Annotated in this window: 59 protein-coding genes and 2 other annotated features (2 of these 61 only partly in view); of the genes, 50 read left to right on the plus strand and 9 right to left on the minus strand. The window is 45.6% G+C overall.

Annotated features, from left to right (window positions below; genetic code table 11):
- From ACFPRA_RS14755 to wrbA, 6 genes are all read left to right on the plus strand, one after another.
- A protein-coding gene (locus tag ACFPRA_RS14755; RefSeq protein ID WP_381436165.1) for a DUF3238 domain-containing protein crosses the window boundary here: on the plus strand, positions 1 to 286 show its end. 926 nt of this gene lie to the left of the window's left edge; only the last 286 of its 1,212 coding nucleotides appear in the window; the start codon falls outside the window, past its left edge; the stop codon is at positions 284 to 286.
- A 153-nt stretch (positions 287 to 439) separates the two neighbouring features.
- A complete protein-coding gene (locus ACFPRA_RS14760; protein ID WP_381436168.1) occupies positions 440 to 1,234 on the plus strand; it encodes a transporter substrate-binding domain-containing protein in 795 nt (264 codons plus the stop codon).
- 127 nt (positions 1,235 to 1,361) lie between these two features.
- Positions 1,362 to 2,006 (plus strand): amino acid ABC transporter permease, encoded by a 645-nt coding sequence (locus tag ACFPRA_RS14765; RefSeq protein ID WP_381436170.1) that lies wholly within the window; start codon positions 1,362 to 1,364, stop codon positions 2,004 to 2,006.
- Positions 2,003 to 2,731, plus strand: coding sequence for an amino acid ABC transporter ATP-binding protein (locus ACFPRA_RS14770; protein WP_381436173.1), 729 nt, complete (start codon positions 2,003 to 2,005; stop codon positions 2,729 to 2,731). The genes ACFPRA_RS14765 and ACFPRA_RS14770 overlap by 4 nt, the downstream gene beginning before the upstream one ends.
- Positions 2,732 to 2,966: 235 nt before the next feature.
- On the plus strand, positions 2,967 to 3,578 hold the full coding sequence (locus tag ACFPRA_RS14775) for an alpha/beta hydrolase (RefSeq protein ID WP_381436175.1): 612 nt from the start codon (positions 2,967 to 2,969) through the stop codon (positions 3,576 to 3,578).
- Positions 3,579 to 3,599: 21 nt separating this feature from the next.
- Positions 3,600 to 4,268: an NAD(P)H:quinone oxidoreductase type IV gene (gene wrbA, locus ACFPRA_RS14780; RefSeq protein WP_381436178.1), complete on the plus strand. Its 669-nt coding sequence runs from the start codon at positions 3,600 to 3,602 to the stop codon at positions 4,266 to 4,268.
- Positions 4,269 to 4,308: 40 nt separating this feature from the next.
- On the opposite strand, the gene ACFPRA_RS14785 is transcribed toward wrbA, so the two are convergent.
- Positions 4,309 to 6,126: a helix-turn-helix domain-containing protein gene (locus ACFPRA_RS14785; protein WP_381436180.1), complete on the minus strand. Its 1,818-nt coding sequence runs from the start codon at positions 6,124 to 6,126 to the stop codon at positions 4,309 to 4,311.
- A gap of 224 nt (positions 6,127 to 6,350) precedes the next feature.
- Here ACFPRA_RS14785 and ACFPRA_RS14790 point away from each other — a divergent pair, with 224 nt between their 5' ends.
- The 7 genes from ACFPRA_RS14790 to glpK all read left to right on the plus strand — a co-directional run bounded on the left by ACFPRA_RS14790 (position 6,351) and on the right by glpK (position 14,602).
- Positions 6,351 to 7,058, plus strand: a complete 708-nt coding sequence (locus tag ACFPRA_RS14790; RefSeq protein ID WP_381436183.1) for a DUF5058 family protein — start codon at positions 6,351 to 6,353, stop codon at positions 7,056 to 7,058.
- A 21-nt stretch (positions 7,059 to 7,079) separates the two neighbouring features.
- Positions 7,080 to 7,802, plus strand: coding sequence for a small-conductance mechanosensitive channel (locus ACFPRA_RS14795; protein WP_381436185.1), 723 nt, complete (start codon positions 7,080 to 7,082; stop codon positions 7,800 to 7,802).
- 35 nt (positions 7,803 to 7,837) lie between these two features.
- Positions 7,838 to 9,058 (plus strand): M20 family metallopeptidase, encoded by a 1,221-nt coding sequence (locus ACFPRA_RS14800; RefSeq protein ID WP_381436187.1) that lies wholly within the window; start codon positions 7,838 to 7,840, stop codon positions 9,056 to 9,058.
- Positions 9,059 to 9,423: 365 nt separating this feature from the next.
- Positions 9,424 to 11,073 carry a glycerol-3-phosphate dehydrogenase/oxidase gene (locus tag ACFPRA_RS14805; protein WP_381436190.1) on the plus strand — a complete coding sequence of 550 codons (1,650 nt, stop codon included), beginning with the start codon at positions 9,424 to 9,426 and terminating at the stop codon, positions 11,071 to 11,073.
- Positions 11,074 to 11,127: 54 nt separating this feature from the next.
- Positions 11,128 to 11,697, plus strand: coding sequence for a glycerol-3-phosphate responsive antiterminator (locus ACFPRA_RS14810; protein ID WP_381436193.1), 570 nt, complete (start codon positions 11,128 to 11,130; stop codon positions 11,695 to 11,697).
- 550 nt (positions 11,698 to 12,247) lie between these two features.
- Entirely contained in the window at positions 12,248 to 13,078 is an 831-nt protein-coding gene (locus tag ACFPRA_RS14815) for an MIP/aquaporin family protein (RefSeq protein ID WP_381436195.1), read from the plus strand.
- A 30-nt stretch (positions 13,079 to 13,108) separates the two neighbouring features.
- On the plus strand, positions 13,109 to 14,602 hold the full coding sequence (gene glpK / locus ACFPRA_RS14820; protein WP_381436198.1) for a glycerol kinase GlpK: 1,494 nt from the start codon (positions 13,109 to 13,111) through the stop codon (positions 14,600 to 14,602).
- 71 nt (positions 14,603 to 14,673) lie between these two features.
- Here the strand turns inward: glpK and ACFPRA_RS14825 are convergent, their stop codons facing one another.
- Positions 14,674 to 15,222 carry a hypothetical protein gene (locus ACFPRA_RS14825; protein WP_381436200.1) on the minus strand — a complete coding sequence of 183 codons (549 nt, stop codon included), beginning with the start codon at positions 15,220 to 15,222 and terminating at the stop codon, positions 14,674 to 14,676.
- A 162-nt stretch (positions 15,223 to 15,384) separates the two neighbouring features.
- Here ACFPRA_RS14825 and ACFPRA_RS14830 point away from each other — a divergent pair, with 162 nt between their 5' ends.
- Entirely contained in the window at positions 15,385 to 16,269 is an 885-nt protein-coding gene (locus ACFPRA_RS14830) for an AraC family transcriptional regulator (protein WP_381436203.1), read from the plus strand.
- Positions 16,270 to 16,352: 83 nt separating this feature from the next.
- On the opposite strand, the gene ACFPRA_RS14835 is transcribed toward ACFPRA_RS14830, so the two are convergent.
- The 6 genes from ACFPRA_RS14835 to ACFPRA_RS14860 form a co-directional block, all read right to left on the minus strand.
- Positions 16,353 to 17,528, minus strand: coding sequence for an amidohydrolase (locus tag ACFPRA_RS14835; protein ID WP_381436205.1), 1,176 nt, complete (start codon positions 17,526 to 17,528; stop codon positions 16,353 to 16,355).
- 23 nt (positions 17,529 to 17,551) lie between these two features.
- Positions 17,552 to 18,739 (minus strand): hypothetical protein, encoded by a 1,188-nt coding sequence (locus ACFPRA_RS14840; RefSeq protein ID WP_381436208.1) that lies wholly within the window; start codon positions 18,737 to 18,739, stop codon positions 17,552 to 17,554.
- 262 nt (positions 18,740 to 19,001) lie between these two features.
- Complete coding sequence (locus ACFPRA_RS14845) at positions 19,002 to 20,405, minus strand: sensor histidine kinase (protein ID WP_381436210.1); 1,404 nt, start codon at positions 20,403 to 20,405, stop codon at positions 19,002 to 19,004.
- Complete coding sequence (locus tag ACFPRA_RS14850) at positions 20,402 to 21,103, minus strand: winged helix-turn-helix domain-containing protein (RefSeq protein ID WP_381436213.1); 702 nt, start codon at positions 21,101 to 21,103, stop codon at positions 20,402 to 20,404. The genes ACFPRA_RS14845 and ACFPRA_RS14850 overlap by 4 nt, the downstream gene beginning before the upstream one ends.
- An 84-nt stretch (positions 21,104 to 21,187) precedes the next feature.
- On the minus strand, positions 21,188 to 22,117 hold the full coding sequence (locus ACFPRA_RS14855) for a dipeptidase (protein WP_381436216.1): 930 nt from the start codon (positions 22,115 to 22,117) through the stop codon (positions 21,188 to 21,190).
- Between the two features lie 129 nt (positions 22,118 to 22,246).
- Entirely contained in the window at positions 22,247 to 23,461 is a 1,215-nt protein-coding gene (locus ACFPRA_RS14860; protein WP_381436218.1) for a S1C family serine protease, read from the minus strand.
- Between the two features lie 311 nt (positions 23,462 to 23,772).
- Here ACFPRA_RS14860 and adh point away from each other — a divergent pair, with 311 nt between their 5' ends.
- Positions 23,773 to 25,314, plus strand: coding sequence for an aldehyde dehydrogenase (adh, locus tag ACFPRA_RS14865; RefSeq protein ID WP_381436221.1), 1,542 nt, complete (start codon positions 23,773 to 23,775; stop codon positions 25,312 to 25,314).
- Between the two features lie 24 nt (positions 25,315 to 25,338).
- On the plus strand, positions 25,339 to 25,695 hold the full coding sequence (locus tag ACFPRA_RS14870; protein WP_381436223.1) for a DUF779 domain-containing protein: 357 nt from the start codon (positions 25,339 to 25,341) through the stop codon (positions 25,693 to 25,695).
- Between the two features lie 48 nt (positions 25,696 to 25,743).
- Here the strand turns inward: ACFPRA_RS14870 and ACFPRA_RS14875 are convergent, their stop codons facing one another.
- Positions 25,744 to 26,136, minus strand: coding sequence for a thiol-disulfide oxidoreductase DCC family protein (locus tag ACFPRA_RS14875; RefSeq protein ID WP_381436226.1), 393 nt, complete (start codon positions 26,134 to 26,136; stop codon positions 25,744 to 25,746).
- A 260-nt stretch (positions 26,137 to 26,396) separates the two neighbouring features.
- Here ACFPRA_RS14875 and ACFPRA_RS14880 point away from each other — a divergent pair, with 260 nt between their 5' ends.
- The 34 genes from ACFPRA_RS14880 to rpoB form a co-directional block, all read left to right on the plus strand.
- Positions 26,397 to 26,582, plus strand: a complete 186-nt coding sequence (locus ACFPRA_RS14880) for a hypothetical protein (protein ID WP_381436229.1) — start codon at positions 26,397 to 26,399, stop codon at positions 26,580 to 26,582.
- A gap of 203 nt (positions 26,583 to 26,785) precedes the next feature.
- On the plus strand, positions 26,786 to 27,133 hold the full coding sequence (locus ACFPRA_RS14885) for a hypothetical protein (protein ID WP_381436232.1): 348 nt from the start codon (positions 26,786 to 26,788) through the stop codon (positions 27,131 to 27,133).
- A gap of 391 nt (positions 27,134 to 27,524) precedes the next feature.
- Positions 27,525 to 27,710, plus strand: coding sequence for a histidine kinase (locus ACFPRA_RS14890; protein ID WP_381436234.1), 186 nt, complete (start codon positions 27,525 to 27,527; stop codon positions 27,708 to 27,710).
- A gap of 332 nt (positions 27,711 to 28,042) precedes the next feature.
- Positions 28,043 to 29,086, plus strand: coding sequence for a sulfate ABC transporter substrate-binding protein (locus ACFPRA_RS14895; protein ID WP_381436236.1), 1,044 nt, complete (start codon positions 28,043 to 28,045; stop codon positions 29,084 to 29,086).
- A gap of 310 nt (positions 29,087 to 29,396) precedes the next feature.
- The gene (cysT, locus tag ACFPRA_RS14900) at positions 29,397 to 30,230 is read left to right on the plus strand and encodes a sulfate ABC transporter permease subunit CysT (protein WP_381436238.1); all 834 of its coding nucleotides are present in this window, start codon (positions 29,397 to 29,399) and stop codon (positions 30,228 to 30,230) included.
- Between the two features lie 19 nt (positions 30,231 to 30,249).
- On the plus strand, positions 30,250 to 31,113 hold the full coding sequence (gene cysW / locus ACFPRA_RS14905; RefSeq protein ID WP_381436241.1) for a sulfate ABC transporter permease subunit CysW: 864 nt from the start codon (positions 30,250 to 30,252) through the stop codon (positions 31,111 to 31,113).
- A gap of 15 nt (positions 31,114 to 31,128) precedes the next feature.
- The gene (locus ACFPRA_RS14910) at positions 31,129 to 32,202 is read left to right on the plus strand and encodes a sulfate/molybdate ABC transporter ATP-binding protein (RefSeq protein ID WP_381436244.1); all 1,074 of its coding nucleotides are present in this window, start codon (positions 31,129 to 31,131) and stop codon (positions 32,200 to 32,202) included.
- 128 nt (positions 32,203 to 32,330) lie between these two features.
- Positions 32,331 to 32,933, plus strand: a complete 603-nt coding sequence (locus ACFPRA_RS14915) for a biotin transporter BioY (protein ID WP_381436246.1) — start codon at positions 32,331 to 32,333, stop codon at positions 32,931 to 32,933.
- Between the two features lies 1 nt (position 32,934).
- Positions 32,935 to 33,939: a biotin synthase BioB gene (gene bioB, locus ACFPRA_RS14920; RefSeq protein WP_381436249.1), complete on the plus strand. Its 1,005-nt coding sequence runs from the start codon at positions 32,935 to 32,937 to the stop codon at positions 33,937 to 33,939.
- A gap of 126 nt (positions 33,940 to 34,065) precedes the next feature.
- Entirely contained in the window at positions 34,066 to 35,748 is a 1,683-nt protein-coding gene (locus ACFPRA_RS14925; RefSeq protein WP_381436251.1) for a hypothetical protein, read from the plus strand.
- A gap of 217 nt (positions 35,749 to 35,965) precedes the next feature.
- Positions 35,966 to 36,436: a CtsR family transcriptional regulator gene (locus tag ACFPRA_RS14930; RefSeq protein WP_381436254.1), complete on the plus strand. Its 471-nt coding sequence runs from the start codon at positions 35,966 to 35,968 to the stop codon at positions 36,434 to 36,436.
- Between the two features lie 32 nt (positions 36,437 to 36,468).
- Positions 36,469 to 37,023 carry a UvrB/UvrC motif-containing protein gene (locus ACFPRA_RS14935; RefSeq protein WP_381436256.1) on the plus strand — a complete coding sequence of 185 codons (555 nt, stop codon included), beginning with the start codon at positions 36,469 to 36,471 and terminating at the stop codon, positions 37,021 to 37,023.
- Positions 37,013 to 38,101, plus strand: a complete 1,089-nt coding sequence (locus ACFPRA_RS14940; RefSeq protein WP_381436259.1) for a protein arginine kinase — start codon at positions 37,013 to 37,015, stop codon at positions 38,099 to 38,101. The genes ACFPRA_RS14935 and ACFPRA_RS14940 overlap by 11 nt, the downstream gene beginning before the upstream one ends.
- Before the next feature lie 188 nt (positions 38,102 to 38,289).
- On the plus strand, positions 38,290 to 40,749 hold the full coding sequence (locus ACFPRA_RS14945) for an ATP-dependent Clp protease ATP-binding subunit (RefSeq protein ID WP_381436261.1): 2,460 nt from the start codon (positions 38,290 to 38,292) through the stop codon (positions 40,747 to 40,749).
- A gap of 75 nt (positions 40,750 to 40,824) precedes the next feature.
- Positions 40,825 to 42,198 (plus strand): DNA repair protein RadA, encoded by a 1,374-nt coding sequence (gene radA / locus ACFPRA_RS14950; protein WP_381436263.1) that lies wholly within the window; start codon positions 40,825 to 40,827, stop codon positions 42,196 to 42,198.
- A gap of 205 nt (positions 42,199 to 42,403) precedes the next feature.
- The gene (locus tag ACFPRA_RS14955; protein ID WP_381436266.1) at positions 42,404 to 43,516 is read left to right on the plus strand and encodes a PIN/TRAM domain-containing protein; all 1,113 of its coding nucleotides are present in this window, start codon (positions 42,404 to 42,406) and stop codon (positions 43,514 to 43,516) included.
- 47 nt (positions 43,517 to 43,563) lie between these two features.
- The gene (gene ispD, locus ACFPRA_RS14960; RefSeq protein WP_381436269.1) at positions 43,564 to 44,244 is read left to right on the plus strand and encodes a 2-C-methyl-D-erythritol 4-phosphate cytidylyltransferase; all 681 of its coding nucleotides are present in this window, start codon (positions 43,564 to 43,566) and stop codon (positions 44,242 to 44,244) included.
- Between the two features lie 12 nt (positions 44,245 to 44,256).
- Positions 44,257 to 44,733 carry a 2-C-methyl-D-erythritol 2,4-cyclodiphosphate synthase gene (ispF, locus tag ACFPRA_RS14965; RefSeq protein ID WP_381436273.1) on the plus strand — a complete coding sequence of 159 codons (477 nt, stop codon included), beginning with the start codon at positions 44,257 to 44,259 and terminating at the stop codon, positions 44,731 to 44,733.
- A 170-nt stretch (positions 44,734 to 44,903) separates the two neighbouring features.
- Positions 44,904 to 46,364, plus strand: a complete 1,461-nt coding sequence (gene gltX, locus ACFPRA_RS14970; RefSeq protein ID WP_381436276.1) for a glutamate--tRNA ligase — start codon at positions 44,904 to 44,906, stop codon at positions 46,362 to 46,364.
- 84 nt (positions 46,365 to 46,448) lie between these two features.
- Positions 46,449 to 46,668 (plus strand) — a binding site (T-box leader).
- Between the two features lie 61 nt (positions 46,669 to 46,729).
- Positions 46,730 to 47,392 (plus strand): serine O-acetyltransferase, encoded by a 663-nt coding sequence (gene cysE, locus ACFPRA_RS14975; RefSeq protein ID WP_381436279.1) that lies wholly within the window; start codon positions 46,730 to 46,732, stop codon positions 47,390 to 47,392.
- A complete protein-coding gene (cysS, locus tag ACFPRA_RS14980; protein ID WP_381436281.1) occupies positions 47,389 to 48,789 on the plus strand; it encodes a cysteine--tRNA ligase in 1,401 nt (466 codons plus the stop codon). Before cysE ends, cysS begins: the two co-directional genes overlap by 4 nt.
- On the plus strand, positions 48,789 to 49,217 hold the full coding sequence (locus ACFPRA_RS14985) for a Mini-ribonuclease 3 (RefSeq protein WP_381436284.1): 429 nt from the start codon (positions 48,789 to 48,791) through the stop codon (positions 49,215 to 49,217). Before cysS ends, ACFPRA_RS14985 begins: the two co-directional genes overlap by 1 nt.
- Positions 49,214 to 49,972 (plus strand): 23S rRNA (guanosine(2251)-2'-O)-methyltransferase RlmB, encoded by a 759-nt coding sequence (gene rlmB / locus ACFPRA_RS14990; RefSeq protein WP_381436286.1) that lies wholly within the window; start codon positions 49,214 to 49,216, stop codon positions 49,970 to 49,972. The genes ACFPRA_RS14985 and rlmB overlap by 4 nt, the downstream gene beginning before the upstream one ends.
- On the plus strand, positions 49,969 to 50,484 hold the full coding sequence (locus tag ACFPRA_RS14995; RefSeq protein ID WP_381436288.1) for an NYN domain-containing protein: 516 nt from the start codon (positions 49,969 to 49,971) through the stop codon (positions 50,482 to 50,484). The genes rlmB and ACFPRA_RS14995 overlap by 4 nt, the downstream gene beginning before the upstream one ends.
- A gap of 73 nt (positions 50,485 to 50,557) precedes the next feature.
- A complete protein-coding gene (sigH, locus tag ACFPRA_RS15000; protein WP_239390210.1) occupies positions 50,558 to 51,205 on the plus strand; it encodes an RNA polymerase sporulation sigma factor SigH in 648 nt (215 codons plus the stop codon).
- 116 nt (positions 51,206 to 51,321) lie between these two features.
- The gene (rpmG, locus tag ACFPRA_RS15005) at positions 51,322 to 51,471 is read left to right on the plus strand and encodes a 50S ribosomal protein L33 (protein WP_239390211.1); all 150 of its coding nucleotides are present in this window, start codon (positions 51,322 to 51,324) and stop codon (positions 51,469 to 51,471) included.
- A gap of 57 nt (positions 51,472 to 51,528) precedes the next feature.
- On the plus strand, positions 51,529 to 51,714 hold the full coding sequence (secE, locus tag ACFPRA_RS15010) for a preprotein translocase subunit SecE (RefSeq protein ID WP_239390212.1): 186 nt from the start codon (positions 51,529 to 51,531) through the stop codon (positions 51,712 to 51,714).
- A 240-nt stretch (positions 51,715 to 51,954) separates the two neighbouring features.
- Positions 51,955 to 52,488 carry a transcription termination/antitermination protein NusG gene (nusG, locus tag ACFPRA_RS15015; RefSeq protein ID WP_381436467.1) on the plus strand — a complete coding sequence of 178 codons (534 nt, stop codon included), beginning with the start codon at positions 51,955 to 51,957 and terminating at the stop codon, positions 52,486 to 52,488.
- A gap of 170 nt (positions 52,489 to 52,658) precedes the next feature.
- On the plus strand, positions 52,659 to 53,084 hold the full coding sequence (gene rplK / locus ACFPRA_RS15020; protein WP_239390213.1) for a 50S ribosomal protein L11: 426 nt from the start codon (positions 52,659 to 52,661) through the stop codon (positions 53,082 to 53,084).
- A 120-nt stretch (positions 53,085 to 53,204) separates the two neighbouring features.
- The gene (rplA, locus tag ACFPRA_RS15025; protein ID WP_381436294.1) at positions 53,205 to 53,906 is read left to right on the plus strand and encodes a 50S ribosomal protein L1; all 702 of its coding nucleotides are present in this window, start codon (positions 53,205 to 53,207) and stop codon (positions 53,904 to 53,906) included.
- 41 nt (positions 53,907 to 53,947) lie between these two features.
- Positions 53,948 to 54,098, plus strand: a sequence feature (ribosomal protein L10 leader region).
- A gap of 31 nt (positions 54,099 to 54,129) precedes the next feature.
- Positions 54,130 to 54,630 (plus strand): 50S ribosomal protein L10, encoded by a 501-nt coding sequence (rplJ, locus tag ACFPRA_RS15030; protein WP_381436296.1) that lies wholly within the window; start codon positions 54,130 to 54,132, stop codon positions 54,628 to 54,630.
- 66 nt (positions 54,631 to 54,696) lie between these two features.
- Positions 54,697 to 55,062, plus strand: coding sequence for a 50S ribosomal protein L7/L12 (gene rplL, locus ACFPRA_RS15035; protein WP_381436299.1), 366 nt, complete (start codon positions 54,697 to 54,699; stop codon positions 55,060 to 55,062).
- Positions 55,063 to 55,171: 109 nt separating this feature from the next.
- Positions 55,172 to 55,774 (plus strand): class I SAM-dependent methyltransferase, encoded by a 603-nt coding sequence (locus tag ACFPRA_RS15040; protein WP_381436303.1) that lies wholly within the window; start codon positions 55,172 to 55,174, stop codon positions 55,772 to 55,774.
- 220 nt (positions 55,775 to 55,994) lie between these two features.
- On the plus strand, positions 55,995 to 57,671 hold the 5' portion of the coding sequence (gene rpoB, locus ACFPRA_RS15045) for a DNA-directed RNA polymerase subunit beta (protein WP_381436306.1). The gene runs 1,866 nt beyond the window's last position; 1,677 of the gene's 3,543 nt are visible here — the first part of the coding sequence; the start codon lies at positions 55,995 to 55,997; its stop codon lies off the right edge, out of view.

The raw sequence follows: 57,671 nt of genomic DNA on the forward strand, positions 1-57,671 counted from the left end.
GGATCACAAAGAAGGCGAGGCCGGTTTTCATCTGACACATGCTGTTGGGAATCCATTGACGACAGCGCCCAAAATCGATTATGAAGTACGGGCGGTGTTGCGCAGGGACGGTACATTTGATTTGACGGGGACGCATGATGCCGCCCCCCATCATGAAGTCTATTTAATGCAAGGATCAAGAAATGACTGGTTTCCGATTCATCAAGTAGAGAGTAAAGGCCTAGCATGGATGGCCCCTGTTGTCGCTTGGGAATACTGGCGAATATCGAATTTTACATCATCATGACTGTTGCTAAGCCCTTTCTATCCTTAGAGAGGGTTTTTCGTTTGATGAAAATTGAGGTATATGGAGGCCTTAATTTTCAGAAAACAATAATAGTAAAATTGGGACTATTGTGATATATTTGATAATGAATCAAACAAAAAGGGGGATATTCATATGAAAAAGTTTGGTATTTTCACTTTAGTCCTATCGTTCATGCTCATTCTTGCGGCATGTGGTACTGATCAAGGGGAAAGTTCTGGAGAAACTTCAGGCGATAGTTCAGGGAACGATAGTAAGGAAGTATACAAAGTGGGAGTAGACAACACATACCCGCCGTTCGAGTTTGAAGTAAATGGAGAATTAACAGGAATCGATATTGATATTATGACAGCAATTGCAGAAAACCAAGGATTTGAAATAGAATATGATGCCATGGACTTCGGTGGCATTATTCCAGCGATGCAAGCAGGTCAACTGGACATTGCGATTGCTGGCATGAGTATTACAGATGAGCGTAAAAAGATCGTGGATTTTTCGGATCCATATTTCGATGCAGGTCTGACTTTAGTCGTTGGAGGGGAGACGACGGACATTCAATCGATCGAAGATTTAAAAGGTAAAACGGTTGCCGTGAAGAATGGAACGACTGGGGCTAAGTTTGCCATGGATCATGAAAGTGAATATGGGTATACGATCGTTCAATTCGATGATAGTCCTGCCATGTTCCAAGAAGTTCAAAATGGCAATGCGGATGCATTGATTGAGGATTATCCTGTAATCGCTTACGCCATTCCTCAAAACAGTCTTGGCTTACAAATCGTTGGGGAGCGATTGAATGGAGACCAATATGGAATTGCGGTATTGAAAGGGAAAAATGGCGACATTTTGAAGAAAATCAACGACGGTTTACAAGAACTTCGCGATAGCGGGGAATACGACAAGATTCTAGATAAGTATCTTAGTGAGTGAATAGCTTTTGAAACATATAGCGTGCTTCTCGCGCTATATTTTTTTAACTAGATTTAACGGAAGTTCCCACTTCCATAAATGGGAATCAAATACGTCGAGCCGTGTTTGATTATAAGGGGATGAGTGGATGGATACGATTCTTGCGGCATTGCCATATTTGTTGGCCGGGTTAAAAGTTACTTTGTACATCTTTTTCTTTTCAATTATCTTTGGCTTTTTGGTTGGATTGATAACGGCTTTGATGCGCTTGACGTCCATCAAACCGTTAAACTGGGTTGCGAAGGTTTTCGTGGATATCATTCGGGGAACGCCGTTTATTGTCCAGTTATTTTTCATTTATTTTGGATTGAATGGGCTTGATTTCATTTCGTTAGATCGGACTGTGGCGGGAATTATAACCGTTTCTTTAAACGCGGGTGCTTATTTCTCTGAAATTATCCGTGCTGGAATCCAGTCGATTGATAAAGGACAGACAGAAGCGGCTAGGTCACTTGGACTGACTCAAGCACATACGATGCGTTTCATTGTTTTGCCCCAAGCTTTTAGAAGAATGTTGCCGACCATCACTAACCAGTCTATTATCAGCTTCAAAGATACATCCCTGCTTTCCATTATCGGTATTGCGGATATTGTGCAGAAAGGGAAGGTGCAGGCGAGTACAACTTTCCAGCCTTTTGAAATTTGGTTGACAGTTGGTGTCATTTACTTCATCGTCATTTATTTGTTATCTGTGCTTGCTAGTTTTGTTGAAAGGAGGTTCGTTCTAAGATGACATTGATTCAGGTGCGGAATTTGAAAAAGTCCTTTGGGGAACTGGAAGTGTTGAAAGATATCAATGTGGACATACAAGAGCGAGAAGTCGTCTGTGTAATCGGACCTTCGGGATCAGGGAAAAGTACATTTTTACGCTGTTTGAATCGACTGGAAGACATTACAGGTGGCCATGTCATCATCGACGGACAGGACATTACAGACCCGAAGCTCGATATTAATAAAATCAGGCAAAATGTAGGCATGGTGTTTCAGCAATTCAACTTATTTCCACATATGACCGTTTTGCAAAATGTTATGTTAGCGCCTATGAAACTAGGGAAAGGCGATAAAGAATCACTTGAAAAGAAAGCGTTGGAGTTGCTGGCGAAAGTTGGATTGTCCGACAAAGCGAAAGGGTATCCCGGCGAACTATCGGGCGGGCAAAAGCAACGGGTCGCCATTGCCAGAGCATTGGCGATGGATCCGAAGATCATGCTATTTGACGAACCGACATCCGCATTGGATCCTGAAGTGGTAGGCGATGTCCTTGCCGTCATGAAGCAGCTTGCCGTTGAGGGAATGACGATGGTCGTTGTAACGCATGAAATGGGTTTTGCGCGCGAAGTAGGCGATCGTGTCATTTTCATGGATGGAGGCTATATCGTGGAGGAAAACATACCGGAAGAACTGTTCAAAAATCCGCAGGAAGTTCGAACGCAGTCGTTTCTGAGTAAAGTTTTATAAATTTGGGGGAAAGCTTGTATAAGCTTTCCTTTTTCTATGGAAATATACAAAACGAATTGAATCGTTTTTCGGTTACAAGCGCTCCCTTTGACATGTGGAAGCGCGTCTGCTATCATTACCTTGAATTCGAGATATTTGATTATTGATCATTCTAGGAATTGTATATGAAAAACATTGAGGGTAGCTTGAATGCTATTCAATGTTTGCGAAATTGATGGATAAGGGAGAGATGAAGATGAAACATATATTCAAACCAGGTAAAGATGCAACGAAGCCAGTACTTCTTATGTTGCACGGGACGGGCGGGACGGAACAGGATTTGTTGCCGCTTGCGGAGATAGTCGATCCAGATGCAACGGTGCTAAGTGTTCGTGGCAATGTGCTTGAAAACGGTATGCCACGCTTTTTTCGCAGATTGGCGGAAGGTATTTTCGACGAGGAAGATTTGATCTTCCGGACGAAAGAACTGAATGACTTCCTAGACGAAGCTGCAAAAGAATACGGCTTTGACAGACTGAATATCGTTGCGATTGGGTATTCTAATGGAGCCAACATTGCCGCGAGCTTGCTGTTCCATTATGCAGATGCTTTGAAAGGTGCGATTTTGCACCATCCTATGGTTCCACGACGCGGCATCGATTTGCCGAATTTGACAGGGACACGGGTCTTTATCGCCGCAGGCAAAAATGATCCGATGTGCACGGCAGAAGAGTCGGAGGAGTTAGATACATTGCTGACAGGCGCGGGCGCGGAAACGGCCGTGCATTGGGAGATGAATGGCCATTCGTTAACGCGTACGGAAGTCGATGCAGCAGCGGAATGGTACAACGCAGTATTTGGAAAATGAAGCAGAAGCGAGGCATATGAGATGGGTTTCTTTGCAAAATTATTTGGAAAATCAACAACAGAGGAGACGGTTAACGTGACAAAAACAGCAATCGTATACTATAGTTCGGGAGGTACGAATTACCAACTGGCACAATGGGCAAAGGAAGCTGCAGAAGCGGCTGGTTCTGAAGTGAGACTGATGAAAGTAGCAGAAACAGCTCCACAAGCTGCCATTGATTCAACACCGAGTTGGAAAGCACATACAGAAGCGACAAAAGATGTGCCAGTTGCGACGGGCGATGATCTGGAATGGGCAGATGCGATCATCTTTAGCGTACCGACACGCTTCGGAAATGTAGCCAGCCAAGTACAAAGCTTCTTTGACACATTGGGTGGTCATTGGTTCCAAGGCAAGCTAGCTAATAAAGCCGTGAGTGCTATGTCATCTGCACAAAACCCGCACGGCGGACAAGAAGCGACAATCCTGTCCCTTTATACAACGATGTACCATTGGGGTGCCATTGTTGCAGCGCCAGGATTCACAGATCCAGTGACATTTGCAGCAGGTGGAAACCCATACGGTACGAGTGTCACAGTCGGACAAGACGGAAAAATCGCAGACGACGAAGCGGCAATCAAAGCGGCTGTTGCGCACCAAGCAAAACGCACCGTGCAAGTAGGGACTGTGTTAAAACAGCTGAATGCATGATACATGAAAAACCGACCTGTGAGGGTCGGTTTTTGTGTCTTTACAGATACGTCGATCGTAAATGGCATGCGAGTTGGATTTTCAGGGAGTCTTCGTTGTTGTTTAAGTCTAATTGCAGGACATGCTCGATTTTCCGAAGGCGTTGGTATAGGGTATTGATGTGAATATGCAATTTTTTCGCTGTTTTTGTGGCGGAGCGATTGGTATCGAAATAGGTGAGCAACGTTTCTTCCAACTCCGTTTTCGATTCGTTAGCAGCAGAGAGAGGTGCAAACACTTCATTGATGAATTGCTCGATTTCATCCGGTGGTTGATTTAAAAAGAGCCGGTTCAATCCGATGTCTTCATAGCGGATTATATCGGATCGATTCCGTGAGGCGAGGTAAGCAAGCGTTTTGGTCGCCTCTTCGTGTAATTTTTGAATCGACTGCAACCCTTTATAAGTCGCACTGATCCCGGCGCGGAAAGCAGGATTCCCATTCGCATCCCAATCATTCTTAATGGATTGGAATTTTTGTCGGATAGTCTGAAAATGATCAGGTTTATCCAAAGGGGCAAGAAGGATGACCCGGTTTTGGAATCCGTAAATCATCGATGCCGTCATAGGTAGTTCCTTTTTCAGTTTCAGAACTAAATGATGAATCTTGATTGCGAGGATTTGCAAATCTGTGTAATTCGGTATTTCGAAAATGGTAAGGAACCAGTGCGAGGAAACGTCCAGGCCATTCTCCTTTGCGAGCACTTCCAAATGTTCATTGTTAGGGGCGTCCAGCAAAGCAAGGAATTGCTCGTGTGTCTTTTTATAAAAAAATTCAGTGACCGTCTGATTTTTAATTAATTCCAATGTCAGAATGGAACAGCCTTGTTCGAGTGCAATATGATCTGATTCGGAAATGCTTTCTTTCACATGAAGGATAAAACAACCGAGAAAAACGATGCCATTATAAATCGGGTACAAGTAAACCGTTTTTGCAGGAAGCCCGATTTCACGATGTGTCGGTTTTCTACTGCTTGCAAATATTGTTTTAAGCTCGAGCGGATTGGAATTGAATGATTCGTACAAGGAGTTCGAATAGAATTTCTCCTCGATATTGCTGAAAAAGGTGACTGGACAATCAATCATTTGATTGAATGCATGGATCATCGCTTCAATCCCTCTGTTTTCCAAGGAAATGGCCGTCAACGTTTCCTGCACTTCATGTCTCTTTTGAAGTTGGCTGTTCCGCTCTTCCAGTTGCGTGCTCAATTGGGTGATTTCACCAATCCGACGTTGCGCTTCTGCATAATACTGCGCATTTTGAATGGCGATGGCAGCTTGTTCCGCAAACACTTGCAATAAAAGCAAATCATGTTCGTCTAACACTTTTTTCCGTTTCAATTGGTGGGTGGTCATAACCCCAATCCGTTTCCCTTCAAGCGAAATCGGAACGCAAATAAGGGTTTCAGGGCCCGTTGTAGAAGTTATGGACGTTGTAAGCGTCTGAAGATTCGCTTTGGAAATATGAAAATCATCCATAGTGCTCATCAATTCCTCATGGGAGTTAAAGAACCTGCCAATCCCATCCTCAAATACTTTTCCTGTAATAGATTCCCCCTTTTTCACCTTAAAATTGTAGATATTGTCCGTGAATCCAATGGGTGCTTTCACAAGTAGCCGATCGGATGCTTCATCGTAAAGCAATAAATAACCTGCATCTGTGGCGGGAATTACTTTGAGAGCGTTGCGCATAATCTTTTTCAGCACTTCGTCAAGGTCTAGACTGGAGGTGATGGAACGGATACTATCGACCAAGATAGTCAGTTCATTTTCATTCATATGATCTTGCAATAATGAATGTGTCGATTCGAATTCTGTCATTTTGAAGGTCTCCTTCCCGTTGGGATGTAGGATTGTCCATATAAAAAACGGGAATTGTATGAAGATACACATTGTTTCGATTATAATCCCAGTGTATAGTAAGGGACATAAATTGAAAAGGGTTAAAATTCTAACAAATTGTAAGCGCTTTATTTGTTGGTAGTATAGGTACTGTCTATAGTTTGTAATTGCTAGTATCAAATGGAAACGGGGAGGGAAAAGAAATGCTAGAAACAATGAAGGTAGCAAACAGCTTTCCGATGTGGATCATTGCCATGTTGGTTGTAGGGACCGTCATCTTTCAAGCGGTTATGTTTATTCGGATCGCTTCAAGGGCGAGTGCGGATGTCGGCCTGACGAAGTCGGAGGTAAGAGCGGCTGTGAGAACGGGGGCCATCAGTTCATTAGGACCTTCTTTTGCAATTATTATTGTGGCAATCTCGTTAATCACGTTCATAGGAAATCCGGTGACGTTGATGCGGATCGGAATTGTTGGATCAGCACCAATCGAAACGGTGGGTGCGAGTCTCGGTGCACAGGCGGCCGGCGTCGATTTAGGATCACCGGAATTCAGTCCACAGGCATTTACGAATGCCGTTTGGGTCATGACTCTTGGCGGTATGGGTTGGCTGTTATTTACAGCCCTTTTTACTAAATCATTGGGAAAAATGGAAGCTAAAGTTGCGAAGAAAAAGAGCAATGTGACGTTGATGAAAGCTGTTTCCACAGCAGCGATGATCGGTGCTTTCAGCTATCTTGGAGGAAGCGAGATGGTGAAAGGGGTCAATGAGTCGATCGTATTCGTCATTGCATTTCTCGTAATGCCAGTCATTCTGTGGGCTTCCAATCGGTTTAAAGCAAGCTGGTTAAAAGAATGGTCGCTTGGATTAATAATTGTCGTAGGGATATCGGTAGGCTATATATTACTTTAACGGAAAGGCGGGAGAATAACGATGACGATTAGCAATGAAGTGAAGAGTGAAGTTGTGGAGCAAGTGCATGGAAAAGCGGCGGACAATGCTATCGATTTTGAAACGTTTCATGAAAAATCACATTTTTGGGGTCGCTTAACCATTTGGAGCGTTATTATATTTACGATTTCTTTACCGCTCTATTTATCTTTTGGTCTTGGGTTTCATCCGGGCTGGTCTACGATCTTGGCAGGGTTCCTGGCTTATGCATCGATTGTTGCGCTTGTCTGGGTGATTGAGCCGATCAGCTATTACCCGACTTTAGGGGTTTCGGGCACCTATTTGGCTTTCTTAACCGGAAACATCGGGAATATGTGTCTGCCAAGTGCTTCCATCGCCCAAAGTGTCGTCGGTGCGGAACCTGGGACTAGAAAAGGGGAAATTACGGCAACGCTTGCCATTTCGGCTGCGTCTATTGTCAATACGGTCTTCCTATTGTTTGTCATTCTCGGTGGTTCGTATTTGATAACAATGATGCCGGACTCATTGACCGCTGCATTTAAGTTTGTGTTACCGGCCATTTTTGGCGGGGTCATTGCCCAATTTGCATTGCAAAAACCGCTATGGGGCGTTATTGGAATCGCCTTTGGTCTGTTTGTCAATCTAGGTCCGGTTCCACGTCCCTTACAGACATTTCTGTGCATACTCGGAACGGTTGTCGTTTGTATGCTACTTGAGAAGATGAAAAATAAAAAGACGGCATAATGATAATGAAATAGGCTTAAGTGGAGGCGAGATGGATGAGTCAACAAGTAAAAGAAGCAATCGAAACGAAAAAGCAATTGATGGAGCTACTGGCAAGTCGTGAAGATGAGATGATCGCAATACGGCGTCATTTACATGAGAATCCCGAACTGTCTTTTAAAGAGGAGAAGACGGCACAGTATATTGCGGATTTTTACAAAGGTAAAGATGTGGATGTGCAAACGAATGTCGGCAATGGCTATGGCATCGTTGTGACGATTAAAGGCGATCGACCAGGAAAAACAATCGGTCTCCGTGCCGATTTCGATGCATTGCCGATCCACGAGGAAACGGATGTGCCGTTCAAATCGAAAAACGACGGCGTCATGCATGCTTGCGGGCATGATGGCCATACCGCTTACATGCTAATTTTGGCCGATTGTTTGATCCAACTGAAGTCATCCATTGCTGGGACGATTAAAATCATTCACCAGCATGCAGAGGAAACACCACCGGGCGGGGCGAAGAGTATCGTTGAATCAGGTGCGCTAGATGATTTGGATCAAGTTTTTGGGACGCATTTGACCCCGGCACTTCCAACGGGCACCATCGGATACCGTAGCGGTTATGCGATGGCAGGAAGAACGTATTTCAAACTGGTCATCCAAGGGAAGGGTGGTCACGGATCTGCGCCCCATCAATCGAATGATCCAATCGTTGCAGGCGCTCATTTTGTCACAGCTATTCAAACCATCGTCAGCCGTCGTTTGAATCCGTTTGAAATGGGCGTTGTCACGATTGGTTCGTTTGACGGAAAAGGTTCGTTTAACGTCATTAAAGATAACATTGAAATTGAGGGCGATGTCCGTTACATGAAAACGGAAACGCAGCAATTGATCGAACAGGAAATCCGTCGCATGACAAGTGGGATCGAGTTGGAGTTCAATGTTCAATGTGAGCTGACGTACACAGCCGATTATCCGCCACTTTACAATGATCCGGAAACGACGGAGAAAGTGGTATCCATCCTGAGAAATTCAGAGGAGAAGGATATTCTATCAGTGGTAGAGATTTCTATGAATCCAGCGTCAGAAGATTTCTCGTATTATTTAGAGAAAGTTCCGGGTACTTTTTTCAACATCGGTTGTAAGCCAAAAGGGGTAGAGAAAGTATACATGAACCATCACCCGAAATTTGATATTGACGAAGCTGCGCTTCTCATTTCAGCGAAATCGGTTGCTGAAGTTGTGTGCAGTTATTATGGGATAAATGAATAAACAAAATGCACTGTAGTGGACCAGTGGCTTATCTTTATTCGGCAAATGTTTTTGTACTGGAAACGCAGCAATACGGCAAATCGAACCCTTCGCTGTTCGATTCACCATTCAAAATCGGGACTTAATCACGCTGGGGGATGAGTGATTTAGATTTCGAAGTGAAGTTTCTGTATGAAGCATTTGGAGCGTCTTTGTTTTCAGCAACGTCCCCCGTATGGTACACTAGTTTTAAGTTAATATTTACGGTTTGAGTTGATGAGAGACCTGACGACATGATTGCATTTTGCAGTCGTGTACGTTGTGGTCTCTTTTTTGTTGAAAAAACAGCCGGATTCCAAAATATAGATCCAAAGGAGAAGATTTAAATGGCCGGATTATCAGCATTGGATAGAAATGATATGTTTGAGAAAATGGGAACGGAGAGTTTTGATTTATTGATCGTTGGAGGGGGCATTACGGGCGCGGGAATAGCTTTGGATGCAGTGACACGGGGCATGAAGGTCGCGCTTGTGGAGATGCAGGACTTTGCGTCGGGTACATCGAGCCGTTCGACGAAACTTGTCCACGGCGGCTTGCGTTATTTGAAGCAGTTTGAAATTAAAGAAGTGGCGGAGCTTGGAAAAGAGCGGGCGATCGTCTATGAAAATGGTCCACATGTGACGACACCGGAATGGATGTTGTTGCCGTTTCATAAAGGCGGGACGTTCGGCAAGTTGTCGACTTCCCTAGGCTTACGAGTCTATGACTTTTTGGCGGGAGTCAAAAAGAGTGAACGAAGAACAATGCTTTCCGTCGAAGAAACAATCCGCAAAGTGCCGATCGTCAAAAAAGATGGCTTGCAGGGCGGTGGGCTGTATGTTGAATATCGTACAGATGATGCCCGCCTGACGATTGAAGTGATCAAGGCAGCGGCTGAAAATGGAGCGATAATCACCAATTATGCAAAAGCGGAGCATTTTCTTTACAACGAGGAAAAGCAAATGATAGGTGCGGAAATTACGGATGTGCTGACGGGAAAGAAGACTTCACTCCGTGCGAAAAAGATCGTCAATGCAACCGGTCCATGGGTGGATGATGTGAGGGAAATCGATGGGTCGAAAAAAGGGAAGCATCTGATTTTATCCAAAGGGGTCCATCTTGTATTCGATCAGTCTGTATTTCCATTACAGCAGGCGGTTTATTTCGATACGCCAGATAAACGCATGGTATTCGCGATACCAAGGGATGGGAAAACCTATGTGGGAACGACGGATACGTTTTATGATGGGAATCGTGTAACAATTGACATTACGACAGAGGACCGTGCATATATACTGGATGCAATCCGATATATGTTCCCCGATTTACGGATTGTGGAGGCGGACATCGAGTCAAGTTGGGCAGGGATTCGTCCGCTCATTCATGAAGAGGGGAAAAACCCTTCGGAAATTTCACGGAAAGACGAAATTTGGGAATCTGAAAATGGCCTTCTCACAATTGCGGGGGGAAAATTGACGGGCTATCGGAAAATGGCGGAAATGGTTGTGGATAAGGTCGTGAATGATTTGAATAATAAAGGGGAAGGAAAGTTCGGTTTTTCTGTGACAAAGCATTTTCCAATTTCCGGAGGCGACATCGGAGGTTCCTCAAGGTTGGAGCAATTCTTAGAGGTAAAAGGCAAAGAAGCTGTGCATTTGGGGCTTGATGAAGAGCAGGGCCGCAAGCTGGCGAAAATGTATGGCTCCAATGTCGATGCCGTTTTCAACTATTTGCAAGATGGGAAAACATCGATTCCGCGGGTGTTAGCTGCTCAGCTGATGTACGCTATTCATCATGAAATGGCCGTAAAACCTGTTGATTTCTTCAGTAGAAGGACGGGTGCGTTATTATTCGATATTGCAACGGTCACTGCATGGAAGGAGCCGGTCATTGCTGAAATGGCAAACTTGTTCGGCTGGAATGAAACCGAACAGGCACACTATACAAAGGAACTAGAACAGGAAATTGCGGTTGCTACGACAGCGGTGGAGCTGTAAGTTCGGTATAATTAATTGATTGGAATGAATTATTGGGAAGAGAGGAATGACAACATGTCTTTTCATAAGCAAAGAATTTTGCCGGCGTTGCGGCATTTGAAGCAGTTGGAGTCCTTGTTGAACAGTCCTTACGAATATATCGTTTTACTGGAAGTCCACATCAGCAATTTAAAGACGATTAAAAACGAAGCGGATCGTCATCGAAAAAAACTGATTATCCATGCAGACCTTATCCAAGGATTGAAAACGGATGACTATGCTGCAGAGTTTCTATGCAATGATATCCGTCCGGCGGGTATCATTTCCACCCGTTCGAATATGATTCTAAAAGCGAAGGCAAAGGGCATCATTGCAATCCAGCGGATGTTTCTATTAGATACGATTGCATTGGAAAAAAGCTATTCGCTAATCGAGCGGACGAAGCCCGATTATATTGAAATTTTGCCGGGGGTTATCCCGGAGATCATCAGCGAAGTGCATGAGCGGACCGGCATCCCGATTATCAGTGGCGGGCTGATCCGTTCGGAGGCTCATGTGCAAGCAGCGCTCGACGCCGGAGCAAAAGCAGTCACTACATCCAATCAGCAACTTTGGACGGCTTTTAAGGACGATTCCCCCTCGTGATTTCGAGGGACTTATTGAATGCCAGCCGTTTTTTAGCGCGTCTTGGCAAGTACCTTGCGCGTGTGAAAGTTAAAAACATATTGACGGTAGTTTGAATTTTTTATACAATGTGGATAAGTTCATATAAAGTGGTTGAGTGTTGAGGTCCACATTTATTCATTCCGCACGGGCGGATGATTAAATGTGGACTTTTTTATCTTCATTCAGCAGAAGACTCCCATCTCCATAGGTGGTGAGATGAATGCGTTTTGATTTACTGTTCAGCGGGTGTTCAAACGCCTGCTGAACGAATAATGGAAGGCAGTCTAAGTGCGCGACGTCCTGTCGCAACGACTGCATGACCTACATCCTGTAGGCCCGCGGATGTCACAGATTTTGAAAGGAGTCAATTGCGCTTATCTAAGTGCCTTAATTTCTGCAAAAAACGCAGAAATACGGCAAATCGAACCCTTCGCTGTTCGATTCGCAATTCAAAATCTGGACGCAATTACGCCGAGGCGTAATTGATTTTGTATTCGTAATCGCTTACAAAACAAAGGAGGAAGTGGAGATGACACCGTTTTTAGGAGAATTGGTTGGTACAATGATTTTAATCATTTTTGGAGCTGGGGTTGTCGGTGGGGTACTGATGAAAAATTCGAAGGCGGAGGGCTCTGGGTGGATTGTCATTACGATCGGATGGGGTCTTGCAGTTGCAATGGGGGTTTATGCAGTCGGGAATTTCAGTGGTGCCCATTTAAATCCTGCGGTGACAATCGGGATGGCGTCTATCGGTGAATTTCCGTGGGCGGACGTGCCGAGTTATATTGCTGCCCAAATAATAGGTGGGATAATCGGTGCTGTCATTGTCTATTTCCACTACTTACCGCATTGGCAGGAAACAGCGGATCCGGAAGCGAAATTGGCCGTTTTTGCTACAATACCTGCAATCCGCCATCCGTTATCGAATTTGACGAGCGAAATCATCGGCACATTTATTTTACTGCTCGGATTGCTGACGATTGGTGCGAATGAGTTCACGGAAGGTCTGAATCCTTTAATTGTCGGTGCATTGATTGTTGCAATTGGCATGTCGCTTGGGGGGACAACAGGTTACGCGATTAATCCCGCACGCGATTTAGGTCCGAGGATTGCCCACTTTTTCCTACCGATCTCCGGCAAGGGATCATCTGATTGGGGTTATGCATGGGTACCGGTAGTCGGACCAATTCTTGGCGGATCATTCGGCGCCCTTTTTTATCAACAAGTATTTGAAGGCGTGAACAGTCTGGCATTTTGGGTAGTGGGTGCGATTACGATTGCAATTCTTTTAGGTGCACAATTTACAATTAGAAAAGAGAAGGATGCTGTTTTGAAGACAGAAGTTGCAGAAAGAGTATAATTGGACTAAAAACCCATAGGAGGAACGAGCATGACGAACAGCTACATTTTGGCACTTGACCAAGGGACAACCAGTTCACGAGCAATTCTATTTAATGGGAAAGGGGAGATTTTCCACACATCTCAACAGGAATTCACCCAATACTTCCCAAAATCGGGCTGGGTGGAGCATAACGCAGATGAAATATGGAGTTCGATTCTAGCTGTCATCGCGGGTGTATTATCAGAGAAAAACATCCATGCCGATCAAATAAAAGGCATCGGCATTACGAACCAAAGAGAGACGACTGTCGTATGGGATAAACGGACGGGCGATCCGATTTACAATGCGATTGTTTGGCAATCACGTCAAACCGCGGGTATTTGTGAAGAATTGAAAGCTGCAGGTCATAGTGATACCTTCCGTGAGAAAACCGGTTTGCTCGTCGATGCTTATTTCTCCGGGACGAAAGTGAAATGGATATTGGACAATGTGAAAGGAGCAAGGGAGAAAGCGGAGCGGGGCGACCTGCTATTCGGCACAATTGATACTTGGCTTGTCTGGAAGCTATCAGGCGGCACAGCCCATGTCACAGATTATTCAAATGCTTCGAGAACGCTCATGTACAATATTTACGATTTGAAGTGGGACCAAGAGTTGCTTGATATCTTGGATATACCGGCATCAATGCTTCCTGAAGTTCGACCATCCTCGGAGATCTATGCACATACGGATGAGGATCTTTTCTTTGGGCATGCGGCTCCAATTGCTGGTGTAGCGGGAGACCAGCAGGCGGCGCTGTTCGGGCAGGCATGTTTTGAAAGCGGTATGGTTAAAAATACTTATGGCACGGGCTGCTTTATGCTTATGAATACGGGCGAAAAGGCAGTTAAGTCCGAACATGGCCTATTGACGACGCTTGCTTGGGGCATTGACGGTAAAGTGGAATATGCACTCGAAGGAAGCATCTTTGTCGCAGGTTCTGCGATTCAGTGGTTGCGTGATGGGCTGCGGATGTTCAGGAATTCGGCTGAAAGCGAGCGATATGCTGAACGGGTTACATCAACGGAGGGTGTTTACGTCGTACCGGCATTCGTTGGACTAGGTGCCCCGTACTGGGACAGCGATGTGCGGGGGGCGGTCTTCGGATTGACGCGGGGCACGTCGAAAGAGCATTTTGTCCGTGCGACATTGGAGGCGCTTGCATATCAGACGAAAGATGTGCTTGATGCAATGGAAGCCGACTCAGGGATCACCTTGAAAACATTACGTGTTGACGGTGGAGCGGTAAGAAATGATTTTCTGATGCAGTTCCAAAGTGATCTGTTGAATGTGCCGGTCGAACGGCCTCTGGTCAATGAAACAACTGCTTTAGGAGCTGCCTATTTAGCTGGTTTGGCAGTCGGTTTTTGGAAGGATTGCTCCGAAATTTCCGCTCATTGGCAGCTTGATCGTCCTTTCGAACCCGTCATGGACCAAGCAGAACGGGAAGAGTTGTATCGAGGTTGGCAAAAAGCTGTGCAAGCGGCCATGGTGTTTAAATGAGTGAGTAAAAAAGTCTACCAACGTATGACTAAATACGTTGGTAGACTTTTGGGTTGGGGAATCGGAAAAATTTAGGATCGTTTCGATTTGTCAGGACGTGGCCAGATGAAGTAAGAAAGGGAGATGGCTAAATCGATGCCGAGAACGAGCGCCCATAATTTTAATGTTTCGGATAATGCTTCCGATCTAGACGGATCATTGATGAAGTAGGTCATGGCCATCAGGAATGCCGCGCCAATGAGAAAGGCGACGACATGTTGGAGAGAACCTTTCATCGAATGGCGTGCATGGGCCAAGCCGGTTTTTCGTACGGGTTTCGGCCCTTGTTTTTGAATGTAGTAGACAAATCGTTCGTCTGCCCAACGGATCATGCTTTTACCGAAGGCGATTGACACACCGAGATAGATCGCCGCAATGGCATGCACTTGGGTCGCGGTCGCCCCGTTGTACAGATCCGCTGCCGTGACGAGGAGCAGAGTGAGGTCGATGACGGGTGTCAATGCAAGAAAGAGGAAGCCAAGTTTTTCACGTTTAAGCACATAACGGGTGAACAGCCCGAGTAAGATGACAATCCAAAATCCGATTTCACAGGCAATGATGGTCCATGCGATGAAATTCATCCGCACACTCCTTTTTACTTCGATTGTATGATTTAGTTTAACAATAGCACAAGCTCTTTATGTATATGTATAGAGATGGAAATTGGGCCCCACAAAACTGGGCACGAAATGTCGGATAGTTACATTTGATTTTTGCTATTCTTTGGATAAGGAGGTCATACAATGGATTTGCTGAAGAATCTGAATGGAGCCATTCAGTATATTGAAGAGAACTTGACTGCAGATATTGATATCAAGGAAGTTGCAAGACAGGCTTTCTGCTCCGAGTACCACTTCAAAAGAATGTTTTCCTTTCTTGCGGGTATTTCGTTATCGGAATACATCCGCCGGAGACGCCTTACGTTGGCGGCATTTGAACTTACAAATAGTGATGCGAAAATTATTGATCTTGCTATGAAATATGGCTACAACTCACCGGATTCTTTTGCCAGGGCATTTCAACATCTGCATGGTATCACCCCATCGGAAGCGCGGAATAGCGGACAGTCATTGAAAGCCTACCCAAGTATGACTTTCCATTTATCCATCCAAGGAGGAAATGAAATGAACTACCGAATAGAAGAAAAAGAACCATTTTGTATTGTCGGGATGAAGAAAAGGGTGCCTATCGTTTTTGACGGTGTGAATCCGGAAATTGCTACCATGTGGGAAAGCTTGGATTACGAAACGATCGATAGACTTAAAAAGCTTTCAAATATCGAGCCATTGGGCTTACTAAGCGCATCCACGAACTTTTCTGAAGGGAGGATGGAGGAAAAGGGGGAACTGGATCATTATATCGGCGTAGCCACGACCAGGGATTGTCCAGATAATCTAGCACAGCTTCAAGTGCCCGCATCGACGTGGGCTGTCTTTGAAGCGGTCGGTCCATTTCCGGATACACTACAAAATGTATGGGGACGTATTTATGCTGAATGGTTCCCAGCCTCAAACTATGAACTGGTAGAAGGGCCGGAAATGCTATGGAATGCAGATAAAGATACAACTTCACCGACATTCAAGAGTGAAATATGGATACCGGTTGTGAGAAAACCATCGTTTTTATAAGGTGCTGAATAATTTGTTGCGCTGTTTAAACAACTCTTTTGATAAGCAAAACGGAAAAGCCATTTAGCTTTTCCGTTTTTTCATCACTTATTCAAATAAGCCCACGCATATTGCGCATAAAGTTCCGCGCCAGTGGCAAGTGCATCTTCATCGATGTCGAAGTTGCCATGGTGATGGGACCATTCTGTATCTTTTTCCGGATTTCCGCTACCGACGAGCGCGAAGCTACCTGGTGCTTCATCAAGGAAGAAGGAGAAATCTTCAGCGCCCATTGTCGGTTTTTCATCGTACAGTACATCCGAACCGAATGCTTCTGCTGCGACTTGTTGGACAAGTTTTGCGCTTGTATCTTCATTGATGACGGGTTGTGTGCCACGGATGTATTCGACTTCTGCTGTTGCGCCGTAAATCGCGGCGACTTGTTCGGCATATTGGGAGATGCCTTTTTCAATCTCATCACGTGTGTCTTGATTGAATGTACGAACGGTTCCTTCGATCAGCGCATTTTCAGCGATGACGTTGAAGCGGGTACCGACTTCCATTTTTCCGACTGTTAAGACAGCCGGGCTTTGCGGGTCTATTGCCCGGGAAATGATCGTTTGCACATTCATGACAAACGAGGATGCAACGATTGCCGCGTCGATGCAGTCATGCGGCATGGCTCCATGACCGCCTTTCCCTTTGAAACGCACTTTGAAAATATCCGCTGCGGCAAATGATGGTCCAGGTGTACAAGAAACTTTATGCGTTGGCATTTGAGACCAAATATGGATGCCGAATACATTATCGACACCTTCCATGGCTCCTTGTTCGACCATCACCTTTGCCCCTTGTGCAATTTCCTCAGCAGGTTGGAACAGCAACCGAACATTTCCAGGTAGCTCGTCCTTCACACCCGCTAATGCTTTAGCGGCGATGAGGAGCATGGAAGTATGCGCGTCATGCCCACATGCATGCATTTTACCGGCAATTTTGGAAGCGTAAGGGACTTGTTTATTCAATTGTTCTACCGAAAGGGCATCCATGTCGCCACGCAATGCTACTGTTTTGCCACCGGAAGCCCCTTGGATTTCCGCGATGACGCCAGTCGGTTCTGTCTTCCGATAGGCAATACCGAGCTTGTCCAAATAGTCACAGACAAAGGCAGTTGTTTTTACTTCTTCAAAAGATAATTCTGGTTCGCTATGAAACTGGCGTCGCAGTGCAGTCAGTTCATCACTGTAAGCCTCGATGGCGCTTTTAATTTTTGGGTTAATCATAGTGTTGCCCTCCTGTTACATTATTACAAGAATCCGACGAAGAAGCCTGCAAGGATGACCGATACAATCGTTACGCTTATGAACCCGCCGACAAGCATCGGTGGCAGCATATGACTGGTCAACGCTTCCCGTTCTTTTTCATCTTCCGTCAATGAATTAATGACTTCGTTGGTAATGATGTAGTCCGCAGGGAAGCCATACAATGCAGTTAACGATACAGCGAACGCCATTTCTTTACTGACCCCCAACACTTTTCCGATGATGAACGAGAAAATGTACATACCGATGACGCCCAAAGCGATGCACACGATCAGTGGATAGAGAATTTCCATCATCATGGAAGGTGTTGCCACTTTTAAACCGTCAAATACGAAGAGCATCAAGACAAGGATCGCTATCCCGAACCCGTTAGCTTTTTGCAGTACTTGGCGCTCTAGAAAACCGACGCTTGCCCCGATAATACCAAATAGGAGACAGAGAACGTAAGGGCTGATCGAAACAATCGGTTCAAGCCATGTTGAAGTAAGATAAGCAAGATACCCGACGATGGCGAGACGGAAAAACTTAAAGTAATCGGTGTTGTATTTTTCAGGCAATTTACGGAACAACTTTAGCTCTTGTTTCGGTTCTGTGTCAGATAAAGTACTTGAGTTTTCAACCGCTAATTCGCCTTTACGGTATTTCGCAAGAAGTCTTTTCCCTTCTTTGTTCAGTACAATTGATGTTAACGGGTAGCCAGCAAATCCTTGCATCGCATAGATGACGATGGCAAATACGGACAATGTGGCAAGCCCGGCATCCGCAGCACCCTCTGACATGATCAAAGCAGACACAATACCTCCAACAAGAGGCGGAATGGCAACCAAGACAGTTTTAAAATCAAAAATAAGTGCGCCGATTGTAAAGAGGGCGACAACAATTCCTAGAATTCCCGCAAGTGAAATTAAAATGGTTTTCCATTGCTCTTTCAGTTGTTGAAGAGACAACAATGTACCCATATTCGTAATTAGTAGATAAATCATCATCGAAGCGACTGCGGGTGGTATACCAGCGGTTGCAACGATATCAGATGGAAAGAACGTCCAATAACCAAGCAGAAACAAGACTGCACAAACGAAAACGGAAGGGATCCATGCTTTAGTCCGCACAGATACTAAATCTCCGATAAATAAAACAGCAACGACAATGACTAATGCAAGCATCTGTGCCATTAGATTTTCCCCTTTCAGATTTAAAAGAATTTTAAATAGAATAACATGAAAGTTTGTGAAATAAAAGCGTATTTTGTATATTTACAATAATATTTTTAAATAGTTGGTAGTGGAAATGTTTTATTGGGAAACCCTGCTATAAAAGGTCGGAAGGAGATAAATATTATTTTGTTTGTTTTACTCACTTTTGTCGGATAATAAAAAGAAGAGGCGATTCTTGAAGTCAGTACGTATTGACTTGAAAGAAAGCCTCTTCTCTATTTCACTTCGGAAGAGAAATGGTAAATTTTGATCCTTTCTCTTTTTCGCTTGTGACGTCAATCGTACCGTCATGCATCATGACGAGTTGTTTGACGATGGACAGCCCGAGACCGAACTCACCGTAAGGGTTGGTCGTCCGGGAGACGATCGCTTTGTAAAACCGGCCCCAAATTTTCTCGACATCCTCGGGATCGATGCCGATGCCTGTGTCTTCGATTTCAATAATTGTTGAGTTTTCTGTTTCGAATCCACGTAAATGGATGGTGCCATTGTCCGTAAATTGAATGCTGTTTTTCGTAATGTTGATCAAAATTTGTGTCAGCCGATCATAGTCGGCAACGACTCGTACCGTTGGATCAGCTGTGACGATAATGGTATCTTTCCGTTCGTCCGCCATGCCTTCCAGTTGGTCTTGGATGACTTCCAGCAATTCGATCAGCTGGATGTCTTGTTTGATCAAAGTTACTTGGTTGGAACGGATTTTTTCATAATCCAAGTTTTCGTTGACGAGCCGGATCAATCGCATCGTTTCGTTGCTGGCAAGCTGGAGTCCTTTTTCTTTTTCCGATTCGGAGATCATATTGTTTTTTAGGCCTTCAATAATGCCTCGGATGGTCGTCAGTGGGGTGCGCAATTCATGGGACACATCGGCCATGAATTGGCGGCGCCTGTGTTCCAGATTTTCGATTTCTTCCATGGAAGCATCGAGTTTTTCCACCATCTCATTGAAGTCTCCTGCAAGCTCACCAATTTCGTCAACATGTGATGAGGGAATCCGGACGGAATAATCGCCTTGTGCAATGGCAGAAGTTGCAAGTTGGAGCCGTTTAATGCGCTTCACATGGAAAGTCGATAAGATCCAGCTGAGCAAGAGGGCGATCGCTAATGCGATAAAGGTAGTGACAAGCAAAAAGCGATTGACCTGTGAAATGACTTCGCGCGACCCTTTAATCGGCGACGTTAACAATATGCCGCCTACAAATTGTTGGTTTTGGATATAAGGGAGTAGGACGAAGGTGACGGCTTCGTTGAATCGTTTGAAGTCCTGTTTAACAATGACCGTATGGCCGCTTTTAATATCATGCCATTCGTCTTCATTCAGCTCTATGAGCGGGGTTTTTAAGCCAGTCGAATAGATGATGGCTGATCTTTCATCGAATAGACTGTATTGGATATCACGACCGTCCAACACATGTCCGTACGATTGTAAAATGTTTGTCGAGTTGCGTGGGTTCCGATCGATATCGCGTAAAATGGTTTGTCCATACGTGGCGAGCTCATCGGTTTTATTGGTATAAACAAATTGTTCGACGTAATGGGAAAACAGCAGACTCAAAATGAGGAAGGCGATGACAATAACGCTGACATGGCTTGCGAGCTGCTGATATAAATACTTGATCTTCATGTGTTGGCCTCATTCGTCTCGTCGAATCGATAGCCGACGCCCCAAACCGTATGGAAGAATGGTTGTTCGTCTGTGGCGATTTTTGTCCGAAGCCGCTTAATATGAACGTCGACTGTTCGATCATCTCCGTAAAAATCATAACCCCAAACACGATCAAGCAGTTGTTCACGTGAAAACACTTGTTTCGGGTGCTGCACAAAATGGGTGAGTAGATCAAATTCTTTCGGTGTCAAATTGTGGATCGGTTTGCCATCGAGCAATACTTCGCGTGTATTCTGGTTGATTTTGAAATGGGCTGTCTCCAGCACGCCTTCTTCTGATGGTGCGTTTTTGGGGGATGCGTATCTGCGGGTCACGGCTTTAATACGGGCCATCAAGGCAAGCGGACTGAATGGTTTGGTGACATAATCATCCGCTCCCATTTCAAGGCCGAGTACCTGATCCGACTCACTATCCTTCGCTGTGAGCATGATGATCGGCGTCGGGAAACCTTGCTGTCGTAAAGTGCGGCAAATTGTCACCCCATCCATGCCGGGAAGCATCCAGTCGACAATCAAGCAATCCCACTCCGCTTCGCGTGCCCGGTTGAAACCCGCCAGACCGTCTTTCACAAAATCACCTTCAATGCCTTCCTTTGAGAAAAAAAGTTCAATCATCGAAGAGACGCTCTCATTGTCTTCGATCACTAAGATTTTCAAAAAATCGCCTCCTTACGACAACTTTCTTTCATTATGATGAAGGATAGGGAAAGGATGCAACTGTTAATACCTAATTAGCTATCGTTACACGCCTGGACGATGGTCCATGAAGTTTTGATAGGCAAAACCCTTCACTTCATCTTCGCTATATTTCTTCAATAACTCGTTCACCAAATGGGGATGCATTGATGCGTCTTCCAAATCGACAATTTTCTCTGAAATACCATCGAAATCAGAACCGAAGCCGATTTGTTTGACGCCGCCTAACGAACAGAAATGATCAATATGGGCAATCAAATCCTCGATCGTCGCTGATCCATTTTCTTTCACAAACGGTGGATGGTACACGACATGAATCATGCCGTTTTTGGCAAACAATGCTTTCGCTTGTTCATCCGTCAAATTCCGGACATGGTTGCAAAGTGTTTTGGAGTTGGAGTGGCTGGCGATCGGATAGGTGGCTTCCTGGATAACATCCCAAAATGCTTTTTCACTTAAGTGGGAGACATCGGTCAAGATTTGACGATCATTGTTGAAGGCAATGATTTCACTGCCGAATGATGTAATACCTGCACCGCGTTTTTCGCCAGCGCCATCTGCGGCGAGATTGGCATTGTTCCAAGTGAGCCCGATGGAACGGACGCCCAATTCGTATAAAATCGACAGCTTTTGCAAATCATTTCCTATGGCGTCGACCCCTTCCAGTGTCAATAGAGCACCGATTTCATCGTCCTGCAACTGGTCGAGATCCCCCCATTGTTTTATCACTTTCATTTGCGGATTTTTCCCCAGTACTTCTGAGTAGAAATAATGGACTTGGTCTAAAGCCGCTTGGAATTTCTGATCGGATTTGATCGAAGGGGGGATGAAAATCGCGAATGCTTGGACTTTGACGCCTCCCGCCTTCAATTTTTCATAGTTAGCATCCAATTCCGGCTCATTTTGGAATGCCATGCCGCCTTGTGCTGCGGCTAATTTCATTAAGACATCACAGTGTAAATCGATGATCTTCATCATCATAAACCCCTTTCCAGTTGGTTGAATTTTCTGGGTATTGGTCTTTCCATTATATCATTGGAGATGGGGGAATGTGATCTTGTAATAGATAAAGGCCTCTCCTTATAACAAGAAGAGGCCAGTTGATTATTCCGTAATGGAGGCGTTGTTTGTCAATTTGACGTCAATGGTTTTCTTGTCCGCCCCGCGAAAAATGTCGAAGGTGGCTGTGTCTCCGATTTTCAGTTCGGTGTACAGGAATTTGCGCAGCTCTGCAGAGTTATTAATAGCTGTTCCGTTGATGGCTGTGATGACATCTTCCGATTGTAGTCCTGCTTTAGCTGCTGCGGATTGTGGATCGACATTGGCAACCATTACGCCGCCTTTCACTTCTAAAGGAAGGTTTTGCAAGTACATATTAGGCACTTGCTCCAGATCCATCAGGCCGATGCCGATATATGGACGATCAATTTTTCCTTGAGCTTCCATTTCTTTGATGAGCGGCATTACTTCATTACTCGGAATGGCGAAGCCGAGCCCTTCCACGCCACTTTCGGAAATTTTTAAACTGTTGATGCCGATGACTTGTCCCGCCGCATTCAACAAGGCCCCGCCGCTATTTCCGGGGTTGATGGCGGCATCGGTTTGGATGACGTTCATCTCCCATTCGCCAGCGGACGTATTGACATTAATGGAACGATTGACCGCACTGACAATCCCTTGCGTAACCGTACCGGAAAAATCAAGGCCGAGCGGATTGCCGATTGCCACGACTTCATCCCCGGCACGAAGTGTATCGGAGTCGCCGAATTCGAGTACGCTTTTCGCGTATTTTGCATCGATTGTCAAGACTGCCAAATCACTCAGTGCATCCTTGCCGACAAGTTCGGCGTTCGTTTTCTCACCGCTTTCCAGTGAAATCTCAAGCTTTTCAGCGCCTTCGATGACGTGATTGTTTGTGACGATATACGCTTTGTCGCCGTCAATCTTATAGATGACACCCGAACCGGATCCTCGTTGGATCGCTTCCGCATTTTGCGCGAATCGGTTGCCCGGCGTTTGATAATTGACAATGCCGACAATCGCGCTGGATGCTTGCTCGACCATGTCCGCCAGTGATGTTGGATTTTTCACCGTTGTTTGCTGGACATTATAAGGCGTGGCATTCGAAGTGACAGGTGCCGTTCCTTCAGAGTTTGCTTGTAATAGATCGGTGTTGGCCACGACTCCCAATGTGAGCATCGAACCGATGACGCCGGCTCCAACTGTTGATAAAAACCGTTTACCGGTGTGACTTTTGTTCTTGCGAGGTTTGACAATTTCCACTTTGGTTTCTTGAACTGTTTCTACTTCTTTTTCCATCGTTCATTCCTCCCGTTTAATTTCATTACCTTTATCCTAATGGAGAAATATGAACAAATTATTACGGGGAAATGAATAATTGGTTAATGGGCTATTATTCTAGAGATGTCGAATCGCTGTCGAAAAATTCTCGGAGGTTAATAGTTGAATTATTTATTCTAGTCTGACAGAATGAGAGGACAAGCTTCTTAGTAGGGATGTAAGCGTCATCACTATTTTTTTGTTGATTGTTGCGCATACAGCGGAAGTTTGAGACGTATAGTAGCGGTGTTTGCAAAAAAAACTTATTCACAAACAGGGAGGAATGGAAAATGGTTCAAGCGGTTGAGAATCAGGTTTATGCATTTCCAAACACAAAAGGGGCAAAAGTGAATTTTAAGGAACGCTACGACAATTACATCGGCGGGAAATGGACAGCGCCGGTTAAAGGTCAATACTTTGATAATCCGACTCCGGTAACAGGGAAGGTCTTCACGAAAGTGGCCCGTTCGACAGCGGAAGATATCGAACTTGCGCTAGATGCGGCACATGCTGCAAAAGATGCTTGGGGGAAGACGTCTGTTACGGAACGTTCAAATATCTTATTGAAAATTGCGGATCGTATTGAGCAGAATCTTGAAATGCTGGCAGTTGCGGAAACGTGGGAGAACGGGAAACCGATTCGCGAAACGTTGAACGCAGATCTACCGCTTGCTATTGATCATTTCCGTTATTTTGCAAGTGCCATCCGTGCACAGGAAGGCGGCGTCAGCCAAATTGATAACGATACGGTTGCGTACCATTTCCATGAGCCGATTGGGGTTGTTGGGCAGATCATCCCTTGGAACTTCCCGATCTTAATGGCGGTGTGGAAATTGGCACCGGCACTTGCTGCTGGAAACTGTGTCGTATTGAAACCAGCTGAACAGACACCGACATCCATTATGGTATTACTAGAGTTAATTGAAGATTTATTGCCGGCGGGCGTTGTTAATATTGTTAACGGTTTCGGTTTGGAAGCTGGGAAGCCGCTTGCATCGAGTTCGCGTATCGGGAAGATTGCCTTTACAGGTGAAACGACAACAGGTCGTCTTATCATGCAATATGCATCGCAAACGGCGATTCCGGTCACGCTTGAATTGGGCGGTAAATCACCGAATATCTTCTTTGAAGATGTCATGGAAGCAGACGACGCATTTTTGGATAAAGCGGTCGAAGGTTTTGTCATGTTTGCCTTGAACCAAGGGGAAGTCTGTACATGCCCATCCCGTGCATTGATCCAAGAATCGATTTACGATAAATTCATGGAGCGTGCGCTGGAGCGCGTCAAAGCGATTAAAACCGGCAATCCGCTTGACCCGACAGTGATGATGGGGGCACAGGCCTCTACAGAACAGTTGGAGAAGATCCTTTCTTATCTGGATATCGGGAAACAGGAAGGCGCGGAATGCCTGATCGGCGGCGAGCAAAATCAGCTTGGCGGCGAGTTGGAAGGCGGCTACTATGTAAAACCGACCGTTTTCAAAGGCAATAACAAAATGCGTATTTTCCAAGAAGAGATTTTCGGTCCGGTCGTTTCCGTCACAACCTTTAAAACAAAAGAGGAAGCACTTGAGATCGCGAACGATACATTATACGGCTTGGGATCTGCTGTTTGGACGCGCGATATCAATACAGCCTACCGTTTCGGGCGCGAAATCCAAGCGGGCCGTGTGTGGACGAATTGCTACCACGTCTACCCGGCGCATGCTGCATTCGGTGGCTACAAAGCGTCCGGTGTCGGCCGTGAAAACCACTTGATGATGCTGAGTCATTATCAACAGACGAAAAATATGCTCGTTAGCTACAACGAAAATAAACAAGGCTTCTTTTGATCGAATAGAAGGGAGAGAGTGTGGATGACTGAACGCGTAATCGCAACGGATGCTGCACTTGAACTCATTGCTCTTTTGCAAAAGAAGCACGGCCCGCTCATGTTCCACCAATCGGGCGGTTGTTGTGACGGCTCGTCGCCGATGTGCTACCCGGACGGAGAATTGATCATTGGGGATCAGGATGTCCTGCTAGGATATATCGGAGAGACGCCGTTCTATATGCATCAGAACCAGTTCGAGTACTGGAAGCATACACAGCTGATCATCGACGTCGTGGAAGGGCGGGGTGGCATGTTTTCACTGGAAGGTGTCGAAGGCAAACGCTTTTTGACCAGATCCCGTGCGTTTACCGCAGAAGAAAATAGGGAATTGCAAATCTAAATTTCAAAAAGGGACGCGCTCATTGTAAGAAATGAGCACGTCCCTTTTTTAGATGAATCGCTTTCGGATATCAGGTGGCGGCAACATGCAAGCCTCTTCCTTTTTGCCGAACCAGCGATAACGATTTTTGGCGACATAGTCATAAACGCCGTCACGTATCGAATGTGGGACGAGTATAAATAGGAATAACAGATGCCACAAGCCATCCAATTTTTTTGCGATGCGAAGGGCGGCGGAGGATTTTGTATAGGCCTTGCCGTTTTCAATCAGGACGAGGCTGTCGACATTATCGGGAATCGCGTATTGTTTAGATAGCTCCCTTCCTTTTTCGCTTTGCAATGAAGTGAAAAGGAAATGGGCAACAGGATCACGTTTAATAATGAATTGTACACTGGAATCACAAAAATTACAGTCACCGTCGAATAGAACAATCCGTTTCAAATGAACCCCTCCTGACATCTTTATTCATGAGTATAACCTTTGAAAGCTTATTATAACATGGAATCGCAAGAAGCTTTACTTGTGACAGAATATTTAGTATAATGGATGTAAGATAGATTATAGCCTGTTTGATTTGTCTGCCATCGCATTTAGCCACGGATAACTAGATCCGGCTGACCTTTGAAGCCTTGTCGGGTTGTGGAGATCTGGACACAATGACGCCACTGCAAAATGCAATATGTAAAGGAGAGATGATGTAAATGGAACATTTACCGATTGATCCTACTGAGATGGAGCTAAGACAGAACAAAGATTTCATGGCAATCTTGAAAATGATCGGCGAAGGTAGCCCGATTTACGAGGATCTTGACGAAGTCGAGGCCAAACCTGTGCGTAAAGAATTCGAGGGCTATGATGAAAGTGAGCTGCCAAAGTATTATCAATGATGAAAATTTAAAGTTAGACAGATTTTCTATATGAAGTATGGGTCTCCTGACAAGGAGGCTCTTTTTTTCTTCCTATTTCGGAACCTTGTCCGTGGATTGATCGACAAATTGGATCCTTTGCCAAAACCATTTCATACAATATAGTCGCACGCCCGTTTGTCCCTCGACTTCTAACATGTAATAGTAGAAGGGAGGTGAGAATTATGATGCAACAAGGTAACTGGCATCAAGGAGGTTGTCACAGAAATCAAGTGCAGCCGGTTGTGTGCCCGACACAATATCGTTTTCATAACGAGTTTGTGCCACAGGAAGTTCCTTTTATTCACCCGATTGTCAATGTGAATCGGATTAACACAGTCCAATTTCCACGTCATTTTTACACCGAAACTACTCAGAACGTACCAGGGGAAACCCTTCGGGCACGTCCAGGATTTGGCCCGGGCATGGGTGGTCCAGGATTTGGCGGCCCAGGCTATGGTCCAGGGTTTGGTGGTCCAGGCTTCGGAGGCCCGGGGTTTGGCCCAGGTTTCGGCCGTAACCGTTGGAGATAAGCCGTAATACAAAATGAAGAACCAGCAAGAGGGGTGACTGTCAACTGGTTGACAGTCACCTCAGCCTGTTGACAAACGCTCGCATCCGTTGTTGCTCGTCTCGCTCGTCCGCTCATGAACTCTAGTTCGATTCGCGTCTTCGCTCGACTTCGCGCCTAGGCTGACAAGCGTTTTCAATCAGGCTGAGGGAGTTCCTAATTTACAGCTTATACTTCAAAAAAAGAGTATAGACAAAGTAAAAAACAACTTTGTCTACACTCTGGGGTGACTGTCCACTGGTTGACAGTCACCTTTTTGATTGGAGAAAGTACGAAAAAGCCGCAGGTTCAACAATGACGGGAGATATGCTAAGATAAGCAATAAGCTAACGATAAAATAGAAGGTGAATTGGTTGAGAGCATTTAAATATATCATTCCTATCATTTTGATTGTCGGAACGGCCAGTATTATGATGTTGAACAAGAATCACCAAGATGTCCCCCCTATGTCGCGTATTTGGATCACGCTCGGCGCGATGGGGGTAAGTGGCGTCATTGCCTATTTTCTATTTCCGAAAGACGAGGACAAGCAAGAATGAAAAGAATCGGTCTGAGAGTGTAGATAAAGTTGCTTTTGACTTTGTCTACACTCTTTTTTGACGGTTACATTGTACGTCGGCTTGATTGAAAAATTGTTTGAAAAAATGGATAGACAGAACGAGGTGGATACGCTATAATCATTTTAATCTTATAATACATACCTGATTACTATGGTATCGGAATTCGCTAGACGCGTTGTCCAACACAAATGAATACAATGCATTATAGCTGATTGGTAAACCAAAGGCTCTCAACAACTCTTTCTGTTGAGGGTCTTTTTGTTTTGTTAGTACTTAAAATTCGAAGAAAAAAGTAGGGAGGATGGGAAATGATGCGGAAAGTCAAGGGTAAATGGGGTCTCATCATGATGGCGGTTTTGGTACTCCTAGCTGGATGTGAGAAAGGGAGTGGCGCACAGACGACAGGTGAAAAACCAATCGAACTGTTGAATGTTTCCTATGACCCGACACGTGAGTTGTATGATGACTTCAATCAAGAATTCATTGCACATTGGAAAGAAGAAAAGGGGCAGGATGTGATCATTCAGCAATCGCATGGCGGATCAGGGAAACAAGGTCGAGCTGTGATTGATGGGCTGGCGGCGGATGTCGTGACGCTCGCCCTTGCTTATGACATCGATGAAATCGTAGCTGCCCGAGGTTTGCTTGCTGAAGATTGGCAAACGAGATTGGCATCGAATGCTACACCGTATACGTCAACGATTGTTTTTCTTGTCCGAAAAGGAAATCCGAAAGGCATCCAAGATTGGGATGATTTAATTAAAGAAGAAATCTCGGTTATCACGCCTAATCCGAAAACGTCCGGAGGCGCGCGCTGGAATTACTTGGCGGCTTGGGCATATGCGGAAAAGCAATTTAATGGGAATGAAGCACAAGTGAAGGATTTTGTTGGCAAACTGTATAAAAACGTTGAAGTGCTCGATTCCGGAGCTCGTGGTGCCACGACCACATTTGTCGAACGGGGCATCGGGGATGTGTTGCTCGCTTGGGAAAATGAAGCCTTTCTCTCTTTAAATGAGCTGGGTCATGATGAATTCGAGATTATTACGCCATCTCTAAGTATATTAGCCGAGCCGCCTATTGCGGTCGTGGATAAAATTGCTCAGAAAAAAGGGACAGAGGAAGTTGCGCAAGCCTATCTGGAGTATTTGTACACGGATATCGGGCAGGAAATTGCAGCTAAACATTATTATCGTCCACGTAATGAGGATGTATTGAAAAAATACGCAGATCAGTTTCCGGTGATTGATTTTGTTACCATTGACGATGATTTCGGCGGATGGAAAAAAGCGCAGGAAACACATTTTAAAGATGGTGGTACGTTCGATGAGATTTATCTTCATTCAGCAGAATAATCCCACCTCTCTAGGTAGTGCGATGAATGCGGTTTTGTTTTCCTGTTCAGCGGGAGTCCAAACGCACGCTGAACGAAGAATGGAAGGCAACCTAAGATCGCCGCGTCCTGAAAGAAAGTGCCTTAATTGCTGCAAAGGACGCAGAAATTAAGGCAAATCGAACCCTCTGCTGTTCGATTGGCAAAGGTTGCATGTCCTACATCCTGTAGGCCTCAAGCTCGATTCAAAATCTGGACGCAATTACGCCGAGGCGTAATTGATGTACCTCAGTAATACGTGAAAAGCAGAAGGAGGAAACGAAGGTGATGTCTTGGCTAAGAAGAGGAGATTGAAGAAACATAGTATATTACCCGGGTTTGGGCTGTCGCTTGGGTTTACGATGCTGTACGTCAGCTTGCTCGTGTTGCTGCCCCTGTCCATGATTTTTATCAATACGATCTCCATGGGGTGGTCGGATTTTTGGACAGTTGTCACGGAACCGAGAGTGACGGCATCATACAAACTGAGCTTTGGAACAGCATTGGCAGCGGCTTTTATCAATCTGTTATTTGGTGTGCTCATTGCTTGGGTGCTTGTTCGATATTCGTTTCCGGGAAAGCGTCTAATTGATGGATTGGTCGATTTGCCTTTTGCGCTTCCGACGGCAGTGGCGGGTATCGCTCTAACGGCCTTGTATTCGGAAAACGGCTGGATTGGTCAACTTCTCCCTTTTAAAGTTGCGTTCAGCCCTTTAGGGATTACGATTGCTTTAACATTTATCGGCTTGCCTTTTGTGGTGAGGATGGTGCAGCCTGTGCTGCAAAATCTTGATCGTGAGATAGAGGAAGCATCGGCGATTTTAGGTGCTACCCGCATGCAGACGTTCCTAAAAGTGATTGTGCCAGAGATCTTGCCTGCTGCCATGACAGGCTTTGCATTGGCGTTTGCTCGGGCGATTGGGGAATACGGTTCGGTCGTTTTCATCGCTGGCAATATGCCGATGAAGACGGAAATCGCACCGCTCATCATCATGACAAAGTTGGAACAATATGATTACGTTGCGGCCACAGCGATCGGCGCAGTCATGCTCGTTTTTTCATTTCTCATCTTATTGTTCATCAATGGATTGCAATGGTGGACGAATCGAAAATTTGCGCATGCCTAAGCATTAAGGGGGAGATTTTATGGTGGAGTATACATCTTCGCAATCTGTGCGGAAAAAAGCGGGCGCGCGAGCTGCAGATGAACAGCTTTGGGTCCGCATTCCACTCATCGCGCTTTCGCTCGGGTTTTTATTGTTATTTCTTGTGTTGCCACTCGTTGCGATTTTTATTGGTGCTTTTGAGAAGGGAGCAAGCCTTTACTTCGCTGCCATTACGGACCCTGACGCACTCTCGGCCATACAGTTAACATTGCTCGTTGCCGTCTTGACGGTACCGCTGAACGCGATTTTTGGGATTGCCGCTGCATGGGCGATTACTAAATTTGAGTTTAAAGGAAAAAGTTTGTTGATTACCGTCATCGATTTACCATTTGCGATTTCACCGGTGATCGCAGGTCTGGTATTCGTATTGTTATTTAGTGCCCATGGGCTGTTCGGTCCGTTTTTATTTGAACATGATATTAAGATTTTATTTGCCGTCCCGGGTATTGTACTCGCTACATTGTTTGTTACGTTCCCTTTTGTCGCGCGTGAGTTGATTCCGCTCATGCAGGCGCAAGGCTCTGCGGAAGAAGAAGCCTCTTTAACACTCGGTGCCAGCGGATTGAAAACGTTTTGGTATGTCACGCTACCGAATATTAAATGGGGATTATTATATGGCATTATTCTTTGTAATGCGCGTGCCGTCGGTGAATTTGGCGCTGTTTCGATTGTTTCCGGCCATATTCGCGGTCTAACGAATACGATGCCGTTGCATATCGAAATTTTGTACAATGAATACCAATTTTCCGCTGCCTTTGCGGTTGCATCCTTAATGTCCCTGATCGCCATCATTACGCTCGTTTTAAAAAATATTATTGAATTGAAAACGAGACAGCAAGCTTAGAACAGGAGGAGCCATATGAGTATTCAAATAAAAGAAGTGTCGAAATCATTCGGTTCGTTCGACGCGTTAAAAAATATTAATCTTGCTATTCAAACGGGAGAGCTTGTGGCGTTACTGGGACCTTCTGGCTCCGGTAAAACGTCGTTGCTTAGGATTATTGCGGGGCTTGAGGAAGCGGATCAGGGTGCTGTTTTATTCGGCGAGGAAGATATGACCCATATCCGCACGACGGAACGGAAAGTCGGCTTTGTCTTTCAGCATTACGCGCTGTTTAAGCATATGACCGTATTCGACAACGTTGCCTATGGATTGAAAGTGCGCCCGAAAAAAGAACGTCCTTCCAAAAAAGAGATTGAATCGAAAGTGCTTGAACTACTGGGACTTGTGAAATTGGACGCTTTTGCCAATCGCTATCCTTCCCAACTTTCAGGAGGGCAACGGCAACGGGTCGCGTTGGCGCGAGCACTTGCTATTGAACCGAAAGTGCTATTGCTGGATGAGCCGTTTGGTGCACTCGATGCGAAAGTACGGAAAGAATTGCGGCGCTGGCTCCGTAGATTGCATGATGATTTTCATATTACAAGTATTTTTGTAACCCATGATCAGGAAGAAGCCCTTGACGTGGCGGATCGAATCGTCGTTATGAATGAAGGGAAGATAGAACAAATCGGTAGTCCGGAAGAAGTGTATGACCACCCGAACAGTCCGTTTGTGTATGATTTCCTTGGAAATGTCAATCTATTTCACGGCCGTTTGGAAAATGGCAAACTGCTAAATGTCGATGTCAATTTGGCCGCAGCAGATCTGGAAAACGCGGGTAATAAGCTGGCAGTCGGCTATGTCCGCCCACATGATGTAACGATTGAACGTCAAGGGACAGATGCTGAAGCGGTTCAAGCGACAATCGTGCATATTCATGTCGTAGGGAGGTCTGTACAAATTGAACTGAAAAGAAATGACAATGACCAGTTTTTGGAAGCGGAACTGTCGAAAGAACGTCATCGCGAGTTGCAACTCCAAGTAGGTGAAGTCGTTTTTGTTAAACCGAACCAACTCCGCGTATTTATTCCGGAAGACTATTCAATCTAAAAGACTACTCCATGCCTCTTTATGACAAGGCATGGAGTTTTTGGGTTAACGGTTTTAAATATAATGTTGACACAATATGCGTTATCTTTTATTCTAATAGAGATAACATATATTGGGTGGGGTGGATGATGACAACAGTTACAGTGAAAGAAAAGGGAGGAAAAGGGAGAATCAGTCCGTTAACCATCGTCTATAGCGGAATGTTTGCTGCCCTGATGATGATCGGTGCAAATATTACTGCATTTGTGCCCTTTCTAGTCATCGGCGGGGTGCCGATCACCTTGCAGACATTTTTTGCGATTCTCGCGGGGCTTCTTCTTGGGAGCCGGTTAGGTGCGATGGCCATGACGGTCTATTTATTCATCGGGCTTGTGGGGGCGCCTGTATTCTCTAAGTTTGGCGGAGGTTTCGGCTATATTGTGAATCCGACATTTGGCTTTGTCGTTTCGTTCATTTTGACAGCGTATATTGCGGGGAAAATAGTTGAAAAGAACGGAAAGTTACAAGGGTATATATTCGCAGCGCTTGTCGGAATGATCGTGAATTATCTCTTTGGAACGAACTGGATGTACTTCGCTTACAAGTTCTGGGCAGCGGCTCCAGATGCTTTTACGTATAAGATTGCATGGCTATGGATGATTCCGCCATTGCCGAAAGATATTCTTCTTTCCGTATTGGCTGGGATGTTCGGTCATCGCATGTACAAAGTATTGAAAGTGAGGAGAGGGTAAGATGACGAATTACGCTATTTTAGCAGAACGTGTACTTGAAGGACATTCTTTGACAGACGATGAGGCATTCGCAATTTTGGACAGCCCTGATGAAGATTTGCTGCCGCTTCTTCACGCGGCTTATACAGTCCGGAAACATTATTATGGAAATAAAGTGAAGCTCAATATGATCATGAATACCAAATCGGGTTTATGTCCCGAAAACTGTGGCTATTGTGCGCAATCGATCATTTCAAAGGCACCTATTGAAAAATATTCAATGATGAAACAAGAAGAAATTGTTGCGGGCGCCGCGAGGGCAGCGGAATTGAATGCAGGAACATACTGCATCGTGGCGAGCGGACGCGGGCCGGTGAATCGGGAGCTTGAAATCGTCATCGATTCCGTGAAAGAAATTAAAGCAAAGCATGAGCATATGACGGTTTGTGCATGTCTCGGCTTGTTGAAGCCTGAACAAGCGAAACGACTAAAAGAAGCTGGCGTCGATCGTTATAATCACAATATCAATACCTCGGCAGCACATCATGAAAGCATTACGACATCGCACACGTACGACGATCGTGTGAATACCGTTGATCTAGTGAAGCAATCGGGCATCTCGCCGTGCTCAGGCGTCATTATCGGGATGCGAGAAACGAAAGAAGACGTTGTGTCGATGGCGAGAAGTTTGCATGCAATGGATGCAGATTCGATTCCGGTGAACTTTTTACATGCGGTGGATGGGACACCGCTTGAGGGGACGGACGAATTGACACCGCGTTATTGCTTGAAAGTACTCAGTTTGTTCAGATTCATCAATCCGACGAAAGAGATTCGGATTTCGGGTGGACGTGAAGTGAATTTGCGCAGTCTCCAACCGTTTGGCCTCTATCCGGCAAACTCCATTTTCATCGGAGATTACTTGACGACTGCGGGGCAAGAAAGCGACCGCGACCGACAGATGCTGGAAGACCTAGGGTTTGAAGTGGATCTGGAACCGTTGACCAGAGAACCTGTTACAGTTTGATATGAAAAGTGGACAGCCTATCGTCATATACGGGCTGTCTTTTTTCGTGAAGAATGAAACGATTCTGTTGTTCATACGTATAAGAAAGTGTGAAAAAAATCATCTTCACAGAAAAGGGTGTTTCAAATGATTCAACTACTTCTTTTTTCAATTATAACAGGCATCATTTCCAGCCTGATTATTGTCCCATATTCGAGAAACCGTCAGGAGGAGAAAGTGCCGGTCCGCTTGAACCAATGGACCGCGCTGGCAGGTACGGCTATCCTGTTTGCAATTATCGTATTCGGTTTGTATTATGTGACCAATTTGGACCGGAATTGGACGTCCCTATGGTTCGTTCTGCTTGTTGTAACTTTGTTGGGGGCCATTTTGGCAGGAAACAAAGACCGCAAATGGAAGATCGTCCTCTTTCTGGCTGCACTGGGATTCGGAGCTTATCTGTTAAGCGCGCCGTTCTTCAATGCGGATAAAAAATATAAAGCGGTGGAAATGGACCAGCAAGTGGAAATTCAGGCATTCGATGAAACGAAAACGCCTGCAAGTGTCCCGCCGCAATTTGCGCGTAATAAGATGAAGAAAGCGTTTGGGCAAGTACCGAATACGAGCTATTATGAGCTCGGGAACTTGCAAATCCAAAAAGTGAACGGAGAATTCGTATATATAGCACCTGTCGAGTTTTCCGGTCTGTTCAAATGGTGGAATGGCAAAACGACGCCGGGCTACTTCACGATGAGTGCAACCGACTCGGCAGATAATCCGAAATTCGTCAAAGCGGAAATGGCGTACACGCCTTCTTCGTACTTCCATAAAAAAGTGGAGCGGCATTTGCGGATGGCAATGCCGAACTTGATCTTTTATGGGGATACCCAACTGGAAATCGATGATAAAGGCAAGCCTTATTATATCCGCTCTTATGGAGATTTCATCTCCGCACGTAACGGTTTCGACGTCAAAGGGATTGTCGTCGTCGACCCGGCGACTGGTAGTTTGCAGCAGTATACGTTAGCGGAAGTGCCTGCATTTATCGATGGAGCGGTCGCCCCGGAGGCGGTCAGTCTACAAAATAGTTATTTCGGGAAATATGTCCATGGTTTCTGGAATTCCCTTTTCGGGAAAAAAGATGTGAAGCTTCCATCGGATGAAGGAACGGAAGCGAATGTCAGTCCTATTTTTGACGAGAATGGGCATATGTACTATTTCACTGATTTTACAAGCCCGAAAGAAGGCGTCGATTCTATGCTCGGCTATGCGCTGACAGATGGTCGGACAGGTGAAGCGACCTATTATACGGGGAATTTGGAAGAATCGTATATGGATTCGCAAGGAACCTTGCAAATCATTGAAAAGAAATTCATCGAAAAGAAATGGACCGGCGAAATGCCTGTCTTGTACAACTTCTACGGGGAAGCGAGCTGGTTGACACCGGTGCTTGATTCGAATGGTTTCCTGCAAAACTATTTCATCGTCTCCGCAGCCAATCCGGAGATATCCGTGTACGCAAACACGCCTAACGAAGCTTTGAAAATTTATAAGACGGCATTGCAACGTGGTGGAAGTACGGTGGATGGACGTTCAGATGCGGAAGAGGTGAAAGTGGCTGTGACGGTCGCCCGCGTGTTTAAAGAACGTGTCGGTGATTTTACACTCGTGTCGATCTTGGCGGAGGATGGACGGAATTATATTGTGTCCTCCGAAGTTGCACCGCTCGCCATTTATGTTCAAGAAAGCGATAAACTATTCATCACTTATTTGGAGACGGGAGAACTGTTCTTACCTGTAAAAGAAATGACAAATATCACTGTAGAATAATGTCCGTGTTTTTTGCCAGCTACCGTCACAATTTGTCCGTTTGAAATTGTGACGGTAGCTGGTATTCTTCATCTACATGTCTAAAGGCTATCTTACTTTGTCGATACTGTTGAAACTGCATGCATATCAATTGCGAAATGAAGCAATTGTCCTGTACAATTAAGTCAAAGTTAGTCAAAGTCAACGGTGGATTACCCGAGGTGAAAGAGGTGAAAAAATGCGAAACATTTCTGACATTATTGAAGGGTATTTAAAGGCAATCATCGAAGAGGAACAGAACGGGATAATTGAGATCAAGCGAAGCGAAGTTGCAGAGAAGTTCCAATGTGTTCCCTCTCAGATTAATTACGTCATTAAAACAAGATTCACGGAAGAGCGTGGCTATGCCGTCGAATCGAAACGCGGCGGGGGTGGTTATATCCGGATTTTCCGTGTCCAGGCCAATTCGAGAAAGGAATTGATCGAGCATATCTTGAAAGGGCTCCATAATGGAGCTTCCTATACGATGGCTGAAGATATCGTTTATCGGTTATTGGAAGAGGAAGTCATATCTGAGCGGGAGTCCAAACTCATTCTCGCTGCCGTTGATCGAACGACAATCCATCAGCCGCTTCCAGAACGCGATTTAATCCGTGCACGCATTTTACAGGCGATGCTCCTGACGCTCATCTATGAGCAACTGGACTGATAGCCAATCCAAACGATATGAGGTGTCGTTCGATGTTATGTGAAAATTGTAAAGAGCGTCCAGCTTCGGTCATTATTACGCAGGAAAGTGTAGCAGGATCGACGGAACGCCAATTTTGCGAGAAATGCGCTTTTCAAACTCAAACGTTCCAATTCAAACCGAATCAGGAGCCTTTGTCCATCCAACAGTTTCTATCCCATTGGTTCGGCGGTGCAGATCCTTTCCAAGCGCAACAACAAACGCGAGAAGAAAAGTCCGCTGGGCCCGAATGTCCTTCATGCGGATTGACATTCCCTAAATTTCTCGATATCGGGAAGTTTGGTTGTGCTCAATGCTATGACACATTCCGGGTAAGATTGCCTTATGTCTTTGGTAAACTCCATAATGGCCATTCAAAGCATAGAGGGAAAATTCCCGTGTCGTTCAACGAAATATATGCAGTGAAAAAGAGAATCGAGGAAATTCGTTCAAAGATGAAAGAGGCCGTAGAAGAGGAACGATTTGAAGAGGCGGCGGCATTACGTGATGAAGCGAATTCGCTGAAGCTGCAGCTTGAGCAAGGAGGAGAAGTGGGCGATGTCGATTGAAAAATTCATGCAAGGCGCAGTGACCGGTTGGATGGAAGCCTATGGCGAGCATTCGGACATCGTCATGTCGACCCGTATTCGGCTCGCCCGCAACTTGACAGGGTACCGCTTCCCGATCGCGTTCACTGAAGAGCAAGCGATGGAAGTTGACCGCCAGGTTGCAGCTGTATTGCTCGACGCCGATGAAAGCAATTATGCCTATACGAAGATGGCCGATCTGCCTTTATTGGAACGCCAAATCCTTGTCGAAAAACATTTGATCAGCCCGCAACTTGCGGATCCTGATCGCCATGGAGCTGTTATTTTGTCGGAAGATGAGACAATCAGTGTCATGGTGAATGAGGAGGATCATATTCGGATACAATGCATTCGTCCGGGGCTTCAACTGGAGGCCGCCTACCGACAGGCGGATTTCGTAGATGATTATTTGGAAAAAGAACTACCCTATGCATTTGATGAGGACTTCGGGTATTTGACAAGTTGTCCGTCGAATACAGGGACAGGAATGCGGGCATCCGTCATGATGCATTTGCCAGCATTAACGATTACGAAGCAAATTGACCGCATCATTCCGGCCATTTCAAGACTCGGGATGATTGTCCGTGGAAGCTATGGAGAAGGAAGCGAAGCGCCTGGCAATGTCTATCAAATCTCCAATCAAATGACGCTCGGTAAAACGGAGCAAGAGATATTAGAGGATTTGGGGAATATCACCTCCCGTTTGATCGCCCATGAAAGGAAATCGAGGGAGTTGCTGCTCGCCAAGTCGCGCCTGTCGCTTGAAAATAGGTTATTCCGATCGCTTGGTACGGTCAGCTTTGCCCGTCTATTGCCTTCGGGAGAAGCGGCAAAATGCTTATCGGATGTCCGGCTTGGCATCGACTTAGGCATCATTCAAAATGTCGATATGTCCATTTTGAATGAGCTGATGATTTTTATGCAGCCCGGCTTTTTACAACAGTATGCAGGAGCGGAACTGGGGCAGGAGGAGCGGGATGTCTTCAGAGCGAAACTATTCCGCGAAAGGCTTGCCATTGAAAAAACACCCGCATCCCAAGAGCAAGAAACAGAAGAGTGATTTCATTTTTCACGTTTGATTTTTCATTCCCCTACAAATAAAGTTAAAGTCATTTTGTAGAATAAAGGATTTCTTGTCTGTTCAGTCGAATACGCTAAGAAGAAAGATAGATTTTTCTTTATTGGTGTAATAGAAGTCTTTTAGGGGAATGGTTTTTATATATATAGACAGAAGGAGAGGACTGATATATGATGTTCAATCGATTTACACAACGTGCACAAAAAGTGTTGCAACTCGCTCAGGAAGAAGCAATCCGGATGAAACACGAATCCATCGGCACTGAACATATTTTACTGGGCCTTATTCGCGAAGGTGGCGGCATTGCAGCAAAAGCGCTTGAAGCAATAGACGTCAGCTTCGAAACAATCGAGCAAGGTGTAGAAAAACTAGTCGGTTCTGGAACAAAAGATGTCGGTCCCATTGTACACTACACACCGCGGGCTAAAAAGGTCATTGAATTATCGGTAGACGAATCGAGAAAACTAGGTCATTCCTATATTGGTACCGAACATATTTTACTTGCACTCATTCGTGAAGGTGAAGGGGTTGCAGCCCGCGTTTTGAATAACGCAGGCGTCAGTCTCAACAAAGCGCGTCAACAAGTGCTACAGTTGCTCGGAAGCAATGATAGTTCGGGTGGCAGTCAAGGCGCAGCCAATTCGGCGGCTACACCAACATTGGATAGTCTGGCACGGGATTTGACGGAAGTGGCCCGTGAAGGATCACTGGATCCAGTGATCGGACGAAGCAAGGAAATTACCCGCGTAATCGAGGTATTGGCGCGACGGACGAAAAACAATCCGGTCCTCATCGGGGAGCCGGGCGTCGGGAAAACAGCCATCGCTGAAGGGCTTGCTCAGCAAGTCGTCAACAATGAAGTGCCGGAAATCCTTCGCGATAAGCGGGTTATGACACTCGATATGGGAACAGTTGTCGCGGGTACGAAATACCGCGGTGAATTTGAAGACCGTATGAAAAAAGTGATGGAAGAAATCCGCCAAGCAGGCAATATCATTCTGTTCATTGATGAGTTGCATACGCTCATCGGTGCGGGAGGTGCTGAAGGGGCAATCGATGCTTCGAATATCCTCAAGCCATCACTTGCGCGTGGTGAGCTGCAATGTATCGGTGCCACAACGCTTGATGAATACCGTAAATATATTGAGAAAGACGCGGCGCTTGAACGCCGTTTCCAACCGATTCAAGTCGATGAACCGACTGTTGAAGAAACGGTGCAGATCATCCACGGCCTTCGCGATCGCTATGAAGCGCATCACCGCGTGAAAATTACAGATGAAGCGATTGAAGCGGCAGCGAAAATGTCCGATCGTTATATCTCGGATCGATTCCTTCCGGATAAGGCGATTGACTTGATCGACGAAGCCGGATCGAAAGTCCGTCTCCGCTCTTACACAACACCGCCGAATCTGAAAGAGCTAGAGCAGAAGTTGGAAGCGATCCGTTCTGAGAAAAATGCTGCTGTCCAAAGTCAGGAATTCGAAAAAGCAGCTTCTTTCCGGGATAAGGAACAGAAGATGAAGGAAGAGCTTGAAACGACCAAAACGGCTTGGAAAGAAAAACAAGGGCAAACGGAGTCCGAAGTGACCGTCAATGATATTGCGGAAGTCGTCGCGATGTGGACGGGAATACCAGTTGCGAAAATCGCAGAAACGGAAACGGCAAAACTGCTCAATATGGAAGAAATGTTGCATGAACGCGTCATCGGCCAAGGCGAAGCGGTCATGGCTATTTCCCGGGCAATACGCCGGGCGCGTGCCGGTTTGAAAGACCCGAAACGTCCGATTGGTTCCTTCATTTTCTTAGGGCCAACAGGGGTCGGGAAAACCGAGCTTGCGCGGGCACTTGCGGAAGTCATGTTTGGAGACGAAGATGCGATGATTCGTGTCGACATGTCCGAGTACATGGAGAAGCACTCAACTTCGAGATTGGTCGGATCCCCTCCAGGTTATGTCGGATATGACGAAGGTGGACAATTGACGGAAAAAGTACGTCGTAAACCTTATTCCGTTGTCCTCCTTGATGAAATTGAAAAAGCGCATCCAGACGTTTTCAATATCCTTCTACAAGTGTTGGAAGATGGTCGCTTGACGGATTCCAAAGGGCGTACAGTAGATTTCCGCAATACGGTGGTCATCATGACGTCGAACGTCGGTGCACAAGCTTTGAAGAAAAACCGCTATGTCGGCTTTAATTTGCAAGATGCGGATCGGGACTACGAAGGCATGAAATCGACGATGCTGGAAGAATTGAAGAAAGCATTCCGACCGGAGTTCTTGAACCGCGTGGATGAAATGATCGTCTTCCATTCGCTTGAGAAAGAACATTTACGTGAAATCGTCTCGCTCATGTCCAATGAATTGACGAAACGTCTTCGCGAACAAGACATCGAGCTTACGTTGACAGACGAAGCGAAATTGAAAATTGCGGACGAAGGATACGATCCGGAATACGGAGCAAGACCATTGCGTCGTGCGCTCCAGAAGCATGTCGAAGACAGACTGTCCGAAGAGTTATTGAAAGGCATGGTCCTTACAGGCGGCAGCGTCATTGTTGACGTGGAAAACGGAGAGTTCGTCGTTAAAACAAGCAGCCAAGAAAAGAAAGAAGAAGTCGTGGCTGAAAAATAAAAGGTAAACAGGATAGTCCTTCCGCCATCAGTCATTCGGGGCGAAGGGCTGTCCTTTTCTTCTATGGAGGATTGTATGGCAAAGAAAAAGACGAAATTCATGTGTAAATCATGCGGTTACGAATCGCCGAAATGGATGGGGAGATGTCCAGGGTGTGGAGAATGGAACACGATGGAAGAAGAAGTGGAAATCGTCCAAAAAGGTCCTCGCGGCGCGTTCCAACACTCGGATAATATCCGGCAGAAGGCGATGCCGATCAGTTCAATTGAAACGGTGGAGGAGCCCCGGATCGGTACGGACTTGGCTGAGTTGAATCGGGTGCTTGGTGGTGGCATTGTGCCCGGATCGCTTGTACTAATAGGAGGCGATCCCGGAATCGGGAAATCGACCCTTCTCCTTCAAGTCTCTTCACTGTTGGCGAACAAAGGACAGCGGGTACTTTACATTTCCGGAGAAGAATCGATACGACAGACGAAGCTACGTGCGGAACGACTGGGCGTTGCATCGAACGAACTTTATATTTATGCGGAAACGGATCTAGGGCAAATCCATGACACCATCACCGAAGTCAAACCGCAGTTTGTCATCGTTGACTCTATCCAAACGGTCCATCACCCGGAAGTGACTTCGGCGCCGGGGAGCGTGTCACAAGTACGGGAGTGTACAGCTGAGCTGATGCGCATCGCCAAAACGCAGAGCATCGCGATCTTCCTAGTCGGTCATGTGACGAAAGACGGTCAAATTGCAGGGCCGCGCTTACTGGAGCATATGGTGGATACAGTGCTTTATTTTGAAGGGGAAAGGCATCATACATACCGGATTTTACGGAGTGTGAAAAATCGGTTCGGATCAACGAATGAAATCGCCATTTTTGAAATGCTGCAATCCGGATTGAAAGAGGTTCTGAATCCTTCTGAATTGTTTTTACGGGAGCGATCCCAAGGAGGAGCGGGTTCTACCGTTGTCGCCTCGATGGAGGGGACGCGGCCCATCCTCGTTGAAATTCAAGCGCTTGTCACACCGTCGAGCTTCAACTATCCGAAACGGATGGCAACGGGTCTTGACCAAAATAGAGTTTCGTTATTAATGGCTGTTTTGGAAAAAAGGATGGGTATGCTATTACAAGCGCAAGATGCGTATATCAAAGTCGCAGGCGGTGTGAAATTAGACGAACCTGCAATCGATCTCGCTGTCCTGATGAGCATTGTGTCCAGCTATAAGGACGCAGCGGCGGGAATTGTCGATTGTTTTATCGGTGAAGTGGGATTGACCGGAGAAGTTCGTCGGGTTTCCCGGATTGAACAACGGGTGACGGAAGCGGCGAAGTTAGGTTTCGAGCGAGCGATCATTCCGGCCTCCAATCTGGGAGGATGGGATTATCCGGAAGGGATCCAAGTGATTGGTGTGGAGACAATCGGAGATGCCTTGAAAATTGCTTTTAAAAATTAAATAGAACTGTCGACAGGCTTGCTAACATAGCAATTCTGTCGCTACGGTTCACCAGAAAGTACGGTTGGATCAGGAACTTTTGATGATTTTATGGAGTCTTAATTAAGGTATTCGTGATTTTTCTTCATTCAAATGCTGATCCAAACGCTTATCAAAGCGATTTGAAGGAGATACATGTATAATTATTGAAAAGGAGGTGGTTCTTATGTTGAAAAGGGTGGTGCAAGCTTCATTTTTGCTTATTGGCGGGACGCTGGGTGTCTTATTTTTACCGTATTTATTCACATTATTTACTTTTACTTCAACCCCGTTGATTGATAACCCATATGTGTCCGCTGTACTTGGAGCTCTAATCTTTTTTCTACTCAGCCTTTTCCTCACTGAACCGATTGTGAATTTTATTAAATGGATAGAAGAACGTTTGCTGAAAGCCCCCATATTTGACTTGTTGTTCGGGACGATAGGTCTAATTGTTGGCTTGCTAGTTGCATTTCTTGTCAACTATGGATTGAGTGGTATTCAGATACCGATTATAACTTCCGTGCTTTCTGTGCTTCCGATCCTCCTCTCTATTCTTCTCGGTTACCTTGGTTTTCAAGTCGGGTTTAAAAAGCGGGAAGAGTTTATCAATGCGCTGCTGACGATGAGAAGTACAGGACAAAAAAAGAAAGAAGTAGAAGAGCTGTCTTCTCCGGCAAGTGGTAAACTGTATAAAATACTGGATACGAGTGTGATTATTGATGGCCGTATTGCGGATATTTCGGCAACCGGCTTTCTGGAAGGGGTACTGGTTGTACCGCAGTTCGTTTTGACGGAATTGCAACATATTGCCGATTCATCGGATACGCTCAAACGGACGAAAGGGAGACGCGGATTGGATGTGCTGAAGCGCATGCAAAATGATGATGGTCCCAATATTATGATTACCGATGAAGATTTCAATGATGTGGCGGAAGTCGATTTGAAACTGGTTCGACTCGCGAAAAGCATGGGCGGACTCGTCGTCACCAATGATTTTAATTTGAACAAAGTCGCTGATTTGCATGGCGTTTCCGTTTTGAATATCAATGACCTTGCGAATGCGGTGAAACCGGTTGTCATCCCGGGGGAAGAAATGCATGTCATTGTGATTAAGGACGGCAAAGAGCATAATCAGGGGATCGCTTATTTGGATGATGGAACGATGATTGTCGTGGAAGATGGTAAATTCCATATCGGAAATGCGATTGACGTTGTGGTGACAAGTGTGTTACAAACATCCGCAGGGCGAATGATTTTTGCGAAGCCGAAAAACGGGAAAACTGCGCGAGCAAATTGAGCGAGCAAATTAAACTAGCAAGTAAAGAAAGAAGAGGAAAAACCATCATGAAGTACACAGTCATGATACCGGCAGCCGGAAGCGGTCAGCGGATGGGTGCCGGTTATAATAAACTTTTTTTAAAATTGGGCGATCGGCCGATACTGATCCATACATTGCAAGTGTTTGAAGACGATCCGTCATGTGAAGGGATCGTCCTGGCGGTAAAGGCGGAAGAGCAGCCATCGATCCAGGAGATGCTTTCAGAGTTTTCTATTACGAAAGTGACGGCGATGGTAGAGGGCGGTGGTGAACGGCAAAATAGCGTTGCTGCATGTATTCGGGCATACGAAGGCGAAGGAATCGTCCTCGTCCATGATGCAGCTCGGCCGTTCATTCGCCACAATGTTATCGCTGAACTGGTTAGCATAGCGGATGCTCACGGGGCGGCGATTGCAGGTGTCCAAGCAAAAGATACGATGAAGTATGCGCCTGGCGGTATCGTTGAGGAAACGGTAGATCGGGAGAAGCTGTGGATTGTTCAAACACCGCAAGCATTCCGCTACGCGTTGTTGCGGGAGGCTTCTGACAAGGCGGTTGCGGACGGTTTTCTCGGTACGGATGAGTCGATGCTTGTTGAACGGCTCGGCCATCCCGTACGGATGGTGGAAAGCACGTATGATAATGTCAAGATGACAACGCAAGAAGATCTCGTTTTCGGAGAGATTTTACTGACAAGGAAACGGTAGGAGGACATGTTTATGATTCGGATAGGACAAGGCTATGATGTACATAAGTTTGAGGAAGGGCGTCCACTGATCATCGGTGGCATTACGATTCCACATGATAGAGGGCTGACGGGCCATTCCGATGCGGACGTGCTGTTGCATACAGTGACAGATGCGGCGCTGGGCGCAATTGGAGAAGGGGATATCGGTCGGCATTTCCCGGATACGGATGCGGCGTTCAAAGACGCTGATTCAGCAGTGTTATTGGAAAAGATTTGGGCGCTTGTGGAAGAGAGAGGGTACAAGCTAGGCAATATCGATTGTACGATTATTGCACAAAGACCGAAAATGGCACCGCATATTGAGACGATCCGTCAACGTATTGCAGAATTGCTGAAAGCGGATGTCACACAGGTGAACGTCAAGGCAACGACGACTGAAAAATTGGGCTTCACTGGACGTGAGGAAGGCATCGCGGCATTGGCAACGATTTTGCTCGTGAAAGCATGAGGTCTTTCAATCATGCAGCGTCAGTGGTAAAATGACTCCATTATGAATTTCATTCGGCAATCGGGTTAGCTGGCAAACATTGATCCATATCGATTTCAAGATAGAATGGAAATAGTAGCCGGATTTTTCCTTATGCCTTGAATAACTTGATAGAACGGAGATGTATGAGGATGACAACAGAAGTACGCGTACGCTATGCTCCAAGTCCGACGGGCCATTTACATATCGGCGGGGCGAGAACAGCTCTTTTCAATTACTTGTTCGCACGCCATCATGGCGGAAAATTTATCGTGCGAATCGAGGATACCGATACAGAACGGAATATTGAGGGAGGGGAACTTTCTCAACTTGAAAATTTGAAATGGCTCGGTATCGAGTATGACGAGTCGGTCGATATCGGTGGTCCATATGGCCCTTACCGCCAAATGGAACGGTTGGATCTATATACGAAACATGCACAGGAAATGCTGGAGAACGGCCGTGCATACAAATGTTTCTGTACGACGGAAGAGCTGGAAGCGGAGCGTGAAAAACAGAAAGCGGCGGGAATCGCTGCACCGATGTACAATGGCACTTGCCGTCATCTGAGTGCGGAAGAAGTGGCGGAGAAGGAATCGGCAGGTCTTCCCTATACGATCCGTATCCGTGTTCCTGAGAACGTAACTTACAAAATCGAAGACCTTGTACGTGGAACGGTCACATTCGAATCGAAGGATATCGGCGATTGGGTGCTTGTCAAAGCGAACGGCGTTCCGACGTACAACTTTGCGGTCGTTTTCGATGATCATTATATGAAAATCTCCCATGTTTTCCGTGGGGAGGAGCATATCACCAATACGCCGAAACAGTTGATGATCTTTGATGCTTTCGGATGGGAATATCCGAGATATGGGCATATGACATTGATCGTCAACGAAGAGCGGAAAAAGCTTTCCAAACGGGACGAGTCGATCATCCAGTTCATCTCCCAATACAAAAATCTTGGGTATTTGCCGGAAGCGATGTTCAATTTCTTTGCACTTCTTGGTTGGTCTCCGGGCGGGGAAGAGGAAATCTTCACGCATGAAGAACTGATCCAACTCTTTGACGAAAGCCGTCTGTCGAAATCACCTTCCATGTTCGACAAACAAAAATTGACATGGATGAATAACCAATATGTGAAAAAGCTAAGCTTGGATGAAGTTGTTGCTCTTGCGTTGCCTCATTTGCAAGAAGCTGGTCTCGTCAAAAAAGAGATGACAGAAACTGAAGCTGTGTGGGTGCGTGATCTGGTCGCTCTTTATCATGAACAGTTGAGCTTCGGTGCGGAAATTGTTGAATTATCCGCCCAGTTCTTCAAAGAGGAAATTGAATATGATGAAGCATCCCAAGCGGTATTAGGCGGAGAGCAAGTGCCGGAAGTGATGGCTTCCTTCAAAGGACAATTGGAGGCGCTTGAAACATTCGATGCCGCGTCCATCAAAGCTGCTATTAAGGCTGTCCAAAAAGAAACGGGCCATAAAGGGAAAAACTTATTCATGCCGATCCGGGTCGTGACGACAGGCCAGACGCATGGACCTGAACTACCGGATGCGATTGCTTTGATCGGTAAAGAGAAGTCGATTGCCCGCGTTGCAAAATACGCTCAATAAGGTCAATAAGATCATTACATTGACTTTCATGCAGTAGCATGTAAAATATATGATTAATAAAGATCGGAATGGATTTCCAAAAGTATAAAAGCGTTGAGAAGGAGAAGTATACATTGCACGCTCTTCAGAGAGGATCATCACCGGCTGCAAGTGATCCGAGCCACTGTCATGTAGAAATGCACCTTTGAGTGCCGTGCCGAATCGTTCAGTAGGCCGGACGCATCGCCAGCGTTATGGGCGTCAAGCGGGAAGGGGTATTTGCCTTCCAAGCGGAGTGGAACCACGTATTCAATGCGTCTCTGTCATTTTTGGCAGGGGCGCATTTTTTATCTTTGTGAAGAAGAAGAAAAAAGGGGGAGAACATGTTGTTTCGCAGGATGAAAGAGGATATTCAGTGTATATTTGAACAGGACCCGGCAGCGCGGAGCGTATTTGAAGTCGTCTTGACGTATTCCGGGTTGCACGCGTTATGGTCTCATCGCATCGCACACGCGCTCTATAAAAAGAAATTCCGGTTTTTGGCACGGGCAGTTTCGCAGGTCAGCCGCTTTTTTACCGGTATTGAAATTCATCCCGGAGCAAAAATAGGAAGACGTTTTTTCATTGACCACGGGATGGGGGTCGTCATCGGTGAAACATGTGAAATTGGTGATGATGTAACGATTTACCAAGGCGTGACATTGGGTGGAACGGGTAAAGAAAAAGGAAAGCGGCATCCGACACTCGGAAATAATGTGCTCATTGCCTCGGGAGCGAAGGTACTTGGCTCCATTACAATTGGTGAAAACAGTAAAGTTGGAGCGGGATCGGTTGTCTTGAAGGATGTACCGAACGATTCGACGGTTGTCGGGATTCCTGGAACGGTTGTTATTTCGAACGGGGTACGTGTGAAAGATAAACATGACCACCAAGACCTTCCAGATCCGATAACCGATAAATGCAAATGGCTCGAAAATGAATTGATTCAGCTGAAAGAACAAGTTGCTGAAATGGAGAAATCCGACGTAAAGGAAGGGAACAGAGTATGACGATTCAAATTTATAACACGCTGACGCGAAAGAAAGAACCGTTTATTCCGATTGAGGAAGGAAAGGTGAAGATGTATGTTTGCGGGCCGACCGTTTACAATTACATCCATATCGGAAATGCGCGTCCTGTTATTGCGTTTGACACGGTTCGACGCTATTTGGAGTATCGCGGATATGAGGTCAACTACGTATCTAATTTTACGGATGTAGACGATAAAATTATCAAGACGGCCAATGAGCTTGGCGAAGAAGTCGGTGAGCTGACGGAACGGTTCATCAACGCCTATTTCGAAGATGTCGGCGCACTTGGCTGCGGGAAGGCGAATGTCCATCCGCGTGTGACCGATCATATTAAAGATATCGTGGAGTTTGTCCAAGTGCTGGTCGATAAAGGCTTTGCGTACGAATCGCAAGGAGATGTCTACTACCGGACACGGAATTTCGAGGGGTATGGGAAATTATCTCACCAGTCGATTGACGAATTGAAAGTCGGTGCTCGTATCGAGCCGGGGGATAAGAAGGAAAATGCACTCGACTTTGTGTTATGGAAAGCGGCGAAAGAAGGCGAGATTGCGTGGGATAGTCCATGGGGAGCAGGTCGTCCGGGCTGGCATATTGAATGTTCGGTCATGGCAAGGGAGCATCTTGGCGATACAATCGATATTCACGCAGGCGGTCAAGATCTGACATTCCCGCATCATGAAAACGAAATTGCGCAATCCGAAGCAATGACAGGCAAGCCATTTGCGAACTATTGGATGCATAACGGCTACATCAATATCGACAATGAAAAAATGTCGAAATCACTCGGAAATTTTGTACTGGTCAACGAAATCAGAAAACAGATCGATCCAAAAGTTCTACGTTTCTTCATGTTATCCGTTCACTATAGACATCCGATCAATTTCTCACAAGAACTTGTCGAAAGTGCTGCGAACGGACTGGAGCGGATCCATACGGCTTACAACAACTTAAAGCATCGCTTGGGTATCACGGCCGACCTCGGTGACCAAAAAGATGTCTGGGTCCATAAAGTGGATGAATTGAGACAGTCCTTCGAAGAGGCAATGGACGATGATTTCAATACGGCCAATGCAATTGCCGCGATTTTCGAACTTGTCAAACTGGCAAACGTCTATCTACTGGAGAAGAACACACAGCCGGAAGTGCTTGCACATTTCATGCGGACGTTCGATGAGTTGATGGCGGTGTTAGGCTTACCGCTTGCCGAAGAAATCGAGTTATTGGACGAAACGATCGAAGCTTTAATCGAAGAGCGCCTTGAAGCTCGACGTAACCGTGATTTCAAACGTGCGGATGAAATTCGTGACGAATTGAAAGAACAGGGAATTCTTCTGGAAGATACGGCGCAAGGAACACGCTGGAAAAGAGGATGATGGGCATTTATAACTTGCGCGATATTGATGTGAAACAATTAAACGCATTGGCGTTGGCTTATATGGGAGATGCCGTGTACGAACAAGCGGTACGCGAGCATCTTCTCCGTTCAGGTCGGGTGAAGCCGAATGTCTTGCACAAACAGGCGACAAACTATGTGTCGGCGAAATCGCAAGCAGCCATTGTGAAACATATGCAACAAACGGACTTTTTAACGGAAGAGGAAGAGGCGGTCCTGAGACGGGGGCGCAATGCCAAATCTGGATCAGTTCCTAAAAATACAGACGTTGTCACCTATAACTATAGTTCGGGGTTTGAAGCAGTCGTCGGTTATTTATATTTGTTGGGGAAGTCGGAACGCTTGGAGCAATTTATTGCAGAATCGTTGGCTTGGATTGAGAGGCCAGGAGAGGAGGAGACGAAATGACAGAACATGAAGCGGAATTGATCGGCGGGAAAAACCCTGTAGTTGAAGCACTGCGCTCCGGTAGAGAGTTGAATAAGATCTGGATCGCCGAAGGATTGAATAAAAAAAGCATCGGGGAGATCCTGACGCTCGCAAAAGAAGGTGGAATTGTCGTTCAATCGGTCCCGAAACAAAAATTGGACGGGATGTTGGCGATTAATCATCAAGGAATCGTTGCATCGGTTGCGGCCTATTCGTATGCAGAACTGGAAGATTTGTTCAGCGTTGCAAAGGCTCGTGGGGAAGATCCGTTTTTTATCATCCTCGATGAGTTGGAGGATCCTCATAATTTAGGCTCCATTTTACGGACGGCAGATGCGTCAGGGGTGCATGGTATCATCATCCCGAAGCGCAGGTCTGTCGGATTGACGGGAATTGTGGCGAAAGCATCGACAGGGGCCATTGAACATATTCCGGTCGTTCGGGTCAATAATCTTTCACAGACGGTGGATGAATTGAAAAAGCGGGGTGTCTGGGTTGCGGGAACGGACGCGGCGAAATCGGTGGATTATCGCTTGATGGATGCGACGCTTCCGCTTGCGATCATCATAGGAAGTGAAGGGAAAGGAATGTCACGAATTCTGAAGGAAAAATGCGACTTCTTGTACCACTTGCCGATGGTCGGACATGTGACATCGTTAAATGCCTCTGTCGCAGCCTCCCTTTTGATGTACGAAGTTCTGCGCAAGCGTCAACCGCATGCGTCTGAAAGGTGAAAGCGGATGTACTCCTTGTAGACGGCTATAACGTGATCGGGGCATGGGAGGAATTGCGCCGGATGAAAACGGAGCGACTTGCGGACGCGCGCGATCGGCTCATCGAACGGATGGCGGAATACAAGGCACATACAGGATGGCGCGTCATCATTGTGTTTGATGCGCATCTCGTACCTGGTATTGAAAAAAAGAAGCGCAGTCATAACGTCGAGGTCGTATTTACAAGGGAAAACGAAACAGCGGATGAACGAATTGAAAAACTTGTCGCAGAACTAGGGGGGCGACGGGTGCAAATCCACGTGGCGACGTCGGACTTGACGGAACAGTGGGTTATTTTTGCCCAAGGAGCCCTCCGAAAGTCGGCTCGAGAACTTGAAATTGAAATGAACGAGATTGATAAGCTTATTTCCATAAAGGTGAAAGAGATCCAAGAGCAACGGCCATTTTCAAAGATACCTTTAAGTGATGAAGTTGCGGAAAAATTCGAAAAGTGGCGACGAGGAATAAAGTGAACGGTTGACGCAAAATTTTTCCATACAGTATACTTAGACTATCATCGTTTGAAGAACCGGGGTGATCCATTTGGTGGAAAAGACATACGTTGAAGGCGGAATATCGGATTTCACTGGATTATCCGATGCGGAAATCATTACCATCATACAAGAGGGAAACGCAGATGCGCTCGATTTTTTGATTACAAAATACCAATCTTTTGTGAGAGTGAAAGCGCGCTCATACTTTCTGATCGGAGGCGATCGGGAAGATATTGTCCAAGAGGGAATGATCGGATTGTACAAAGCGATTCGGGACTTCAAAGAAGATCGTTTAAGCTCATTTAAAGCATTCGCCGAACTATGCATTACGCGTCAAATTATTACGGCTATCAAAACGGCAACGAGACAAAAACACATTCCGCTCAACACATCAGTTTCTTTGGACAAGCCTGTTTTCGATGAAGACTCCGACCGAACATTGCTTGATGTCATAGCGGGGCCTCTACTGGATGATCCGGAAGATTTTATCATCCACAAGGAAAACTTCGGTCAGATGGAAGAAGAGATCAACAAAGTGTTAAGCGGTTTAGAGAAACAAGTGCTTGCGCTTTACTTGGACGGTCAATCTTATCAAGAAATTTCGGATGAGTTGAACAGACAGGTGAAATCGGTGGATAATGCATTGCAAAGGATTAAGCGGAAATTGGAACGCTATATGGAAGTCGGCTCCGTCCGTTGACCAACCATTTCCATTGTATTGACAGCATGCAGGTTAGGTGGTACTCTTTAGCAAGACTATGAGAAGATGTCGAAAAGTCTCTGGACAGTGACAAAATCCGTATTAGGGTGAGAAAAATGTCTAAGAAAATAATTTTAAGTTGTGATAGTTGCGGGACGCGAAATTATTCCGTGCCGGCTCGTAGCAATCATTCGACGGAACGGTTGTCGCTCAAAAAGTTTTGTAGCCGGTGCAATGCACATACGATACACAAACAGACAGCTTGAGGTATAACGCACTGTCTGAAAGCAGCATCATATTTACAGTCGGAGGGTTACGGTATAATGGGCAAGTTAAGCGCTTTTTTTAAAAATGTTGTCTCGGAAATGCGAAAAGTTAGCTGGCCGAAACGGAAAGAATTGACGCGTTACACGATTGTTGTTCTTTCTACAGTCGTCTTCATGGCGATCTACTTCGGGATTGTGGATCTTGGCATTTCACGTTTGATGGAATGGTATCTTGCATTATAAAACGAATCTGTAAACGATATAGGTTACTTGCAGGCCGCTACAATGCGGTTTGTGAATAACCCTTTGAAAAATATCCCGTCTGACAGCAAGAACGGGTTTTTTCAATTGTCCAGCTTTTCTGGACGACTAAGAAATGATACAATCTCGTACAATATGGAGCGGAGAAGCTTTGGTGAGTCGCCGCTATCAAGGTGTGCGAAAAGAAGGAGGGACGGACGTACAGTCCTTATGAATATGGAAATGGAGAAAAATTGGTATGTCGTTCATACGTACTCCGGTTATGAAAATAAGGTGAAAGCCAATCTGGAAAAACGCGTAGAAACGATGGGGATGCAGGATAAAATTTTCCGTGTCGTCATCCCGGAAGAAGAGGAAACGGATTTCAAAGACGGTAAAAAACGTACAGTTATGAAAAAAACGTTTCCCGGGTATGTTCTTGTGGAAATCATCATGACAGATGATTCTTGGTATGTCGTCAGAAATACGCCTGGCGTAACAGGTTTCATCGGTTCTTCGGGCGGGGGAGCGAAGCCGACGCCTTTACTTCCAGAAGAAGTGGAGTTCATTTTGAAACAGATGGGCGTCAAAGATGGAAAAGCTGAAGTGGACTATGAAATCGGAGAAATGGTCCAAGTGCTTGAAGGTCCGTTTGCACACTTCCAAGGGAAAGTGGAAGAGATCGATCAAGATAAAGGTAAAGTGAAAGTATCGGTCGATATGTTCGGTCGGGAAACAAATATGGAGCTTGACTTCAATCAGGTCGAAAAATTATAAATGATTTCCACTTGCATACAGTGCATAATAGTGGTATCATTTCAAAGGTCAGACTATAAATAAAGTAGTTTGGGCGGATTAACCAATTCTACCGGCGTAAGCCGGCAGGCACATATTGAGTGGGAGGGGCAACCCAATTACCACATCACGGACTTAAGGAGGTGTGTCTCGTGGCTAAAAAAATCATCAAAGTTGTTAAGTTACAAATCCCTGCTGGAAAAGCGAACCCGGCTCCACCAGTTGGACCGGCGCTAGGTCAAGCGGGTGTGAACATCATGGGATTCTGTAAAGAGTTCAATGCGCGTACAGCAGATCAAGCAGGTCTAATCATTCCTGTTGAGATTTCCGTATTCGAGGACCGTTCATTCACATTCATTACAAAAACTCCACCGGCAGCAGTATTGCTGAAGGTTGCAGCTAATCTTCAAAAAGGTTCAGGTGAGCCGAACAAAAAGAAGGTTGCTACTGTAAAACGCGATAAAGTTCGCGAAATTGCAGAGTCAAAAATGCAGGACTTGAACGCGGCATCAGTTGAAGCAGCGATGGCAATGGTTGAAGGTACTGCTCGCAGCATGGGAATCACGATCGAAGACTGATCATGATCCGATAAAGCGTGTTTCTTTGTAGTGGGGGTTGCGCTCGTTCTTTAAGAACACGCAACCCTTATTCGTGGGAGGTATAATCCGTTAAAACCACAATCGAGGAGGAAATAATAGATGGCTAAAAGAGGTAAAAAGTTCACAGAAGCTGCGAAGCTTGTGGAACGTATGAAATCATACGATGTAAAAGAAGCGATTGCGCTTGCAAAGAAAACAAGCACAGTCAATTTTGACGCTACAGTCGAAGTTGCATTCCGCCTTGGAATTGACACTCGTAAAAACGACCAGCAAATCCGTGGAGCAGTTGTGCTTCCAAACGGTACTGGTAAAACGCAACGCGTTCTCGTTTTTGCTAAAGGTGAAAAATTGAAAGAAGCGGAAGCAGCAGGTGCTGACTACGCAGGCGATGCAGAATACATCAACAAAATCCAACAAGGTTGGTTTGATTTTGATGTAATCGTTGCGACTCCTGATATGATGGGAGAAGTCGGTAAAATTGGTCGTGTCCTAGGACCGAAAGGCCTTATGCCGAACCCGAAAACAGGAACAGTTACATTTGACGTAGCGAAAGCTGTAGAAGAGATCAAAGCTGGTAAAGTTGAATACCGTGCTGACAAAGCGGGTATCATCCACGCGCCAATCGGAAAAGTTTCATTTGACGATGCGAAGCTTGAAGAAAACTTCGCGACTGTTTTTGAAACAATTCAAAAAGCGAAGCCTGCTGCAGCTAAAGGAACATACATGAAGTCTGTGAATATCACGACTACAATGGGTCCTGCTGTAAAAGTAGATCCTTCTAGCGTAACAGTTAAAAATTAATATTGACAAACGATAGACTTTCTGATAAGATTTCGTTTGTTAGAATATAACCATTTGTACCGTAGACAGCAGGAGCGGCATGCCGCTTAATGTTTCCTGCCGAGGACAAGACGCTCTTTTGACTTAAAAGATGACGACTTTTCTGCCCTCGTGTCTGCATTGTGTAGATATGAGGGCTTTTCATATCGGTATAAGTGACCCGAATTTTTTAGGAGGTGTCCAAATGAGCAAAGTATTAGAAGCTAAACAAGCAGTAGTTGGCGAAATTTCAGACAAGCTGAAAGCATCAGCATCTGTTGTTGTTGTTGACTACCGTGGTCTGAACGTTAGCCAAGTTACGGAACTACGTAAACAGCTTCGTGAAGCAGGTATCGACTTCAAAGTTTACAAAAACTCCATGACACGTCGTGCTGCTGAAGCTGCAGGACTTGAAGGATTGAACGAATACCTTACAGGACCGAATGCAATTGCGTTTTCAAACGAGGATGTTGTTGCTCCAGCGAAAATCCTTAACGATTTCGCAAAACAAAACGACAAGCTTGAAATCAAAGCAGGCGTTATCGAAGGCGCGATCGCAACAGAAGCGGACGTTAAAGCGTTGGCGGAACTTCCATCACGCGAAGGTCTACTTTCTATGCTACTCAGCGTACTTCAAGCACCAATGCGCAATTTCGCACTTGCAACAAAAGCAGTTGCAGAGCAAAAAGAAGAACAAGGCGCTTAATCAAGCAGCCTGACATACAACTTGCGGGGTAAGCCCGACAAAAACAACTATTAGGAGGAAACTATAATGACTAATGCACAAATCCTTGAAGCAATCAAAGAAATGACAGTTCTTGAATTGAACGAACTTGTAAAAGCAATCGAAGAAGAATTCGGCGTAACTGCTGCTGCACCTGTTGCAGTTGTTGGTGGAGCTGCTGGTGGAGACGCTGCTGCTGAGCAAACTGAATTCGACGTAGTTCTTGCATCTGCTGGCGATCAAAAAATCAAAGTTATCAAAGCTGTTCGTGAAATCACTGGCCTAGGCTTGAAAGAAGCGAAAGAAGTAGTAGATAACGCTCCAAAAGCACTTAAAGAAGGCGTATCTAAAGAAGAAGCAGAAGAAATGAAAGCGAAACTTGAAGAGGTTGGCGCTTCAATCGAACTTAAGTAATTTTCGAATAGTGAAGGGAAGCTCGTCAAAAAACGACGGGCTTTTCTTCGTTTTTTTATCTTTATCTATGAACCGAGAAAGAAATTGCGAACCGAGGGGAGGACTTCGTGTGTCCGAACATTATTACGCCAAGGATCCGAAAGTGAAAAGTGATCCGAAGGAATGGAGTGCCGAATTGCGCGGAGTGAAACTGCGATTCAAGACGGATGCGGGGGTATTTAGCAAAGGGGAAGTGGATTTTGGTTCAAGACTCCTTGCGGAAGCATTCGTTTTACCAGAAATGGCAGGTGCGATTTTAGATGTCGGTTGTGGCTACGGTCCGATCGGTTTGTCGATTGCCGGATCTTTTCCGGAACGGAATATTCACATGGTCGATGTGAACGAACGGGCGTTAGCTTTAGCTGCACATAACGCAGAGCAAAATGGCATTGGAAATGTAGAAATTTACCCGAGTGATGCATTATCAGCTGTTAAAGAAACAGCGTTTGCTGCAATCTTGACGAATCCGCCGATCCGTGCAGGAAAAGAGACGGTATTCAAAATTTATGAAGAAGCTCATGCGAAGCTCGCGACGGGTGGCGAGTTGTGGGTTGTCATTCAGAAAAAGCAAGGGGCGCCTTCGACTATCAATCATTTGCAAGAGCTATTTGGCTATGTTGAGACGGTTGTGAAGAAGAAAGGGTATTTTATTATAAAGGCAGAAAAGTATTGACTTAGTATTGTAGCTATGGTAATGTTAGAAAATGCATAAATTATTATAATGCGGTCGTATGCCCTTTTGCATAAGAATTGGAAATGTTAGGTATACTGGCGATGTATAAAGGATTGTTAAACCGAAAATGAGCTCTTGCCGGAACTCGTTTTCTTTTTGTTTTTTCGATATCATACACCATTTTTATGATTTCGCAAAGGACTAATATTGTTTTTGAGGGGTGAAAGAGTTGACAGGTCATTTAGTTCAGTATGGTCAACACCGTCAGCGTAGAAGTTTCGCACGGATCAGCGAAGTGCTCGATTTACCGAATCTGATTGAAATCCAGACGGCATCTTATGAGTGGTTCTTGGAGGAAGGATTGCGGGAAATGTTCCGTGATATTTCTCCGATTCAGGACTTCACGGGAAATCTTTCGTTGGATTTCGTCGATTATCAGTTAGCAGAACCTAAGTATCCTGTTGATGAATCGAAAGAGCGTGACGTTACGTATGCAGCACCGCTACGTGTTAAGGTACGCTTGCACAACAAAGAAACTGAAGAAGTAAAAGAACAAGATGTCTTTATGGGAGATTTCCCACTTATGACTGAAAACGGTACGTTTGTCATAAATGGTGCGGAGCGGGTAATCGTTTCACAACTTGTGCGTTCCCCGAGCGTCTACTTCAATGATAAGGTGGACAAAAATGGGAAACGTGGCTTTGCTGCAACTGTTATTCCGAACCGTGGAGCTTGGTTGGAGTATGAAACAGACGCGAAAGACGTTGTCCACGTTCGAATCGACCGGACGCGGAAGTTGCCGGTTACAGTACTTCTTCGTGCACTCGGCTTTTCATCCGATCAGGAAATCATCGATTTAATCGGTGATAACGAGTATTTACGCAATACGCTTGAAAAGGATAATACGGAAAGCTCTGAAAAAGCCCTGCTTGAAATTTACGAACGTTTACGTCCGGGTGAGCCGCCGACGTTGGATAGCGCGAAGAACCTTTTGTTCTCTCGATTCTTTGACGCGAAAAGATATGATTTAGCGAATGTTGGACGCTACAAGATGAACAAGAAGCTTCATGTGCAAAACAGATTGTTCAACCAAATTGCTGCCGAAACGTTAGTGGATCCTGAAACAGGTGAAATTTTACTGGAGAAGGAACAGCTAATCGATCGTCGGACATTGGATCGCTTGCTTCCGCATTTGGAAAATGGAATCGGCTTCGAGGAAATTTCCCATGCGAGCGGCGTTCTAGACGAGGACATCAAGATTCAAACAATTAAAATTTACTCTCCGAAAAGTGAAGACAAACAAGTGATCAACGTCATTTCAAATGCATATGTAGACGAGTCGATCAAACACGTCACGCCTGCAGATATCGTTGCATCCATTAGCTATTTCTTCAACCTCCTTCACGGAGTAGGGAATACAGATGATATCGACCATCTCGGGAACCGTCGTCTCCGCTCTGTAGGCGAGCTTCTTCAAAACCAGTTCCGCATCGGTCTTTCCCGTATGGAACGTGTTGTCAAAGAGCGTATGTCTATTAATGATACGCAATCGATCGTGCCGCAACAGCTCATCAACATCCGGCCGGTCATTGCATCGATTAAAGAGTTCTTCGGAAGTTCTCAGCTTTCCCAGTTCATGGATCAGACGAACCCGTTGGCTGAATTGACGCATAAGCGTCGACTGTCTGCACTCGGGCCTGGTGGTTTGACGCGTGAGCGCGCAGGGATGGAAGTACGTGACGTTCACTACTCTCATTATGGTCGTATGTGTCCGATTGAAACGCCTGAGGGACCGAATATCGGATTGATCAACTCGCTCTCAACTTTCGCGAAAGTGAACAAGTTTGGATTTATCGAAACACCGTATCGGAAAGTCGATCCTGAAACAGGCCGAGTA

This window comes from Sporosarcina soli (genome assembly GCF_042655805.1).
Classification (GTDB): Bacteria; Bacillota; Bacilli; order Bacillales_A; family Planococcaceae; genus Sporosarcina; species Sporosarcina soli.

Coding starts and splice junctions, on each gene's coding strand:
- ACFPRA_RS14895 (WP_381436236.1), top strand. CDS start 28,043: ATGCGGAAAGTCAAGGGTAAATGGGGTCTCATCATGATGGCGGTTTTG.
- ACFPRA_RS14940 (WP_381436259.1), top strand. CDS start 37,013: ATGTCGATTGAAAAATTCATGCAAGGCGCAGTGACCGGTTGGATGGAA.
- glpK (WP_381436198.1), top strand. CDS start 13,109: ATGACGAACAGCTACATTTTGGCACTTGACCAAGGGACAACCAGTTCA.
- ACFPRA_RS14935 (WP_381436256.1), top strand. CDS start 36,469: ATGTTATGTGAAAATTGTAAAGAGCGTCCAGCTTCGGTCATTATTACG.
- ACFPRA_RS14830 (WP_381436203.1), top strand. CDS start 15,385: ATGGATTTGCTGAAGAATCTGAATGGAGCCATTCAGTATATTGAAGAG.
- ACFPRA_RS14915 (WP_381436246.1), top strand. CDS start 32,331: ATGACAACAGTTACAGTGAAAGAAAAGGGAGGAAAAGGGAGAATCAGT.
- ACFPRA_RS14840 (WP_381436208.1), bottom strand. CDS start 18,739: ATGGCACAGATGCTTGCATTAGTCATTGTCGTTGCTGTTTTATTTATC.
- rplL (WP_381436299.1), top strand. CDS start 54,697: ATGACTAATGCACAAATCCTTGAAGCAATCAAAGAAATGACAGTTCTT.
- cysW (WP_381436241.1), top strand. CDS start 30,250: ATGGTGGAGTATACATCTTCGCAATCTGTGCGGAAAAAAGCGGGCGCG.
- ACFPRA_RS14845 (WP_381436210.1), bottom strand. CDS start 20,405: ATGAAGATCAAGTATTTATATCAGCAGCTCGCAAGCCATGTCAGCGTT.
- ACFPRA_RS14835 (WP_381436205.1), bottom strand. CDS start 17,528: ATGATTAACCCAAAAATTAAAAGCGCCATCGAGGCTTACAGTGATGAA.
- radA (WP_381436263.1), top strand. CDS start 40,825: ATGGCAAAGAAAAAGACGAAATTCATGTGTAAATCATGCGGTTACGAA.
- ACFPRA_RS14855 (WP_381436216.1), bottom strand. CDS start 22,117: ATGAAGATCATCGATTTACACTGTGATGTCTTAATGAAATTAGCCGCA.
- rlmB (WP_381436286.1), top strand. CDS start 49,214: ATGACAGAACATGAAGCGGAATTGATCGGCGGGAAAAACCCTGTAGTT.
- ACFPRA_RS14795 (WP_381436185.1), top strand. CDS start 7,080: ATGACGATTAGCAATGAAGTGAAGAGTGAAGTTGTGGAGCAAGTGCAT.
- ACFPRA_RS14805 (WP_381436190.1), top strand. CDS start 9,424: ATGGCCGGATTATCAGCATTGGATAGAAATGATATGTTTGAGAAAATG.
- ACFPRA_RS14925 (WP_381436251.1), top strand. CDS start 34,066: ATGATTCAACTACTTCTTTTTTCAATTATAACAGGCATCATTTCCAGC.
- ACFPRA_RS14770 (WP_381436173.1), top strand. CDS start 2,003: ATGACATTGATTCAGGTGCGGAATTTGAAAAAGTCCTTTGGGGAACTG.
- ACFPRA_RS14945 (WP_381436261.1), top strand. CDS start 38,290: ATGATGTTCAATCGATTTACACAACGTGCACAAAAAGTGTTGCAACTC.
- ACFPRA_RS14810 (WP_381436193.1), top strand. CDS start 11,128: ATGTCTTTTCATAAGCAAAGAATTTTGCCGGCGTTGCGGCATTTGAAG.
- ACFPRA_RS14910 (WP_381436244.1), top strand. CDS start 31,129: ATGAGTATTCAAATAAAAGAAGTGTCGAAATCATTCGGTTCGTTCGAC.
- adh (WP_381436221.1), top strand. CDS start 23,773: ATGGTTCAAGCGGTTGAGAATCAGGTTTATGCATTTCCAAACACAAAA.
- cysS (WP_381436281.1), top strand. CDS start 47,389: ATGACGATTCAAATTTATAACACGCTGACGCGAAAGAAAGAACCGTTT.
- ACFPRA_RS14760 (WP_381436168.1), top strand. CDS start 440: ATGAAAAAGTTTGGTATTTTCACTTTAGTCCTATCGTTCATGCTCATT.
- ACFPRA_RS14765 (WP_381436170.1), top strand. CDS start 1,362: ATGGATACGATTCTTGCGGCATTGCCATATTTGTTGGCCGGGTTAAAA.
- ispF (WP_381436273.1), top strand. CDS start 44,257: ATGATTCGGATAGGACAAGGCTATGATGTACATAAGTTTGAGGAAGGG.
- ACFPRA_RS14815 (WP_381436195.1), top strand. CDS start 12,248: ATGACACCGTTTTTAGGAGAATTGGTTGGTACAATGATTTTAATCATT.
- ispD (WP_381436269.1), top strand. CDS start 43,564: ATGAAGTACACAGTCATGATACCGGCAGCCGGAAGCGGTCAGCGGATG.
- ACFPRA_RS14775 (WP_381436175.1), top strand. CDS start 2,967: ATGAAACATATATTCAAACCAGGTAAAGATGCAACGAAGCCAGTACTT.
- ACFPRA_RS14955 (WP_381436266.1), top strand. CDS start 42,404: ATGTTGAAAAGGGTGGTGCAAGCTTCATTTTTGCTTATTGGCGGGACG.
- rplA (WP_381436294.1), top strand. CDS start 53,205: ATGGCTAAAAGAGGTAAAAAGTTCACAGAAGCTGCGAAGCTTGTGGAA.
- ACFPRA_RS14825 (WP_381436200.1), bottom strand. CDS start 15,222: ATGAATTTCATCGCATGGACCATCATTGCCTGTGAAATCGGATTTTGG.
- rplJ (WP_381436296.1), top strand. CDS start 54,130: ATGAGCAAAGTATTAGAAGCTAAACAAGCAGTAGTTGGCGAAATTTCA.
- ACFPRA_RS14860 (WP_381436218.1), bottom strand. CDS start 23,461: ATGGAAAAAGAAGTAGAAACAGTTCAAGAAACCAAAGTGGAAATTGTC.
- gltX (WP_381436276.1), top strand. CDS start 44,904: ATGACAACAGAAGTACGCGTACGCTATGCTCCAAGTCCGACGGGCCAT.
- nusG (WP_381436467.1), top strand. CDS start 51,955: ATGGAGAAAAATTGGTATGTCGTTCATACGTACTCCGGTTATGAAAAT.
- bioB (WP_381436249.1), top strand. CDS start 32,935: ATGACGAATTACGCTATTTTAGCAGAACGTGTACTTGAAGGACATTCT.
- ACFPRA_RS14930 (WP_381436254.1), top strand. CDS start 35,966: ATGCGAAACATTTCTGACATTATTGAAGGGTATTTAAAGGCAATCATC.
- ACFPRA_RS14800 (WP_381436187.1), top strand. CDS start 7,838: ATGAGTCAACAAGTAAAAGAAGCAATCGAAACGAAAAAGCAATTGATG.
- ACFPRA_RS14790 (WP_381436183.1), top strand. CDS start 6,351: ATGCTAGAAACAATGAAGGTAGCAAACAGCTTTCCGATGTGGATCATT.
- wrbA (WP_381436178.1), top strand. CDS start 3,600: ATGGGTTTCTTTGCAAAATTATTTGGAAAATCAACAACAGAGGAGACG.
- secE (WP_239390212.1), top strand. CDS start 51,529: ATGGGCAAGTTAAGCGCTTTTTTTAAAAATGTTGTCTCGGAAATGCGA.
- ACFPRA_RS14870 (WP_381436223.1), top strand. CDS start 25,339: ATGACTGAACGCGTAATCGCAACGGATGCTGCACTTGAACTCATTGCT.
- ACFPRA_RS14785 (WP_381436180.1), bottom strand. CDS start 6,126: ATGACAGAATTCGAATCGACACATTCATTATTGCAAGATCATATGAAT.
- ACFPRA_RS14985 (WP_381436284.1), top strand. CDS start 48,789: ATGGGCATTTATAACTTGCGCGATATTGATGTGAAACAATTAAACGCA.
- rpmG (WP_239390211.1), top strand. CDS start 51,322: ATGTCTAAGAAAATAATTTTAAGTTGTGATAGTTGCGGGACGCGAAAT.
- ACFPRA_RS14880 (WP_381436229.1), top strand. CDS start 26,397: ATGGAACATTTACCGATTGATCCTACTGAGATGGAGCTAAGACAGAAC.
- ACFPRA_RS14885 (WP_381436232.1), top strand. CDS start 26,786: ATGATGCAACAAGGTAACTGGCATCAAGGAGGTTGTCACAGAAATCAA.